General features: G+C 60.7%; 52 protein-coding genes (2 of these 52 cut by a window edge). 26 read left to right on the top strand and 26 right to left on the bottom strand.

Annotated elements, in window-relative coordinates; all coding sequences use genetic code 11:
- From U1A53_RS01690 to priA, 8 genes are all read right to left on the bottom strand, one after another.
- Positions 1-575, bottom strand: the 5' portion of a protein-coding gene (locus U1A53_RS01690) for an SCO family protein (RefSeq protein WP_322278620.1). It extends 136 nt beyond the left edge of the window; only the first 575 of its 711 coding nucleotides appear in the window; the start codon lies at positions 573-575; its stop codon lies beyond the left edge, outside the window.
- 12 nt (positions 576-587) lie between these two features.
- Positions 588-1,490 (bottom strand): heme o synthase, encoded by a 903-nt coding sequence (cyoE, locus tag U1A53_RS01695; protein WP_322278621.1) that lies wholly within the window; start codon positions 1,488-1,490, stop codon positions 588-590.
- A gap of 6 nt (positions 1,491-1,496) precedes the next feature.
- Positions 1,497-2,654, bottom strand: coding sequence for a molecular chaperone DnaJ (gene dnaJ, locus U1A53_RS01700; protein ID WP_322278622.1), 1,158 nt, complete (start codon positions 2,652-2,654; stop codon positions 1,497-1,499).
- A gap of 17 nt (positions 2,655-2,671) precedes the next feature.
- Positions 2,672-3,229 carry a nucleotide exchange factor GrpE gene (gene grpE, locus U1A53_RS01705; protein WP_322278623.1) on the bottom strand — a complete coding sequence of 186 codons (558 nt, stop codon included), beginning with the start codon at positions 3,227-3,229 and terminating at the stop codon, positions 2,672-2,674.
- A 29-nt stretch (positions 3,230-3,258) separates the two neighbouring features.
- Positions 3,259-4,707, bottom strand: a complete 1,449-nt coding sequence (locus U1A53_RS01710) for a GAF domain-containing SpoIIE family protein phosphatase (RefSeq protein ID WP_322278624.1) — start codon at positions 4,705-4,707, stop codon at positions 3,259-3,261.
- A gap of 39 nt (positions 4,708-4,746) precedes the next feature.
- Entirely contained in the window at positions 4,747-5,283 is a 537-nt protein-coding gene (locus U1A53_RS01715) for an STAS domain-containing protein (protein ID WP_322278625.1), read from the bottom strand.
- A gap of 11 nt (positions 5,284-5,294) precedes the next feature.
- Positions 5,295-5,789, bottom strand: coding sequence for a hypothetical protein (locus tag U1A53_RS01720; RefSeq protein WP_322278626.1), 495 nt, complete (start codon positions 5,787-5,789; stop codon positions 5,295-5,297).
- 75 nt (positions 5,790-5,864) lie between these two features.
- A complete protein-coding gene (gene priA / locus U1A53_RS01725; RefSeq protein WP_322278627.1) occupies positions 5,865-8,198 on the bottom strand; it encodes a primosomal protein N' in 2,334 nt (777 codons plus the stop codon).
- A gap of 66 nt (positions 8,199-8,264) precedes the next feature.
- Here priA and cdaA point away from each other — a divergent pair, with 66 nt between their 5' ends.
- From cdaA to U1A53_RS01770, 9 genes are all read left to right on the top strand, one after another.
- Positions 8,265-9,113: a diadenylate cyclase CdaA gene (cdaA, locus tag U1A53_RS01730; protein ID WP_322278628.1), complete on the top strand. Its 849-nt coding sequence runs from the start codon at positions 8,265-8,267 to the stop codon at positions 9,111-9,113.
- Positions 9,091-9,273 (top strand): hypothetical protein, encoded by a 183-nt coding sequence (locus tag U1A53_RS01735; RefSeq protein WP_322278629.1) that lies wholly within the window; start codon positions 9,091-9,093, stop codon positions 9,271-9,273. The genes cdaA and U1A53_RS01735 overlap by 23 nt, the downstream gene beginning before the upstream one ends.
- Positions 9,274-9,307: 34 nt before the next feature.
- The gene (gene glmM, locus U1A53_RS01740; protein ID WP_322278630.1) at positions 9,308-10,669 is read left to right on the top strand and encodes a phosphoglucosamine mutase; all 1,362 of its coding nucleotides are present in this window, start codon (positions 9,308-9,310) and stop codon (positions 10,667-10,669) included.
- 12 nt (positions 10,670-10,681) lie between these two features.
- Positions 10,682-10,852 carry a hypothetical protein gene (locus U1A53_RS01745; protein ID WP_322278631.1) on the top strand — a complete coding sequence of 57 codons (171 nt, stop codon included), beginning with the start codon at positions 10,682-10,684 and terminating at the stop codon, positions 10,850-10,852.
- Position 10,853: 1 nt separating this feature from the next.
- On the top strand, positions 10,854-11,477 hold the full coding sequence (gene bioD, locus U1A53_RS01750) for a dethiobiotin synthase (protein WP_322278632.1): 624 nt from the start codon (positions 10,854-10,856) through the stop codon (positions 11,475-11,477).
- A 103-nt stretch (positions 11,478-11,580) separates the two neighbouring features.
- Positions 11,581-12,078 carry a hypothetical protein gene (locus U1A53_RS01755; RefSeq protein ID WP_322278633.1) on the top strand — a complete coding sequence of 166 codons (498 nt, stop codon included), beginning with the start codon at positions 11,581-11,583 and terminating at the stop codon, positions 12,076-12,078.
- Positions 12,079-12,168: 90 nt separating this feature from the next.
- Positions 12,169-12,660 carry a hypothetical protein gene (locus tag U1A53_RS01760; protein ID WP_322278634.1) on the top strand — a complete coding sequence of 164 codons (492 nt, stop codon included), beginning with the start codon at positions 12,169-12,171 and terminating at the stop codon, positions 12,658-12,660.
- A complete protein-coding gene (locus U1A53_RS01765) occupies positions 12,657-13,016 on the top strand; it encodes a hypothetical protein (protein WP_322278635.1) in 360 nt (119 codons plus the stop codon). The genes U1A53_RS01760 and U1A53_RS01765 overlap by 4 nt, the downstream gene beginning before the upstream one ends.
- Complete coding sequence (locus tag U1A53_RS01770) at positions 13,013-13,762, top strand: hypothetical protein (protein WP_322278636.1); 750 nt, start codon at positions 13,013-13,015, stop codon at positions 13,760-13,762. The genes U1A53_RS01765 and U1A53_RS01770 overlap by 4 nt, the downstream gene beginning before the upstream one ends.
- Here U1A53_RS01770 and U1A53_RS01775 read toward each other — a convergent pair.
- Together U1A53_RS01775 and U1A53_RS01780 are read right to left on the bottom strand one after the other, a co-directional pair.
- Positions 13,756-14,361, bottom strand: coding sequence for a phosphatase PAP2 family protein (locus U1A53_RS01775; protein WP_322278637.1), 606 nt, complete (start codon positions 14,359-14,361; stop codon positions 13,756-13,758). The genes U1A53_RS01770 and U1A53_RS01775 overlap by 7 nt on opposite strands.
- Positions 14,358-15,893, bottom strand: a complete 1,536-nt coding sequence (locus U1A53_RS01780; RefSeq protein WP_322278638.1) for a glycosyltransferase family 39 protein — start codon at positions 15,891-15,893, stop codon at positions 14,358-14,360. Before U1A53_RS01780 ends, U1A53_RS01775 begins: the two co-directional genes overlap by 4 nt.
- Before the next feature lie 100 nt (positions 15,894-15,993).
- Between U1A53_RS01780 and U1A53_RS01785 the strand changes: the two genes are divergently transcribed.
- Together U1A53_RS01785 and U1A53_RS01790 are read left to right on the top strand one after the other, a co-directional pair.
- Positions 15,994-16,857: a PEP-CTERM sorting domain-containing protein gene (locus tag U1A53_RS01785; RefSeq protein WP_322278639.1), complete on the top strand. Its 864-nt coding sequence runs from the start codon at positions 15,994-15,996 to the stop codon at positions 16,855-16,857.
- Positions 16,854-18,077, top strand: a complete 1,224-nt coding sequence (locus U1A53_RS01790) for a folylpolyglutamate synthase/dihydrofolate synthase family protein (RefSeq protein WP_322278640.1) — start codon at positions 16,854-16,856, stop codon at positions 18,075-18,077. Before U1A53_RS01785 ends, U1A53_RS01790 begins: the two co-directional genes overlap by 4 nt.
- Before the next feature lie 89 nt (positions 18,078-18,166).
- Here U1A53_RS01790 and U1A53_RS01795 read toward each other — a convergent pair whose 3' ends face one another.
- Positions 18,167-18,982, bottom strand: coding sequence for an NYN domain-containing protein (locus U1A53_RS01795; RefSeq protein WP_322278641.1), 816 nt, complete (start codon positions 18,980-18,982; stop codon positions 18,167-18,169).
- A gap of 43 nt (positions 18,983-19,025) precedes the next feature.
- The gene (locus tag U1A53_RS01800) at positions 19,026-20,039 is read right to left on the bottom strand and encodes a hypothetical protein (RefSeq protein ID WP_322278642.1); all 1,014 of its coding nucleotides are present in this window, start codon (positions 20,037-20,039) and stop codon (positions 19,026-19,028) included.
- Positions 20,040-20,144: 105 nt separating this feature from the next.
- Here U1A53_RS01800 and U1A53_RS01805 point away from each other — a divergent pair, with 105 nt between their 5' ends.
- The 3 genes from U1A53_RS01805 to U1A53_RS01815 all read left to right on the top strand — a co-directional run bounded on the left by U1A53_RS01805 (position 20,145) and on the right by U1A53_RS01815 (position 28,882).
- A complete protein-coding gene (locus U1A53_RS01805) occupies positions 20,145-23,144 on the top strand; it encodes a PQQ-binding-like beta-propeller repeat protein (protein WP_322278643.1) in 3,000 nt (999 codons plus the stop codon).
- Positions 23,145-23,319: 175 nt separating this feature from the next.
- Complete coding sequence (locus U1A53_RS01810) at positions 23,320-28,419, top strand: DUF1549 domain-containing protein (RefSeq protein WP_322278644.1); 5,100 nt, start codon at positions 23,320-23,322, stop codon at positions 28,417-28,419.
- Between the two features lie 148 nt (positions 28,420-28,567).
- Positions 28,568-28,882: a hypothetical protein gene (locus U1A53_RS01815; RefSeq protein ID WP_322278645.1), complete on the top strand. Its 315-nt coding sequence runs from the start codon at positions 28,568-28,570 to the stop codon at positions 28,880-28,882.
- Between the two features lie 232 nt (positions 28,883-29,114).
- Here U1A53_RS01815 and U1A53_RS01820 read toward each other — a convergent pair whose 3' ends face one another.
- Positions 29,115-29,294, bottom strand: coding sequence for a hypothetical protein (locus tag U1A53_RS01820; RefSeq protein ID WP_322278646.1), 180 nt, complete (start codon positions 29,292-29,294; stop codon positions 29,115-29,117).
- Between the two features lie 30 nt (positions 29,295-29,324).
- On the opposite strand from U1A53_RS01820, the gene U1A53_RS01825 reads away from it, so the two are divergent.
- On the top strand, positions 29,325-29,807 hold the full coding sequence (locus U1A53_RS01825; RefSeq protein WP_322278647.1) for a hypothetical protein: 483 nt from the start codon (positions 29,325-29,327) through the stop codon (positions 29,805-29,807).
- A 3-nt stretch (positions 29,808-29,810) separates the two neighbouring features.
- Positions 29,811-30,482, top strand: coding sequence for an alpha/beta hydrolase (locus U1A53_RS01830; protein WP_322278648.1), 672 nt, complete (start codon positions 29,811-29,813; stop codon positions 30,480-30,482).
- A 6-nt stretch (positions 30,483-30,488) separates the two neighbouring features.
- On the opposite strand, the gene U1A53_RS01835 is transcribed toward U1A53_RS01830, so the two are convergent.
- The 11 genes from U1A53_RS01835 to U1A53_RS01885 all read right to left on the bottom strand — a co-directional run bounded on the left by U1A53_RS01835 (position 30,489) and on the right by U1A53_RS01885 (position 43,319).
- Entirely contained in the window at positions 30,489-32,243 is a 1,755-nt protein-coding gene (locus U1A53_RS01835; protein ID WP_322278649.1) for a putative manganese-dependent inorganic diphosphatase, read from the bottom strand.
- Between the two features lie 25 nt (positions 32,244-32,268).
- Entirely contained in the window at positions 32,269-32,865 is a 597-nt protein-coding gene (gene leuD / locus U1A53_RS01840) for a 3-isopropylmalate dehydratase small subunit (RefSeq protein WP_322278650.1), read from the bottom strand.
- 47 nt (positions 32,866-32,912) lie between these two features.
- Positions 32,913-34,829: an O-antigen ligase family protein gene (locus tag U1A53_RS01845; RefSeq protein WP_322278651.1), complete on the bottom strand. Its 1,917-nt coding sequence runs from the start codon at positions 34,827-34,829 to the stop codon at positions 32,913-32,915.
- Positions 34,830-34,931: 102 nt separating this feature from the next.
- A complete protein-coding gene (murC, locus tag U1A53_RS01850; RefSeq protein ID WP_322278652.1) occupies positions 34,932-37,241 on the bottom strand; it encodes a UDP-N-acetylmuramate--L-alanine ligase in 2,310 nt (769 codons plus the stop codon).
- A 51-nt stretch (positions 37,242-37,292) separates the two neighbouring features.
- Positions 37,293-37,691, bottom strand: a complete 399-nt coding sequence (locus U1A53_RS01855; RefSeq protein ID WP_322278653.1) for an HNH endonuclease signature motif containing protein — start codon at positions 37,689-37,691, stop codon at positions 37,293-37,295.
- Positions 37,691-37,924, bottom strand: a complete 234-nt coding sequence (locus U1A53_RS01860) for a hypothetical protein (protein WP_322278654.1) — start codon at positions 37,922-37,924, stop codon at positions 37,691-37,693. The genes U1A53_RS01855 and U1A53_RS01860 overlap by 1 nt, the downstream gene beginning before the upstream one ends.
- Before the next feature lie 100 nt (positions 37,925-38,024).
- Positions 38,025-39,446, bottom strand: coding sequence for a pectate lyase (locus tag U1A53_RS01865; RefSeq protein WP_322278655.1), 1,422 nt, complete (start codon positions 39,444-39,446; stop codon positions 38,025-38,027).
- 18 nt (positions 39,447-39,464) lie between these two features.
- A complete protein-coding gene (locus U1A53_RS01870; RefSeq protein WP_322278656.1) occupies positions 39,465-40,868 on the bottom strand; it encodes a DUF2851 family protein in 1,404 nt (467 codons plus the stop codon).
- Positions 40,869-40,872: 4 nt separating this feature from the next.
- Entirely contained in the window at positions 40,873-41,562 is a 690-nt protein-coding gene (locus U1A53_RS01875) for a hypothetical protein (RefSeq protein ID WP_322278657.1), read from the bottom strand.
- A 46-nt stretch (positions 41,563-41,608) separates the two neighbouring features.
- A complete protein-coding gene (locus tag U1A53_RS01880) occupies positions 41,609-42,619 on the bottom strand; it encodes a non-reducing end alpha-L-arabinofuranosidase family hydrolase (protein ID WP_322278658.1) in 1,011 nt (336 codons plus the stop codon).
- Positions 42,620-42,653: 34 nt separating this feature from the next.
- Positions 42,654-43,319, bottom strand: a complete 666-nt coding sequence (locus tag U1A53_RS01885; protein ID WP_322278659.1) for an HAD family hydrolase — start codon at positions 43,317-43,319, stop codon at positions 42,654-42,656.
- Between the two features lie 79 nt (positions 43,320-43,398).
- Between U1A53_RS01885 and U1A53_RS01890 the strand changes: the two genes are divergently transcribed.
- The gene (locus U1A53_RS01890) at positions 43,399-43,944 is read left to right on the top strand and encodes a DUF1990 domain-containing protein (RefSeq protein ID WP_322278660.1); all 546 of its coding nucleotides are present in this window, start codon (positions 43,399-43,401) and stop codon (positions 43,942-43,944) included.
- Entirely contained in the window at positions 43,941-44,873 is a 933-nt protein-coding gene (locus U1A53_RS01895) for a YndJ family transporter (protein ID WP_322278661.1), read from the top strand. Before U1A53_RS01890 ends, U1A53_RS01895 begins: the two co-directional genes overlap by 4 nt.
- A 2-nt stretch (positions 44,874-44,875) precedes the next feature.
- On the opposite strand, the gene U1A53_RS01900 is transcribed toward U1A53_RS01895, so the two are convergent.
- On the bottom strand, positions 44,876-45,301 hold the full coding sequence (locus tag U1A53_RS01900) for a hypothetical protein (protein ID WP_322278662.1): 426 nt from the start codon (positions 45,299-45,301) through the stop codon (positions 44,876-44,878).
- Positions 45,302-45,377: 76 nt separating this feature from the next.
- On the opposite strand from U1A53_RS01900, the gene U1A53_RS01905 reads away from it, so the two are divergent.
- Positions 45,378-46,301 (top strand): ThuA domain-containing protein, encoded by a 924-nt coding sequence (locus U1A53_RS01905; RefSeq protein ID WP_322278663.1) that lies wholly within the window; start codon positions 45,378-45,380, stop codon positions 46,299-46,301.
- Positions 46,302-46,398: 97 nt separating this feature from the next.
- On the opposite strand, the gene U1A53_RS01910 is transcribed toward U1A53_RS01905, so the two are convergent.
- A complete protein-coding gene (locus U1A53_RS01910; RefSeq protein WP_322278664.1) occupies positions 46,399-46,848 on the bottom strand; it encodes a CBS domain-containing protein in 450 nt (149 codons plus the stop codon).
- Positions 46,849-47,046: 198 nt separating this feature from the next.
- Between U1A53_RS01910 and U1A53_RS01915 the strand changes: the two genes are divergently transcribed.
- The 7 genes from U1A53_RS01915 to U1A53_RS01945 form a co-directional block, all read left to right on the top strand.
- Positions 47,047-48,396, top strand: coding sequence for a Gfo/Idh/MocA family oxidoreductase (locus U1A53_RS01915; protein ID WP_322278665.1), 1,350 nt, complete (start codon positions 47,047-47,049; stop codon positions 48,394-48,396).
- 7 nt (positions 48,397-48,403) lie between these two features.
- Complete coding sequence (locus U1A53_RS01920) at positions 48,404-49,453, top strand: amidohydrolase family protein (protein WP_322278666.1); 1,050 nt, start codon at positions 48,404-48,406, stop codon at positions 49,451-49,453.
- Between the two features lie 65 nt (positions 49,454-49,518).
- Complete coding sequence (locus U1A53_RS01925) at positions 49,519-50,388, top strand: DUF6807 family protein (RefSeq protein WP_322278667.1); 870 nt, start codon at positions 49,519-49,521, stop codon at positions 50,386-50,388.
- Positions 50,385-51,191 (top strand): NAD(P)-dependent oxidoreductase, encoded by an 807-nt coding sequence (locus U1A53_RS01930; protein ID WP_322278668.1) that lies wholly within the window; start codon positions 50,385-50,387, stop codon positions 51,189-51,191. The genes U1A53_RS01925 and U1A53_RS01930 overlap by 4 nt, the downstream gene beginning before the upstream one ends.
- 119 nt (positions 51,192-51,310) lie before the next feature.
- Positions 51,311-52,678 (top strand): DUF1501 domain-containing protein, encoded by a 1,368-nt coding sequence (locus U1A53_RS01935; RefSeq protein ID WP_322278669.1) that lies wholly within the window; start codon positions 51,311-51,313, stop codon positions 52,676-52,678.
- A 33-nt stretch (positions 52,679-52,711) separates the two neighbouring features.
- On the top strand, positions 52,712-54,103 hold the full coding sequence (locus U1A53_RS01940; protein WP_322278670.1) for a hypothetical protein: 1,392 nt from the start codon (positions 52,712-52,714) through the stop codon (positions 54,101-54,103).
- 118 nt (positions 54,104-54,221) lie between these two features.
- On the top strand, positions 54,222-57,671 hold the 5' portion of the coding sequence (locus U1A53_RS01945; RefSeq protein ID WP_322278671.1) for a FlgD immunoglobulin-like domain containing protein. 516 nt of this gene lie beyond the right edge of the window; only the first 3,450 of its 3,966 coding nucleotides appear in the window; its start codon is at positions 54,222-54,224; its stop codon lies beyond the right edge, outside the window.

Genomic DNA, 57,671 nt, shown 5'->3' on the forward strand with positions numbered 1-57,671 from the left:
TGGCCAAGGTGATCGATGACGGCGACGCGGAGATCGTGGATGTATTTGTCATCGGGTGAGAGGCGGTCTTTTTCCGGCATGTCCTGCACGGGGCGGAACTGCGCCTGGCTGGTCATGAACTTGCGCACGGCCTCCTTTTCGCCGTTGAGGAACCACCAGTTGGCGTCATCCGCGATGCCGAGGGTGGTGGCGAATTTCTTCATCATCTCGGGCGTGTCCTCGGCATCGAGCGTGAAGCTGAGGAAGTGCAGGTTGGGTTCATTGCCGAATTCTCCGTGCAATTTTTTCAATTTCGCGATCACGGCGGCACAGCCACGCGGACAACGCGTGAAGACCCAGGAGATGACGAGCACCTTGCCCTTGAGCTCCTCAAGATGAACTTTTTTTCCGCTGCGCTCGGTGAGTTCGAGGTCTTTTTCGAGTCGGCCGAGGATGGGCGGACGGTTCACGTCATTGTCGATGCGTGAGCGATAGATGAGGTAGTTGTAAAAGACGACGATGCCGAGCACGGCGATGATAATGGGCGCCCAGATCGAAAGGGGATGTAGTGGAGTTTTGGCGGGAGGTTCGTTCATGGCGGTGGCGGGTTACGCGCGTTTCCAGGCGAGGATGGATACGAGCAGGATGGCCGGGAGATACATCAGCGTGCAGAAGAAGAGTTTGCGCGCGGTGGGACGTTCAGGCTGGCGGTTGAAGCGCAGCGCGAGCACACAGAGCCAGCCGCTGAGCAGCAGCGCGGGAGGCAGGAACCACCATGCATGGGCCACGCCGGCATAAACCGGGTAAAACATGAGCAGCACCGTGCTGATCGAATAAGCGAGAGCGTGCTGTGAGGTGCGCGCACCTTCCTCATCATCGTTGGCGAGCATCACGAAGCCGCCTTTGCGATACTCGTCGCGATACATCCAGTTGATGGCCAGGAAATGCGGGAGCTGCCAGAGGAAGAGCAGCAGGAAGAGGTAGATCGCACCCGGTTCGAGCATCAGATCCCAGCGGAAGTGCGTCGCAGACCCGGCAGGCAGCGGGCCTGCAGCGCCCGCCCAGCCGATGAGTGGTGGTAGAGCGCCCGAGACAGCACCAACGAGCGTGTTGGTGGCGCTTTGACGTTTCAGCGGTGTGTAAATGAAGAGATACACCGCCAGCGTGAGCGCGGTGAGCGCTGCGGCCTCCATGTTCACGCGAATCGTGAGATGAATCAGCGCCCAAGCACTCAACAGCCAGCCGATGCCAAAGGCGGCGGAAGGACTGACGCGACCCGAGGGCAGGGGACGATCCGCCGTGCGCTGCATGCGTGAGTCCGGCTCGATTTCCATGAGCTGGTTGAACACGGCGGCACCGAACGCGGCGAGCGTGCTGCCGATGATCGTATGCACCAGCAGCCAGACATCGAAGCCCTTGGGCGCACGCAGCCAGAAACCAACGAACGTGGTGACGATGACGAGCGCACTGAGGCGGAACTTCGTCAGGGTCAGCAGGTCGCGGGTGGTCATGGCAGGCTAGCGGAAAAACTTCTTCGCCTTCTCAAAGAAGCTCTCCTCCATCGGAGAGGTTTGTTCGCCGAGAGATTGGGCGAATTCATCGAGCTTCTCGCGCTGTTCGGCGCTGAGCTTCGTCGGCACGGCAATCTGGACGTGAACGTAGAGATCCCCGAAGCGGTCTTCCCCGAGGATTTTCATGCCTTTGCCACGCAGACGGAAGGTGGTGCCATTTTGCGTGCCAGCGGGGACTTTGACGGCAGCCTTGGCCTCCATCGTCGGCACGGTGATCTCGCCGCCGAGGGCTGCGGTGGCGAAGGAAAGCGGCATGTCGCAGTGCAGGTCGTTGCCTTCGCGTTCGAAGATCTCGTGCGATTTGACTTGGATGACGATGTAGAGATCGCCAGCGGGGCCGTTTTTGAGGCCGAGGTCGCCATTGCCGCTGGAGCGCAGACGTGAGCCGTCTTCGATGCCTGCGGGCACTTTGACGCGGACCTTGGTGCGTTCTTTGGAGCGTCCGGTGCCGCTGCAGGTACGGCAGGGATCGCTGATCGTCTCGCCGCTGCCACTGCAATCGGGACAGGTCTGCTGAATCTGGAAAAAGCCGCGCGAACTGATGACCTGGCCGACACCACCGCAGGTGCGGCAGGTTTTTTTGCCACCACCGCCGCTATTGGAACCGGTGCCGGAGCAGGGTTTGCACGAGGCGCTGCGCTCGTATTCGATCTCACGCTCCACGCCATGCGCGGCGTCTTCGAGGCTGATCTCCATGCCGTAACGCAGATCACTGCCACGCTGCGGGCCGTCGCGACGACGACCGCCTCCACTGCCGCCACCGAAGAATTGCTCGAAGATGCCACCGCCGCCGCCACCGGCGAAGACTTCGCGGAAGATGTCGAAGGGATCGTGGAAACCACCGCCACCACCGGCGGACGGGCCGCCCATGCCACCAGAGAAGGCGGCGTGGCCGTAGCGATCATACGCGGCGCGTTTTTGATCGTCGCTGAGCACGTCGTAGGCTTCGCCGACCTCCTTGAACTTGCCCTCGGCGCTCTTGTCGTCCGGATTTTTGTCCGGATGAAATTTCACCGCGAGTTTGCGGTAGGCTTTTTTTAGATCCTCAGCAGAAACGTCGCGGGAGACGCCGAGGACTTCATAATAATCGCGTTTGTCAGCCATGTGGATGTGAAAAGGGGTTAGGCCGCAGCAGGACCGCTGGAAACGATGACGCTGGCAGGACGCAGCATGCGGTCCTTGAGCTTGTAACCACGACGCGTGACGCGGATGACGGTGCCTTCGGCGACTTCAACGCTGGCTTCCTGTGCAACGGCCTCATGCATATTCGGGTCGAAGGCTTTGCCCTGGGCTTCAATTTCCTGCACACCGCTGTCGCGCAGAAAATCCTGGATCTGGCGGTTCACCATGTTCATGCCCATGAAAATCATCGACTTCTCGGATTCGGCACGTGCGGCTTCGAGGCCCATGTCAAAATTGTCGATGATGGGGAACAGGGCGCGCAGCAGGTCGCCATTGGCGTAGGTGCGGGTTTCCTGCGCCTCGCGGGCGGAGCGCTTGCGGAAGTTGTCCAGCTCCGCCTGGCTGCGGTAGGCCAGATCTTTCCAGCGATCCACTTCCTGGGTGAGTGCCGTGATGGGATCAAGCGGCGGCGCTGCTTCGGCAGGAGCGTCGGTGGCTGGATTGGGAACGGCTTCGGGCGGTGCTTGCTGGGTCGTCTCGGGACTCGGCTCGGTCATAGTTTTCGCGGGGTTTTGGGGGGCCGCGACTATGCCGTCTTCTGCATGGCAATCAAGGTGATGTCATCATGTGAGCGCCGACCCTTCAAAAAGTGCTCCAAATCGGCGATGATGCCGCCGATCACCGCCTTGGGGCCATGGGGGGCGTGCTTGGCCAGTTGCTCCTGCACACGCTCTTCGCCGAATTCAATGCCCTTTGGGTCCATGGCCTCGTTCACACCGTCGGTGTAGAGCAGCAGGCAGTCGCCGGGCTGCATCTCGAAGCTTTCGTCCTTGGTGACGCGTTCAAACACTGCGCCCTTGTCGATGCCGACGCCGAGGCCGGGCGGATGAATCGCCTCGACCTTGCCCGTGGCCTTGCGCCAGAGCAGGGCGGCGTTGTGCCCGGCGCGTGCGATCGTGAGCTTCGAGCCGTCTTTGTCCACCACGACGTAGGACATGGTGATGAACATGTCCTCCCGGATGTCCGGGGCGATCTGGCGGTTCACCGCAGCCAGCACCGCGCTGGGCGAGGCTGCGGCTGCGGCCTTGGCACGCATGAGCGTGCGGCACATGACGGTGATCATGGCGGCGCCGAGGCCTTTGCCGGACACATCGGCGATCACGGCGCCGAACTTGCCCCCCGGCAGCTTGAGGAAGTCAAAGTAGTCGCCGCTGAGCGTGCGGGCCGGGATGTTCTTGCCTGCCACGATGAATCCAGGCACCTCGGGGTCACGGTCTGGCAGCAGCACTTGTTGGATCTGGCTCGCATTGAGGAGTTCCTGCTGGTCCATGCGGTTCTTGGCGGCTTCTTGATGCGACATGGCATTTGCCAGGGCGAAGGCAGACTGCTCAATGAGCGAGTTGAAGACCTCGAAGTCGTTCGCGTTGTAATTGCGGCCTTCTTTGGGCGAAGTGACGGCCAGTACCCCGAGCCTGCGCGTGCCAAAACTCAACGGACCGATCATGGCAATGACGTTTTGCTGGGTGGGAACCAGATTGGCACCCAGCCGCGCGTCAGTGCCGAGATCCGGCACCAGCTCCGTCTTTTGCTGGGTGTAAATGCTGCCGAGCAGCCCTTGGTCCAGCGTCACCGCCTGCATGCGCAACGTGCTCAGCAGCGTGGCGGAATTGTCCTTCATCTGCTGCTGCACGCGCTCCGGGACGATGATCAGCGGGGCGCAGAAGTCGGAATAGTGCCGTGGCACCAGATGCTGAGTGGCCTCGTCGATGAGGTAGAGCGCGCCACCCGTGCTTTGGGTGACTCGGATCGCGCCCTCGACAATCAGCCGGTACATCGACGCCTGCTGGTCATCCCGCCAGATCGCCTCTCCGAGATCGTGCAGATAGTGAAACATGCGCCGTTCCTCGGCCACAATCGCCTCTTCCTGGGCACGCAGCTCGGCGATGGAATGCTTTTGCTGCCGTGCAATTTTGGCCAGCATCACGAGTCCTGCCGACAGCAGCAACACGATCAGGACAAGAAGGACAGTGGTCATGGGTTCAAACGGCGTTCCCGGCTCATCCGGGCGGGCGCCTCAGGCGGGAACAGCAGCCGTGCCAGCCTCCAGCTCTTTTTCCAAAAACTCGATCACGTCGTGAAACCGGCACTCATTCGCATCACTCACCTCTGCCAGGGCCTGATGAGCAGAGAGCACATGCTCGGTCTGAGCCGCCTTGCATTCCGCGCTGGTTTCACCGCAGTGCTGCAGGGCGTTGCAGGCCTCCTTGCGTTCATCAGTCCAGAGATTGCCCTCGACATCCAGTTGTAGAATATGATCCAGCCCCAGGCTGGTGAGCAGTTGCAGATTGCGCTGGTTGGCATTCAAAACGCTCAGTGACCCGCCGCCTGACTCGCGCAGGTTCAAGGCCGCGCCCGTCAGCATGCCCAGAAAAGTGGAGTCCATCATCGGGCAGCGCTCCAGATCGACGACGAGATTCGTCATGCCCTGGGTGATCACCCGCTGGAGCGCTTTCTTGGCCTGCAGGCTGTTTTGAAACGTGCCTCGTCCGTCCACCCGCATCCAGAACACACGTCCGATGGTGCCAACGAGAATGTGAGTGGGAGGGGTCATGCTTGGTGTTATTAGTTCCAGAGCGCGGACTGCTGGCTGACCAGTTCTTCCTTGCCTCGCAGGACGCTCACGCGCCATGCGACCACACGGCCGCTTTTTTGATATTCCTGGCCGGTGATCTGGAATTTGGAAATGTTGCTGCGGCGGATGTCATCGACGATCTGCTCCTGTACACGTTTGCTCAGGCCGGAGAGCGCCTGCTGATATTCAAACCGTACCGTCACTGGTTCGCTGCGGTCATCAGCCTTCCAGAACACGGTGTAGTAATGACCGAAGCGATCCATGATTTGTTCCTTCGTCACCGCGCCATAGACGTGATGCTCGCGCTCAAAGAGAATCGCCGGATCCTGCGAGCGCGGCTGGTAGTTCGGCATCAGATGGTAGTATTTCACCTTGCCGATGCGGCCTCCCGGACCCTCGACTGCACTGGAGCACGCGGAAAGAAAAAGGGCCAGGATGGCAAGGCATCCGAGGCGGAGGCAGGGGGGGCGTGTCTCTGTCGTCATGGAGGGGTGAATATTGGATTGAGATTCAGCATGTCAACGTCCCCTTCGATTCTTTGACTGTCCGAAGGACATAATTCACAAAAGTGAGACTGGATCGACGTCCCAGGTCACGATTACGTCGTTTGGCAGCGTCGTCGCCTCGATCACGCGCTGAATGTGGCGGCACAGCGGGCGGATTTTGGGCGAACGCAACAAAAGCTGGTAGCGGTACTGCCCATGCGCCTTCGCCATCGCACACGGAGCCGGTTCGCCCATGATCACGCCTTCCGGCAAACCTTCCAACAGCCGGCGATGCAGCGTTTGCAGGGCAAATTCCGCCATCGTTTGATGTTTTCCCCGGCTGGCCAGCAGCACGACGTGCGTGTACGGCGGGTAGTGGAACGCCCGGCGCTGCTCCAGCTCCTGCTGCGCGAAGCCCTCGAAGTCGTTGTGGCGGGAAAACTGCACCGCAGGACTGTGCGGGGCATACGTTTGCACCACGACCTCGCCTTTGACCTCTCCGCGTCCGGCGCGGCCCGCCACCTGCACCAGCAGTTGCAGCGTGCGCTCCGCCGCGCGGAAATCGGGCAGATTGAGGGCCAGATCGGCATTCAACACGCCCACCAGCGTCACATTGGGAAAATCGAGGCCTTTGGCGATCATCTGCGTGCCAATGATGAGATCCAGCTTCTGCGCCCGGAAATCCCGCAGCAGGTCGCGGAGCTGGTTTTTGCGCTGAATCGTGTCCGTATCGACCCGGGCGATGCGCGCCTGCGGAAACACCTCGCGCACCACTGTTTCGACTCGTTCCGTACCAAATCCGGCGAATTTCAGTCCCGGTTCCTGGCAGGACGGGCACTTCGACGGCGGCAGCCTTCGTGCACCGCACACGTGACAGACGAGGCGGTTCTCGTGCTTGTGCAACGTCATCGGAATGCTGCAATCCTGGCACTGCACCGTCTCGCCGCAGCCCAGGCAGGTCAGCGAGGTGTTGAAGCCGCGCCGGTTCAAAAACAGGATCGTCTGCTCCTTCTTCTCCAAACGTGACGTGATCGCCGCCCGCAGCTTTTCAGAGAGGATGCCCGCGTTTGCCACGCTCGTTCCCGTGCCTTTGCGCCGCTCCATGCGCATATCGACGATGCGGATCAGCGGCAGCGTGCGTCCATCGGTGCGCTGCAAGAGCTTGAGCAGCTCGTACTTGCCGCTGGCGGCATTTTCAAAGGATTCCAGGCTTGGTGTCGCGCTGCCAAGCAGAACGACGCATTTTTCAAGGCTGCCGCGCACCACCGCCACATCACGCGCATGGTAGCGCGGCGTTTCGTCCTGCTTGAACGACGGTTCGTGCTCCTCATCCACGATGATGATGCCCAGCCGCTCCAGCGGCGCGAAAATCGCGCTGCGCGCTCCAATCACGATGTCGGCGCGGTCCTCGTGAATCTTGAACCATTCATCGTGGCGCTCGCCATCGCTCAAATGACTGTGCAGGACCGCGATTCGCTCGTGGCGGTCGGAAAAACGCGCCTTGAAGCGCTCAATCGTCTGCGGCGTCAGCGCGATCTCCGGTACCAGTACCAGCGCCGTGCCGCCACGCTCGATCACGCGTGCAATAGCCTGCAAATACACCTCCGTCTTGCCGCTGCCCGTGATGCCATGCAGCAGGATCGGTTTCGATTTCTCCGCCAAATCAATCGCTGCCGCGATGCGTGTGTAAGCCGCCTGCTGTTCGTCTGTGAACACCAGCGCCTGGCTGGGCAGGAACTCCTCGTCGTGAAACGGATCGCGCTCCACACGCACCTCGCTGCGCGTGATCCAGCCCGCCTTGAGCAGTGGTTTGAGGATCGTTGCCGCACGTGGCACATCCTGACGGATCTGACTCAGCGTCGCCTCGCCTTTGAAGCTGCGCAGGATATCGAGCACCCGTGCCTGCATCGGCGCTTTGTTGCGCAGTTTCTCGAATTCCGCCGGGGCGGGCTCCTTCACCAACTTCAGATGGCTGTCCATCACGAAGCTGCCTGGTTTGTCGCGCACCGCCTGCGGCAGCATCGTGCGCAGTACCGTATGCACCGAGACGACGTAATATTCCGCGATCCAGCGCGCCAACTTGAGCAGCCCCGGCGTGAACATTGGCCGCTTCCCGATGAGCGAGGCGACTTCCTTGAGTTTTCCACGATGCGGCGACTCATCCAGCAACTCCAGCACCACCGCGTTCACGCGGCGGTTTTGCAGTGGCACCATCACCCGCGATCCCACCACCAGCTCGTCCGCCAGCGTCTCGGGAATCGCATAATCCAGCTCCATCGCCGCTGCGCCTTCGAGCTGCACGCGGGCGACGCGTGTCTCGCTTGGCTGCGGGCCCGGCGCATCCACCGCCATGCCAAACAGATCGCTCTGCTTTGGCTTGGAAGGGTTGTTCGGCGGGGTTTGCGGCATGCGGTCATCCTAGCCGCCGTGAATCACACGCCAAAACGATTCTTCTTTTGAGAAACGAACACGCCCGTGCCATCGTTCCCACGCAGCAGCACGGAGCGATACGGCATGTGGGACTTTCTGACAGAGCACTGGCGCGACGGCGTGGAGATCATCATCCTCGCCGCGCTGGCGTATCATGGATACCTGTTTTTCCGTGCGACACGTGGCGCGCGCATTCTGACGGGCCTGCTCATTCTGCTGCTGAGCCTCGCACTCATCTCGCTTTTGCTGGAGCTTTCGGTCATCAGCGGGCTGTTGCAGCGCTTCTCGGTCTTCCTCGCGATTGCGCTGGTCATCATCTTCCAGCCCGAATTGCGCCGCGTGCTGGCGGAACTGGGCAGCAGCCGCATTTTTTCCTTCAACCGCCCCGATCCCGAGGCGCTGGACGTGCTGATGGAGGCGATGCAGCAGCTTTCGTCACGCCGTTGCGGGGCGTTGTTCGCTTTGAAGCGTGGCATTGATCTCAAGCCCTATGCCGAATCTGGCATCGAACTGGATGCGGTCATCTCGGTGGAGCTCATCACCACCATCTTCCACCCCAAGACCTCCCTGCATGACGGCGGCATGATCATCGACCAGGGCCGCATCGCTGCCGCTGGCTGTGTGTTTCCTGTGAGCCAGAGAGATGTGCAGGACCGTGCCATCGGCCTGCGGCATCGGGCCGGCATGGGCATTTCCGACGAGACGGACGCCATCGCGCTGGCGGTGTCTGAGGAAAGCGGTGCGCTCTCGCTATGCTATCAGGGCAGGCTCGAACACGACCTGGAGCCGGATGAACTGCGTAACCGCATCAACGAAATCCTGAACGAAGGTTCGGGCACAGGCGCGGCGGAACCCCAACAGGAGGGCGGTCATGAACTGGGGTCATCGATTTAAGCAGCTGTTCACCCGCAACTGGCGCGAGAAGCTCATCTCGATCCTGCTGGCGTTTTTGTTCTGGTACATGATCAAGGCGCAGGATGCGCGCTCCACGCAGCCGCACCCCAGTGCCCGGCCCGCACCTGCCGCACCCGCTGCGCCTGCCGCACGGCTTTGACACTGGCGGCGTTTTGCGTTAGAACGCGCGTCCTATGTCTGAAAAGCGCCAGTTCTTCGGCACCGACGGCGTGCGTGCCGTGGCCAATCGTCATCCCATGACCCCTGAGTTCGTCATGCGCCTCGCGCAGGCCGCCGCCGTTGTGCTTGGCGGCAAACCGGCGGGCGGGGAGCGCCCCAAGGCCGTTCTGGGCCGCGACACCCGTGCTTCCGGTGAAATGCTGGAGGCCGCTCTCGCCGCTGGCCTCAATTCCGCCGGTGTCGATGTCATTCTCGCCGGCCAACTGCCCACGCCGGCCGTGGCGATGCTCAGTGCACAGCTTGGAGCGCATTTTGGCGTCGTCATCTCAGCCTCGCACAACCCGTTCAAGGACAACGGCGTCAAATTCGTCCATGGCGACGGTCACAAGCTCAACGACAAGACCGAGATAGCCATTGAGCGCCTCGTGCTTGGCAATGAGGACACGCCACGTCCCGAAGGTCGCGGCATTGGCCGCATCACCACGCTCGCTGATGGCGTGGAGCGTTATGTCACGCACGCAGTCGCTTCGATGGAAGGCGTACGCCTTGACGGCATGCGTGTCGCACTCGACAACGCGCACGGTGCTTCCTCCTACACCAGCGCTCTCGCCTTGGAGCAACTCGGCGCTGACGTTCAGGTCTTCCATTCCGAGCCGGACGGTTTCAACATCAACGAGGAGTGTGGCTGCACGCACGCCGAGGAGATCGAACGCATCGTGCGCCAGTCTCAGGCACAGGCGGGCATCGCGCATGACGGCGATGCGGATCGCATCGCGCTCTGCGATGAAGAAGCCATCGCCCTTGATGGCGACGAACTCATGGCCATCGCCGCTGAAGCCATGCTGCGCAAAGGCACGCTCAAGCAGAATACGCTCGCCGTCACCGTGATGAGCAACTACGGCCTCGACGACCTCGTCTCACGCCTTGGTGGCCGCGTCATCCGCACCGGCGTGGGTGATCGTTATGTGCTCGAAGAAATGCGTTCACGCGGCTTGAACCTCGGCGGCGAGCAGAGCGGCCACATCATCTTCGGCGACTGGGCAACGACCGGCGACGGCCTCATCGCCGGCCTGCAAGTCCTGCGCATCATGAAGGAAACCGGCGAGACGCTCAGCCAGCTCCGCAAGTGCCTGAAAAAATTCCCGCAGTGCTCCCGCAACCTCCGCGTGCGCACCAAGCCGCCCATCGACCAGCTCGTCGAAGCGCAGAAAATCATGAAGGAGACCGAAAAGAAGCTCGGCGACTACGGCCGCGTCCTCCTCCGCTACTCCGGCACCGAATCGCTCATCCGCCTTCTCGTCGAAGGCCGTGATGTCGAATACCTCGAAGCCCAGGCCGATAAGATCGCCTCCGCCATTCTCGCGCAGATTGGGTAAACTCATCCCGTTATGAAAGACCACTTTGAATCAGCCTTGGCGATTGGATCCTGCATCCTCATCGGCTGCGGCACGATTGGCATGGCGTTTGGAACACTGCCTGGACTGGTGGCAGGTGTTGTATCCATTGTCGTTGGATTCCGGCTTCTTAACCAAGCCTGGCAAATGTCAAAAAAACAGTGACGTGAGCCACTACTTCATCACCGGCACCGACACCGACGCAGGTAAGACCTACGTCACCTGCCTGCTGCTGGAGGCTTTAAAACGTGCTGGCAAACGCGCTGCGGGGTTCAAGCCCTTCGTTTGCGGCCAGCGTGATGACGCGATTCATCTCGCCAACGCCAGCAGTGACGGTTTGACCGTCGAGGAGGTCAATCCGGTCTGGTTCAAAGTGCCAGCCGCGCCCTACGCCGCCGCCTTGATGGAAAACCGCCGCTTCGAGCTGAACGAGGTCATCGCCAGCTTCCACGTTCTCGCGCAACGCCATGATCACGTCCTCATCGAAGGTGCCGGTGGCTGGGAAGTCCCGCTAAACGAATTCGCCACCATGGCCGACTTCGCGCAGCGCCTCGTACTGCCTGTCATCGTCGTCGTGAACAACAAACTCGGCTGCCTCAACCACACCATCCTCACCGTCCGCAACATCCAGGCCCGTGGCCTCACCTGCGCTGGTATCATTCTCAACTACGTCCACGATGAACGCGACGCCGCCAGCATCAGCAACCGCATGGTGCTGGAGCATTTCCTTGATGTGCCCGTCCTCGCCGAAATCATGCACGGCGAGACGGAGATCGAGTGGCCCTTGTGAGTTGAAAGTAAAACAGTCACGGAGTCGTGGTTGACAAGGAACTCGGCCACATTTCCAATCGTGGCAATGGCAGGCACGTGCTCGTCATCACTTTCAAAACATCATGAAAACATCCCTCATTCTGTGCCTGGCAACCCTGATTGGCGCTCCTCTGGCGTTCGCCGACAAATCCGTTGATTTCCCGAAGGCCGCCCCCCTCCTGTCCGTCTCACTGCCTGACGCCTGGGAAGTGGATATCGACGACGACGGCCTCATGGCCACGCCTTCGAAAGATGATGACAGCGTGATCGTCGAATTCGTCGAACTCGAAGCGGCGCTCGCCGATCACGATGCCGCCGTCAAAGAGGCCAAAGAGACCATGGCTGAATTCAAAAAAATGAAGTATGACGACATGGAGAAGGGCGAAAAAGACGGCCTGGGCATCACCATCATCAACGCCACCGGCGAAGACGAGCACGGCAAGGCCTTCATCAACCTCGTGCTGCTCGCCAAGCCAGGAACCAAGAATTTCATCCTGATGTCCTGCATTTCGTCCAAAGAAGGCAGCGACAAGCATGGCGCGGCCATTGGTGCGTTGATCCAGTCACTGAAGGCCAAATAAGCCGGTTTCAGCCTCTGATTCACCTGAGCGACCCCTTTTTCACCTCTTGAAGAAGGGTTTTTTTTATTTTAATCCACACTCACACATCCCATGAAAGCATCCCTCCTTCTCTGCCTCACCGTTCTCGCGCTCACGCCGCTTGCGAATGCCGATCAAGTCATCAACTACCCTGCCGAGAAACCGATCTTCTCCATTGCCTTTCCGGACGGCTGGAAAGTGGAAACCGATGACCAATCCGTCTCCGCGTCGTCCGCAGACGAGCTCGTGAACATGGAACTCATCGCCCTGGATGCCGATGAGGCCGCCAGCGCCATCGACGATGCCAAGGAAGGCCTCGAAGAAGAGCTCAAAGGCATCAAATGGCTCGCCGAGCCGGAGAAAGGTGAGATCAATGGCATCGGCGTGACCTTCCTGAACGGCAACGTGACCGTCGAAGGCGTGAAGATGGCCGTGAACTGCGCCGTGTTTGCCCCCAAGAAGACGGACAAGTTCTTCATGCTCTTCAATATCATCCCGCTGGAATCGCTGAAGCAGCATGGCGACGATGTCAGCAAGGTGCTCAACTCCATCAAAGGCAAATGAGCGAAGAACCCTCCGCCATTGCCGTGAAGACGGGCGTTTCTGTCGCGTGGGTGATTTGCGGCGTTCTCTTCATCGTGCTTTGGATCATCGCCCATGTCGCCTGGGGCATGATGTCCTTGATGGCCAATGTGATGGCCAATGACTCGGGCGCAGCCTCCGGGGATACACACATGACGCTCATTGTTGGCATGCTGGGCGGTCAAATCCTCGCCGGTGGGGCCGGTATTCCCGCCGGGCTGGCCTTTTTCTGGCGCGGCAGGCGCAAACTGCTGCTGTGGCTGTTTGCCGCTCTCTTTGCCAGTGGCGCACTCATCCAGGCCGGTGTTTTCTGGTCCTTCTTCTCTTCCATGCCATGAACAAGCCTCTCATTCTCTCCGCCCTTCTGTTCTCCAGCCTCCCCGCCTTGGCGGAGCCACAAACGTTGTTCTTCGCCCAGGAAAACGCCAAGGAGTACACACGCATCTCGTTGGTTATTGATGGCGACCAGGTCACCGGTACGCAGAACTGGCTGCCGAAACAACCCGATGGACACGGCGCCCACGGCACGCTCGAAGGCATCGTCACCGGCGGCGGCATCATCCAGGTGCTCTATTCCTACACCATCGAAGGCTCCGAGCAGGCCGAGGAAGAGGTGCTCAAGCTCGATGGCGACAAGCTCTTCATTGGCGAGGGCGAGCTGCAGGAAGACCCCAAAAACAGCAGTCGCCTGAACCTCAAGGAGCCCAACAAGGTTGCCTTCAAGAAGGCGCTCAAAAAAATCCCCGCCACCGAGCCGAAAGCCGGCACGCCTGAGCGCAAAGCGGTCATGGATGCCATGCGTGACCCGGTGGCGAAGCAGGCAGGCACCCCTGTGCTCTTCACCGGCAATGTGCGTGTGAGCGGCTCATGGGCACGCTTCCAGGGCGATGTGCAGACCACCGATGGCAAGAAACCGAAAAACGCGGACTTCTCCGACTTGATGGAGCTCGATTTCTTCGCGCTGCTGAAAAAGAACGAAGACGGAACGTGGAAGGCCGTACACCACGGCTTCGCTGGAGACATCGGCATCGCCGAGGAAGCGCAGGAGAAATTTCCCGAAGCTCCTTGGGTGCTGTTTCAATGAGTCACTGGCTTCATGATTCGCCGCAGCGTTGCCACCACTCCAAGCCCCGTCAAAACTCCCAGCGCCATCGACGGCGGGATGTCGCTGGGCCAGTGCGCACCGCAGTAGATGCGTGAGTACGCGACCGCAGCGGCCAGCAGATACATGATGAGGCCAGCACGGCGATAAAAACACGCGATGACCGTGGCGGCCGCGAACATGTTCACGGTATGACTGGAGGGGAACGACTTGCCGCGGACTTCGCCGTTCGGTTTACACACTTTGACCACTGGCTTCTCGAACAATCGCATGAACGCAGGCGAGGCGGTGCCGAGATCGCGCACGATGACGCTTTCCATCGCATCACGCGGTCGCACGCGACCGATCGCCTTCTTCAGCGTGTTTGAGATGACGCCATCACCGAGACCCACCGCGACCCCGAGGCACAGCAGCATCACGCGCGCGCGTTTGCCGCCTCGCCAGCCGGTGAAAAGCACCGCCACAATGATGAGCGGCAGCCAGGCCTCGATGGCGGAGAGCGCCGGCATCAGCCAGTCCAGCACCGGATGCGACCACGCGGTGTTGATCTGATGCAGCAGGCTGAGATCCCAGGCGTTCATTGTGGGCTCACAGGTTTCCAACTTTTCAAATTCCGCCCCAGATACACGCTGAACTCACGCGTCTCCTGCCCCAGCGGGATGCGGATGTCGCCACGATGCTCCAGTTTCTCGAAGGCCTCGGTGAACACGGCATTTTGCAGCAATGTCCCTTCCGTCGAAGGATCGAGGATCAGCGCATCGTGGCCAATGTGTTCCTCCGGCCCCGGCCAGATTTCATACTGCGACTGCACCGTGTCACTCGGCTCCCAACGATACAAACGTGGATGTGAGGGCATGTAGAACGCCATCTGCGCCGCGTGGTAGCGATGCCCGAGCGCCATGACGAAAGTTTTGTCACGCTGCGGCACCTGATTGAGAAATTTCTGAGCCTCGATCCCCGCCTCGCGCCAACCACGGATGCTGGCGAGCTTGTTGATGCTCTTCAAATCCGTGGCGAAAACGATGACGAGCAAAAGATGCACGATGAGCACGAGCACCCCGCCGACACGCAGCGACCAGCGTTCCCAACCGGGATTGGCTGTCTTCGGCAGCAGTCCGCGCATCCATGCAGCCGCCAGCACAAACGCGGGCACAAAGAACGCCGCGGGCCAGTTCGGATTGATGCGCTGGCGTAGCGCAAGCACCGCAAAGCACGCCAAAGCTGGTGCAGAGGCCAGCAGCAGAAACAACGCGGGCCGCGTGAGCTTCGCCCGTTGCTTCAACGCCACAATCAACGCCGTCACGAGCGCCACGAACGTCACCGGCGTGTAGATCAGCGCCTGCAGGCCCACGTTTTCCAGTGTGCGTCCGATCCACTTGCCAAAACTGCGCGTCTCACCGTCGAAGTGGTGCTTGGTGTGCTCCAGCGTGATCCAGGCATGCTCCTGGTTCCACTTCAGCACCGGAATGATGAAGGCCATGCCGAGGACGATGGCGGCCCACATGCGCGGATTGCGCAGAAGACCCCGGTCTTCGCGTGAGACCGCCGCGAACACCAGCATCAGCGCCGGGAACGCCAGCATCATCTGCTTGCTCAGCGTGCCGATGCCGATCACGAGAGCCAGCGCGAGCCAGCGTGTGTTGCACGTTGGCTTTTGCGCCGCCAACCAGAACAACAGCAGCGACAGCGTCCAGCACAGCAGCAGCGGCGCGTCGATGGTCAGCAGCAGGTTCAGCCCCGCGTTCGCAATCGTCAGCAGCACCAGCAAGGCGGTGAGAAACGCGGTGCGCGCATCAAACAACACGAGCGCGATGCGGTGGATGATGATGAGCGTCGTCGTCCCGAGCAGCAGTGCCGCAAACCGGATGCCCCATTCTGCATTCCCTGTGAGCCAGCCGATCACGCCCATCATCCAGCCGATCATCGGCGGTTTGCTGTAGTAGCACCAGTCCGGCCTGCGGCCCCAGTCCCAGTAATAAGCCTCGTCGCCCGCCAGATCCGCGCCATTCACAAACAGCAGCATCACACCGACACGCACGAGAAAAACGGCGGCCAGCAGCCACCAGAAGCGTTTGAGCCAGGTCGAGGAGTCAGAGTCGGAGATCACAGACATGCAGGCACACGATAGCGGTGCATTGCGGCTGTGAAACCGGGAATCCAATGTGTTGATCTTGTTTCTTGGCAAACAGCCGCCGGGGCGTCATCATCGCGACGTGAATCTCCGTCTGGCCATCGCTTTGCTGCTGCTGACCGTCTCCACGGCCAGCGGCTTGACGATTGTCGGCTACGATCCTGCCGTGAACGACCGCTTCGCCTCTGGTTACGCCTCCGCACCGGTGGGAAACAGCTCACTCTCCTTCCTGGGCAATGGCTATGATCTCTCCGGCGTGGGCTGGAGTTCCACAGACAGCACGCGGAGCTTCGCGATGATCAGCGACCAGTACTTCGTTTATGCCAATCATCACGGACCTGGCTCCACGCTGAACTTTTTTAGCCCGACGCTGGGCTCCGTGGTGAGCTATGGCGTCAGCAACACCTACAACTTCACCTTCAACGGCCAGACCAGTGACTTTGCCATCGGCATGCTGTCTTCGGCACTGGACGGTGCCCATGGCATCACCAGCTATCCCATTCTCGATCTGCCGTTCACCATCGATTACCTCGGACTGCCGGCTCTCATTTACGGTCACGGCTCCAATGGCCCGCGGCTCGGTGCCAACACCGTCGATGTCGTGCTGCCCTACAATTTCCCCGGAGGCACCGGCAATGACAGCTACGGCATCGGCTACAGCTACAACAGCAGCCTGCCCGGTGATTCCATGTTCGAGAGCGGCGACTCCAGCAGCCCAACCTTTATCCCATGGCATGGACAGCTCGCCCTGGTCGGCACACACTCGGTGACCGGCACCATCAGCGACACTCCGTATTCCATCGACAACCTCATCGCTGTCTATCTCGATCAAATGACCACGCAGGGCATCGACTTCAGCGTCGTTCCCGAGCCGTCGCGCGCCATGCTTCTGCTCGTCGGTGCTTGCGCCGTGCTGCGGCGCAGGCACCGTGCGCCACGGGAATGATCAACGACACGGCGCAACAGGAAATCGACTGGCTCTACAGCACGCAGCTCTTCGGCATCAAGCTGGGACTCGACAATGTGGAGCGGCTGCTGCGCGAGCTGAATCTTCCCGCACACGGACAAAAATTCATCCACGTCACCGGCACGAACGGCAAAGGCTCCACCTGCGCCTTCATGCATTCGATCCTGAAGGTCGCGGGCATCAATGGCGGGCTCTTCACCTCACCGCATCTCATTCATTTCGGCGAGCGCATTCGTGACGCGGAACGCATGATCACGTCCCCAGAGATCGCCGCTGGCATCGCACGCCTGCGTGAGCGTGTTTCCGACTGGAACCCGCATCCCACCTTCTTCGAACTCACACTCGCTCTCGCACTGGAATGGTTTGCGCAGCGGAACAATCCGTGGGTCGTGCTCGAAACCGGTCTCGGTGGCCGCTTGGACGCCACGAATGCGATCACGCCCGCTGTCACCGTCATCACACCCATTGGTTGGGATCACATGGACATGCTCGGCGACACACTGGCGAAGATCGCCGCTGAAAAAGCCGGCATCATCAAGCCCGGAGTGCCCGTGATCACGATGATACAGGACGTGGAGGCGCTCGAAGTCATCCAACGTACCGCCACAGAGCGCACCGCACCGCTCACGATCATCGAAACACCCTGGAGCGGTGAAACTGGTCTCCCCGGCCCGCATCAACGCTGGAACGCCGCCATGGCTGTCGCTGCGTTGCGTGCCGCCGGCTTCGATCTCGATGGCAACGTGATCACTCGCGGCCTTCTGGATGTTCAATGGCCCGCCCGCTTTCAGAAAATCGGCCCCATCATCATCGACGGCGCTCACAACCTCGATGCCGCTCGTGTCCTCGCTCAAACGTGGCGCGAGCAGTTCCCGAACGAGAAAGCCGCGATCATCTTCGGAGCGGTCTCCGGCAAAGACACCGCCGCCGTTCTGCGCGAACTCGCGCCCATCGCCGCTTCTTGGCATTTCACCGGCTTTGACTCGCCCCGTGCGCTTCCTGCGGCCAAATTGCGCGAAATCTGGACGAGTCTCGACCTTGAATCGCGCTCTGTGACCATGCACGAACGCATCGGCGATGCATTGCAGACCGTGAACGAAAAGGATCGCGTTTTAATCGCCGGTTCACTCTATCTCGCCGGTGAATCGCTTGCCTTGCTCGAAAACAAATCAGCCGTATTTGAGCGGAGTGCTCAGTAAAAGTACGATGGACACTCTTGTCCGTCGATCCGGGTGTCGCGAACACGCTCGACTTTGCGGAGAGCCGACAGACATGAGTGTCTGTCGTACTACTCCTCCGTCGCCGAGACTTTGATGCGGTAACCGTTCTCGTTCTTCTCCAACTTCATCAGATTGCGCTCAGCCGCAGCCTCCAGCAGCGCACTGAAGGTGCTGAAGCCGTAAAAGCGCTCGTCAAACTGCGGCTGACGGCGGCGGATCGCCTGCTTCACCGGCCCGGCCCATACTGTGTCGCTACCACTGCGGCCCAGCATTGCCTCCACCGTCTCCACGACGAGTTGGATCGCCTTCTCGGGATCGCCGCCCGGTTTTCTTTCCTGCGTGGCCGGTTTGGCCGCTGACGGAGCCGGTTTGGCACGCGCCAGTCGCGTCTGGGTCTTCTCCTCCTCACGCACGAGATCGTCGTAGAAGATGAACTCATCGCAGTTGTCGATGAACAGGCCGCTGGTGGACTGTTTCACGCCCACGCCGATGACGGTCTTGTTGTTCTCGCGCAGCTTGCTCACCAGCGGCGAGAAATCCGAATCTCCGCTCACGATGGCAAAGGTATCGACGTGCGGCTTCGTGTAACACAGATCGAGCGCATCCACGACCATGCGGATGTCCGCCGAGTTCTTGCCCGACTGCCGCACATGCGGGATTTCGATCAGCTCGAACGACGCCTCATGGATCGACGCCTTGAAGCTCTTGTAGCGGTCCCAGTCGCAGTAAGCCTTCTTCACCACGATGCTGCCCTTCAGCAGCAGGCGGTCCAGCACCTTGTTCATGTCGAACTTGTCGTACTTGGCGTCCTTCACCCCGATGGCGAGGTTTTCAAAGTCGCAGAAAACAGCAATCGTGTGCGCGCGGTCGGTGGGGGAGGCCATGATCACAGATCGTCCGCCCGCGCAGACTCCGGGTCAACTGACGTTAGCGACGAAACCACCACGCGCCCAGACCTAGCAACGCCAATCCAGCCGTAATCACACCCACCGGCGGCTTGCCTGCCGGCGGCACTTCGACCTCACTCGGAGTGATGCGCACGATCTCGAGCTTGGGCGTGGTATCGACCGGGCTCCAATCAGCGGCCACCAGCAGATCAATGCCCGGGTTCTGGTCTTTGACCTCACAGGAGCAGGCACCGCAAAGATAGGCGGCGTGTTCCAGCACATTGCCATCATGGATTCCGGCACCGATGAGCGGCTCCAGCATGCGGCCACGGCCAAACACGGGGAAGGCCATCGGTTCTCCGGCAAAGTCCTTCAAATCAGGCTCCATGTGCAGCAGCATGGCCAGCAGCGCGGCCTCCTGCGGATCATCGCGCCGCAGGCGCAGCAAGGAGAACTCCACTTTCAGCGGCAGGTCGGACTGGAGCGTGTTCACAGGATCGGCGGACTTTCCAGACTCGTTACGACCGACTACTCCATCGGGCAGTTTGACGGCTGCCTGGGCTTGTTCGAGCGCCTGAGTCAGTGCTTTGATCGCTGCCTCGTCTTTTGGAGCATTACCGCTCTCCACAAAGAGCCACACGGCGGTTTGACCGGTCAGCAGGCGTTTGCGCAACTCCAATCGCACAGGCGAATCGAGCAGCAGTTGCACATTTGCCGCCGTCAGTGGACCCTGCCAGATCGGTTCAGCTTCTGCTTCACGCAGCTTGTGCGGATAACGCAGGGCAATGCGCGCCTGATCCTCTTTGGCGGGAGATTCCACCTGAACGTCGAGATTCACCGGCAGTTCAGGTGTCGTGCGAAGCTGCTCCACCAGCTTTTGCTCAACAGCGGACAACCCACCACTCGCAGGCACAATGGAGACGAGATACGAGGCCGGTTCCCAGCGCTCCAAGGCGTAACGGAAGACCGGCACCTGACACGCCAGGCTGAGGAGCGCGGTCGCAAATGAAAGAGCGACAGCGATCCGAAGCGGTGAAAATCGAGCACGGAGCATGGTGATCAAGAAGCCAAGGCCGCAAGCCGGTGCAAGGATTGCGCCGAAGGGCCAGGCATTCGATTCAATGAAAAGCGGCGTTCAAGCGACGTTCTTTCTGCCTTCATGGCTTCCTTCTGCTCCATCCTTCTTTCCGTTTTGATGCTGCCGTTCGTGGCGCAAGCCGCCGACTGGCCCACTTATCGAGGCGATGCGGCGCGCAGTGGATTCACAGCCGAGACGATTCCGAATCAATTGCGTCTGCGCTGGCAATTCAACGCGGGTCTGCCGCCACAGCCCGCATGGCCGACTTCGGAGCGCATGGATTTCGATCTCGCCTTCCAGCCGATCATCGTCGGCGATCTCGTTGTCTTCGGCAGCTCGGCGGATGATCAAGTCTATGCGCTGGATGCCAAAACAGGCGCGATCCGCTGGCGCTTCTTTTCCGAAGGACCGATTCGTTTTGCGCCTGCGGCATGGAAAGACCGCATCTTCGTCGCCAGTGACGACGGCTTTCTTTACGCGCTCGCTTTGGCCGATGGCGAAGTGCTGTGGAAGCACCGGGCAGGCCCGGCTGCGGAAAAAGTCTTCGGCAACGAGCGCATGATCTCGCACTGGCCTGCGCGTGGCGGTCCCGTGGTGCAGGAGGACAAGGTGTACTTCACTGGCGGCATCTGGCCGAGCGACGGCGTCTTCATTCACGCGCTGGATGCAGAGTCCGGCAAAGCAGTCTGGGCCAACAGCGAAACCGGCCGCATGCTCATGAAGCAACCGCATGGTGGTGCTGAAGCACTCAGCGGCGTCGCGCCGCAGGGCTATCTGCTTGCTACGGCAGACGCGCTCATCGTGCCCACGGGCCGCGCGGTGCCTGCGGTGTTTGATCGTTCTGATGGCAAGCTGCGCTACTACCACCTGCAAAAGAACCAGCAGCGCGGCGGCACGCGAGCCTTGCTGACGGACAAATATTTCGTGAATTCCGGCAGCCTCTTCGATGTGGCGACGGGCGAACTGGCCTCGCAGCTCGGTCTCGGCTGCGCCGTGGCCGTCCCTGGCGGCCTCGTGCGCGCCGATGGTCGGTCGCTCATGACGTATCGCTGGCGTGATGTGGAAAAGATCGACCGCAAAGGCCAGGCGCAGAAAGTTCACTCGCTGGAGCAGGATCGCATCGTGCCGGTCGAAGGGCAGGTGAGTGAGTTCATCATCGCGGGCAGCGAGGCCGTGGTCGGCTGCGACGGTCTGATCACCGCGATTGATTACAACGGCCAGCGTAACCAGTGGTGGAAGCACGAAGTGGAAGGCCGCGTGCTCGGTCTCGCCGCTGGCAACGGCCGTATCGTCGCCACCACGGATCGCGGCGTGGTCTATCTCTTCGATGGCAGCCCCGAGCCACTGCCTCCAGCCATCGCGAAGGCACCTGAGATCAAAGTGGAAGCCACGGCTGACAAAGAAGCCAAGGCCATCCTTGCCGCCACTGGCATCAACGCGGGCTATGCCGTCGAGTTCGGCGCTGGCAACGGCGATCTCGCCCTGGCGCTGGCACGGCAGTCCAACTTGCACATCCTCGCCGTGGAGCCTGATCCCGTCCGTGCGGCCGAAGCACGGCAGCGTATCGCCGCCGCCGGCCTTTACGGATCACGCATCACCGTTCACGTCGCCGCATTGAGTGCCACCGACTTCCCCAAGCAGTGCGCAAATCTGGTGATCGCTCCCAAACAAGCCGCGCAACCCGAGGTGCAGAACGAAATGCGTCGCCTGCGCCGACCCTACTCCGGCGTCCTCTGCCAGTGGCAGAAAGGCAAGATCACCTTGGAGAAAGCCATCGCGCCCGTCGGCAATGGAAGCTGGACGCATCAGAACGGCAACGCCGCCAACACGCTTTGTTCCGACGATGAGGTCGTCAAAGGCCAGCTCTCCATGTTCTGGTTCCGCGATGTCGATTTCGAAGTGGCCAACCGCCACGGCCAGGGCCCCGCGCCGCTTGTTTCTAAAGGCTACATGGTCGTCAGCGGCGTGAATGGCCTCTGCTGCCTCGACGCCTACAACGGCCGCAAACTGTGGGAGTTCGACGTGAAGAACCTGCTCCTCGACTTCGACGGCATCCATCACGATGTCGGTGTTGGCGACACCGGCGGGCCCTTCTGCATCGGTGGTGACTCGGTGTATGTGAAAAGCGGCCCGCGCTGCCTGCGCATCGAGTTGAGCACCGGCAAACTGAAAGGCGAGTTCACCACACCCGTCGCCAAAGACGCCGCCAATCGCAACTGGGGCTATCTCGCCTGGGAAAACGGCATCCTTTTCGGCTCCGTCGAGAATCAGATGCACAACGTCAGCCCGCGCTACCAGCTCACCAGCCTGCGCACCGAGTCCGTGCTGCTCTTTGCGATGGACCCCAATTCAGGCGCGGTGAAATGGCAGTACCAACCCACGGGTTCCATCCGCCACAACTCTGTCGCCATCGCGGGCGAGAAGGTCTATTTGATCGACCGCCCGATCATCGAGGCCGACCGCGTCACCAACTTCAAACGCGATGGCAAAGCCGCGCCCAAGCTCCCGCACAGCGCCGTGCCTAACGGCACTCTTTTCGCGCTCGATGCTCGCACCGGCAAGACTCTGTGGAAAAACGACAGTGACATTTGGGGCACGCAGATCTCCGTCAGTGCCAGGCACAACGTCTTGCTCATGAACTACAAGGCCGTGCGCCACAAATTCTTCGAGATCCCTTCCGAAGCCGGCGGCCGCCTCGGCGGCTTTGACATCCGCACCGGTGCCAAGCTCTGGGAGCAGCAGGTGAAGATCGAAACCCGTCCGCTGATCAACGACGACAAAATCTACGCGCAGGGCGGCTCTTGGGACCTCAAGACCGGTTCACCCCTCACTTGGGACTTTCAGCGCTCCTACGGGTGCGGTCAGATCTCCTCCAGCCGCAACCTGCTGCTCTTCCGTTCCGCCACGCTCGGCTACCTTGATCTCTCCCGCACCGCCGGCACCGAGAACTACGGCGGCATCCGCCCCAGTTGCTGGATCAACGCAATCCCCGCCTCCGGCCTCGTCCTGGTGCCCGACGGCTCCTCCAAATGCCAGTGCAGCTACCAGATGAAGTCGTGGTTCGCGCTCCAGGGGCAGTGATGTTTCAAGCAGCGCCCTGAACTGCTCATCCCCGCCCCCACGCATGGACGATCCTGCCGTGGGGCAGCGCAGGCGCAAGAGATGGCAGGATTGGGCGTATTCGCTGCCTGACCGTGCTGGACTGATCTGGCGCGGTGTTTTGATCTCTGGCCAACCCCTCCACGCCTCTGACCTCATGAAAATGACTCGTCTCCTCGTCCCCGCTCTATTCCTCGCCGCCGCTGTGCATGCCGCACCGCCGAAGAAGGACGAAGGCATCGACCCGAACAAGCCGGTGTCGTTCTACAAACACATCCGCCCGATCTTCCAGGCGCAGTGCAACGGCTGCCATCAGCCGGCGAAGAAGAAGGGCGATTACATCATGACGGAGTTCTTGGCGCTGCTCAAAGGCGGCGAGGAGGGTGGCGCGATCGTTCCTGGCAAGGCGGCGGAGTCGAACATGCTCAAGCTCCTCAAACCGGACGAAAAGGGCAAAGTGGAAATGCCGCAGAAGGCGGACCCGTTGCACGCGACGCAGATTGCGCTGATCGAGCGTTGGATCAATGAAGGTGCGAAGGATGACACGCCGGCCTCGGCCAAGGCGCAGTACGACATGGCGCATCCGCCGGTTTATGTCACGGCCCCGGCCATCACCTCGCTCGAATACTCGCCGGACGGCACGCAGATCGCGGTGGCGGGCTATCATGAGGTCTTGATTCACAAAGCGGACGGCAGCGGGGTCGTCGCACGTCTCGTCGGCCTCGCGGAACGCATTCAGAAGCTCGCGTGGTCGCCCGATGGCAAGAAAATCGCCCTCACCGGCGGCAGCCCGGCGCGCATGGGCGAAATCCAGATCTGGGATGTCGCGGCGAAGAAGCTGGAACTCTCCAAATCACTCACCTTCGACACGCTTTACGGCGCAAGCTGGTCGCCCGATGGCAAATACGTCGCGTTCGGTTGCGGCGACAACGCCATGCGTGCGATTGAAGCCGCGACGGGCAAGGAAATGCTGTTCATGGGCGGCCACAGCGACTGGGTGCTCGACACCGTGTGGGGCGTTGATGGCAAGCACGTCGTCTCCTGCGGTCGCGACATGACGGTGAAGCTCACCGAGGTCACCACGCAGCGCTTCATCGACAACATCACCTCCATCACGCCTGGTGCGCTCAAAGGCGGCGTGCAGGTGCTCTCACGCCATCCTTCCCGCAATGAAATCCTCATCGGCGGCACCGACGGCGTGCCCGCGATCTATCGCATGGAGCGCATCACCAAGCGTGTCATCGGTGACAACGCGAATCTCATCCGCAAATTCCCCGCCATGGAGGGCCGCATCTTCGGCGTCGATTTTGCCCCCGATGGCAAACGCATCGCCGCTGGCGCCTCGTATGAAGGCACCGGCGCGGTGAACATCTACGCCTGCGAGTACGACAGCACCATGCCGCCCGAGGTGAAGAAGATCGTCGAAACCGTGAACGGCAAAGGCAAGGAACTCGACGATTGGGTCACCAAGGGCGTGAAGCAGCTCAGCGCCACCGCGCTGCCCTGCGGCATCTTCAGTGTCACCTTCAGTCCCGATGGCAAGACCGTCGCTGCTGCGGGTCAGGATGGCCAGATCCGCCTCATTGATGCCGCCACCGGCAAGATCGCGAAGGAATTCGTCTCCGTGCCGTTGGTGAAGGAAAAAATCCTCGCCGCGAGTGATGTGATCGCTGACGACGCCGTGCGCGTCGAAGTGAAGCAGGATGACAAGGTCGAAACGCTCCACCTCGGCCCCACCGTGGCCTCCATCGAGGTCGAACCGGCGAACATCAAGATCGGCAAGCCCGCCGAATACGCGCAGCTTCTCGTCACTGCCAAAATGAGCGATGGCACCCGCGCGGACGTCACTCGCATGGCAAAAATTGTCGCCGCCAACGACGGCGTCATCGACATCGACACCCGCGGCATGGTGCGTCCCGATAAAGACGGCAGCACGAATGTGCAGATCGCCTTCCTGGGCAAAACCGCCAGCGTGCCCGTCGTCGTCGCCGGCATGAACGCCCCTTTGAAACCCGATTACGTGCGCAATGTGATGCCCATCATGTCGAAGCTCGGCTGCAATGCCGGCACCTGCCACGGCTCGAAGGAAGGCAAGGCCGGCTTCAAGCTCAGCCTGCGCGGTTACGATCCGGTGTATGACGTGCTCGCCTTTGCCGATGATCTCTCCAGCCGTCGCGCGAACGTCGCCTCGCCGGAGCATTCGCTCATGCTGCTCAAGGCCAGCGGCAGCGTGCCGCATGAAGGCGGCCAGCTCACCGTGCCGGGCGAACTCTATTATGAAACACTCAAGGCCTGGATCAGCCAGGGCGCGAAGCTCGACATGAAAACGCCCCGCGTCACCAGCATCGAACTCTCGCCAAAAAATCCCGTCGTCGAAAAAGTCGGCGCACGCCAGCAGCTCCGTGTCATTGCCCGCTATGCCGATGGTTATGTCCGAGACGTGACCGCCGAGGCCTTCATCGACAGCGGCAACGGCGATGTCATCGAAGCGGATAAAAAAGGCCTCATGACCAGTCTGCGTCGTGGCGAAGCGCCGATCCTCGCCCGCTTTGAAGGCAGTTATGCCGCCACCACCATCACCGTCATGGGCGACCGCACCGGCTTCGCGTGGAAGGATCCCGAGAAGTGGAACAAGATCGACGAACTCGTCGCACAGAAGTGGCAGCGCATGAAGATCGAGCCTTCCGGCGTCTGCAGCGATGAAGATTTCCTCCGCCGCATCCATCTCGATCTCACCGGCCTGCCGCCGAAGCCCGAAGAAGTCACCGCCTTCCTCGCCGACAAACGTGACCTGCGCACGAAGCGCAGCGAGATTATCGACAAACTCATCGGCAACCCCGATTTCGTCGAGCATTGGGCCAACAAATGGGCCGACATGCTGCAGGTGAACTCCAAATTCCTCGGCAGCGAAGGCGCCACCGGCCTGCGTGCGTGGATCAAGCAGCAGGTCGCCGACAACACGCCGTACGACCGCTTCGCCTACCGTATCATCACCGCCACCGGCTCGAACAAGGACAACCCCGCCGCCTCCTACTTCAAGACCGTGCGCACCGCCGAAGAACTCTCGGAAAACACCACGCACCTGTTTTTGGCGACCCGTTTCAACTGCAACAAGTGCCATGACCATCCCTTCGAGCGCTGGACGATGGACCAGTACTATGAAACCGCGTCCTACTTCGCCCAGGTCGATCTCAAAGGCGATCCACAGGCCAAGGGAGCCACCATCGGCGGCACCGCCGTTGAAGGCGCAAAGCCGCTGTATGAAATCGTCTCTGACAAAAAAGACGGCGACGTGACGCACCTGCGCACCAACAAGCCCGTGTCGCCCCAAGTGCCGTTTGATGCCGAACTGGTCAGCAAAACCGCCACCACCCGCCGCGACCAGTTTGCCACCTGGATGACCAGCGCGGACAACGATTACTTCGCCATGAGCTACGCCAACCGCATCTGGGGCTACCTCACCGGAACCGGCGTCATCGAGCCGCTCGACGACATCCGCGCCGGCAATCCGCCGAGCAATCCCGAGCTGCTACAATACCTCACGAACGAGTTCATCCAGAGCGGCTTCAACGTGCGCCATCTGATGAAGCTCATCGCCAACAGCCGCACCTACAACCTCAGCCTCGCCACGAACAAATGGAACGAGGACGACAAAACGAACTACAGCCACGCCAAGGCGCGTCGTTTGCCCGCTGAAGTGCTCTTTGACTCCGTCTTCGCCGTCACCGGCAGCATGCCAAACATCCCCGGCGTGCCCAAAGGCACCCGCGCCGCCGCTTTGGCCGATGCACAGATCAAACTGCAAGACGGCTTCCTCACCAACTTCGGCCGCCCCGCGCGTGAGAGCGTGTGCGAGTGCGAACGCAGCAACGAGGTCAATCTTGGCCCCGTCATGGCCCTCATGAGCGGCCCCACCGTCGGCGATGCCATCAGCGATCCCGGCAACGCCATCGCCAAGCTCACCGCCGAGATCCAGGACGACCGTCAGCTCGTCGATGCCATCTTCGTCCGCGTCATCAACCGCCACGCCACGCCCAAGGAAATCGACGCCGCCCTCGCCAGCATGGCCGGACTCGATGAGGAGAACAAAGCCCTCGCTGCGGTCGCGCAGGCCAAAGAAGCCGAGCAGAAGCCTCTCATCACCAAAGCCGAGCAGGAACGCCTGCTCGCCATCGACACCGCGAAAAAGGAACTCGAAGCCTACAAAGTCAAAATGGCCCCCGAGGTGAAGAAACAGGAGGAAGCCCGTCTCGCCGCCATCAAGAAGGCCGAAGGCACCGTGAAAGCCGCTTTTGACACCGCGTCCGCCAAGCAGCCGAATTGGGAGAACTACCTCGATCTCACCACCGAATGGCATCTTCTCGATGTGAAGCCCGGTCGCGTCGGAGGCGTCGAAAAACTCGAAGTGCTGCCCGATGGCTCGTTGTTCGCCACCGCATTGCCCGAAGGCAAACAAACCAACGGCAACTACCAACTCACCGGCAAATCGAGCCTCGCAGGCATCACCGCCATCAAGCTCGAAATGCTTCCCGATGACCGCCTGCCCAACAACGGCCCCGGCCTCGCTCCTGACGGCAATTTCGTCCTCGGCGAGTTCGTCGTCACCACCGATGCCGCTGATGCCAAACGCAAACGCGGCTCCGGCGTGGCCCAAACGCTCAAGAGCCCGAAAGCCGACTTCGAGCAGAAGGACTTCCCCGTCACCGAGGCGCTGAAAAAAGGCAATCGCGACCGCGGCTGGGCCGTGAGTCCCGAAGGCGGCTTCCGCCACGAGGCGACGTTCCAATTTGAAAAGCCCATCACGAATGAAGGCGGCACCAGCTTCACCATCCAGATGACCTCCGCCTTCCAAAACGGCAAATACAACCCCGGCCGCTTCCGCCTCTGGGTCACCAACAGCCCCACCGTCCGCTTCGGCGTCCCCGCCGATGTCGCCGTCGCCCTCAAAGCCGCGAAACGCACCCCCGCGCAAACCGCCACCCTCACCGCCCACTTCCTGAACCAGTTCCGCGACTACCAAGCCCAGAAAAAGCTCCTCGCCACCGCCAAAAAGCCCCTCGCCGTCGATCCGCAGCTCATCGCTTTGGAAACGAAGCATACCGACACCCAAAAGCCCATCGTCCTCGACCCCAAGCTGATCCAACTCCGCCGCGACAGCGACCTCAGCACCAAACAGCTCACGAATAAGCGTCTGACCGCCGCGCAGGATCTGGCCTGGGCCTTGATCAACTCACCGGCGTTTTTGTTTAATCATTGATCGTCGATTTGCGCGGCAGCGTCTTGGAGTGCGGTGGCAAGCCTTGGCGCGACACCGCTGTCGTGTGCCGGACGGCGTTTGGAGTCCGAAGATCATTCTTCCCGCGCTCAATTGACAACCTCGTGCCGCCTTGCACCATCGCTTCATCATGACGACGACCCATTTTTCAGAGGACATGATTCGCGAGCGCGGCGATGCGTTGCTGCGGATTCGCCATATGGAGCGGACGGAAGAAGCGCGGTTGCGCCGGGAGAGGCAGCGTCCGGTCTTTCGGGAATGGATATTCTGGCTGGGCGTGTTTGTCGGGCTTGCCACGAAGAGCGGAGAGTCCCAATCAAATGGGACGGTGATGCTGGCGATCATCCTTTGTGTGGTCGCTTTGGACCGTGCCGCTAGAAAGCGCGCTCAAGCCGTGTGGGATTGGGACGAACTGCAAAAATCCAAAGATAAACCGCAGAGCTGACAAACCTCGCGGCAGCGTCCTGGAGTTCTCCAGCTTTTCGCGCACCAAGGAACGCTCGAAAGCGCCGGAGGACCGGCGCACTCCAGGACGCTGCCGCGCCGAAGCCAGCGCCAATCGCCATGATTGACTCCCCGCGCCCGGCGTCGTAGCCTCCGGCCAGAGTGAGTTCCGAAAAAAAACAGATTCCAATCCATGGGACGAAGGCCATTCGCTTGAAGCCTTCCACCACCGATTACGCGACCTTTGCCGTCACGACGGCACGGGCGATGGGAGTGACCGGGCCGCTCGCGCCGCGCACGAAACCGAACAAGCGTGCGCTCTGGCTCGCGAACTCGAAATCCTGAGGCGGGCCGGGCAGACCTTTGAGGAGTTTCGGAATTCCGACACAGGACTGCGCTGCGGCACGGAGCATTTGGTGGAGTTCGACGATGAAGCCGGTCGCGTGATCAAAATCACCGTTCCGCCCAAGTTCGGTCTGATTCCGGCCGTGATTTCCGTGCCACAAGTGAACCTGAGGGACGATCCGGCAATTCCTCCTTTCCGAAAGGACATCGGCATCGTTCACGCGGCTCCTTTGGAGTATCTGGAACGATGGCTGGCGGCCAACGCGGTCTTTGAAGACGATGTTCGCCTCACCTCGGTGATCGAATGGTCCGACGGAAAGATCTCTTTTGCCATCAGCCAGCCGCAATACCACGGCGAACCTGCGACAGATCGCGAGATCGAACATTTTTTCACCGAGGCCGGCTGGACCCGCATCCCTGATGATTCCGGCCATCTGCTCTTTTTCAACTACGCCTTCAATGTCCTCGCCATCGACGCCCTGCCGCGCAACTGCTACATCAAGGACGGCAACCTGCTGCCCTTCGATGTGATTCTCTGCCATCCTGACGAGTCGCTTCAAGACTTCCTGAAACTGTATTGAACCATGACCTCAGCAAGCTCCCCACCCGCCGACACCGTCGTCCTCATCCACGGACTTGGGCGCACGCGGCGCAGCATGTGGGTGGTGGGCATGTGGTTGAAATTCTGCGGCTATCGGGTGACGAGCATTGGCTATCCGTCACATCGCGTTTCGATTGCGGAGGCAGTAGAGAGGCACATCGGGCCGAGGCTGGCAGAACTGCAGTTCGCAGAAGGATCGCGTGTGCATTTCGTGACGCATTCACTTGGAGGGATCGTGTTTCGCGCCTGGGCGGCGCAGCGTGATCCTGCGTTTCCATTGGGGCGTGCCGTTCTGCTGGCTCCGCCGAACCAAGGGAGCCAGATCATTGATGAATTGCGTCAATGGCGCTGGGTGCGGTGGGTTTTGGGGCCGGTTTCAGCGGAACTTGGCACAAACGCAGACAGTACTCCGAACAGCCTCGGTCCGCTGCCGCCGGAAACGGGCATCATCATGGGCAGCAAGGACACGCTGCCAGTCTTCCGCCATCTCCTAGGTCCTGAGTCTGACGGTGTCGTCACCATTGCGAGTTCACATGCCGATGGGGAGACAGATTTCATCCTGCTGCCGGCGAACCACGCCACCATCATCCTGCAACCGGCTGTTTTCAGAGCGGTGCACCGCTTTCTGCGCACGGGCAGCTTCAAGGAAGCGTGAGGTGTTTCACGGTGCCTCCAGCTTCGTGACGACATGGCTCATGTACGGGAAGAGCTGCTTCTTCCGGCTCACCACACCGGCCATGTCATAGACGTGCTCTTTGGCCTGCGGGTAGTCGATGGCGTCGATGACGCGCTGATCGCCGGCGACGAGCAGGACGCTGTGATGGCGCGTGATGTCGGTGACCATGAGGCAGGCGAAATGGAGGCTGTGCTTGGTGAGTAGCGATTGCAGCGCGCCTTGCAGCTCGGTTTCGCGCTTCCAGAATTCGTCGAGGCCAAGTTCTTCGATCTGGGAGATGCTGATGTGCCAGCCGTTTTCCTCGAAGACCTTGCGGTCGCTTTCGAGGGCGCGTTCCGGCGTCTGCTCGCGCAGCATGGAACCGGCGGCGAAGAAATCCTTCACAAACTGGGCGCTGTCGATGCCGCCGATGCCGGCGAGCCATGCGAGGATCTCTTTGTCGGTGTCTGTCGTCGTCGGGCTGGTGAGATGCAGCGTGTCGGAAATGATGCCGGCGCAGAGGCAGATGGCCGTGCCTTTGTCGGGCGCGGCTTTTTGCATGCGATACATGATGCCGACGATGGTGGAGGTGCTGCCGACCGGCTCATTGATGAAGCGGATCGGCTCCTTGGTGCGCAGATTGCCGCTGAGACGATGGTGGTCGATGACCTCGATGATTTCCGCCTCGTCGGCACCGGCCACGGCTTGAGCGAACTCGTTGTGATCGACGAGTACGAGCTTCATGCGTGGCAGGTCGATGAGATCGGACTTCGAGAACACGCCGAGGAGGGTGTGTGTTTCCTCATCGACGACGGCGAACAGGGGCTGGGGTGAATGCTGCGCCGCAGGGACGATCTCGCGCAGCGGGGTGCGTGAGCCGAAGGACAAAAACTCATGCGTCAGCGCCTCGCCGATGGGACGCGAGAACCGCAGAAGCTGCGAGGTGCTGGCGGTGTCATAGGGCGAATAGATGATGGCGACGCCCTTCTCCGCAGCTTGCGTGAGGATGCTGGAAGCGGCTTTGAACTTGCCGGTGATGATGAGGCAGCGTGCGCCCATTTCGACAGCGAGTTCGTGAATCTCCGGCCGGTCACCCGTCACCACGACAAGACGGTTGGCTGTGAACTGCTGCGCGCGCTTCCGTGTGGTTTCCAAACTGGATGCAGCAACTACGAGCACGAAATCCTGAATCGTTTCCAAATCAGGTGCGGAGCCGCCGAGGATGCCATCGAGCGCGTTCACGATGTTCAGCAGGCTTGTGCGCACCTCGCGATTCGCCGCGACGGTCTTTTCGTTTGTGCGGGCGGGCAGGAAAAGCTGCGCCAGCTCCTGAATCGCCGGCATGCCGAGCAGGCGGCCCTCGTCATCGACGACGGGAATGCTGCGGAAATTGTGATCCATCATCATCCGGTACACGGAGAGGAAGGTCTGGTGCGGGCTGGCGGTGAAGACATCGCGCCGGCAGATGGTGGCGGCGGTGGGCCGCACATCGAGCAACAGCTTCGGCGCGGCGACACCGGCGGTTTGCAGCACCCAGTTCGTGCGCACGCTCAACTCGCCACAGCACGCGGCCTCGGCCTTCATGCCGCGCACATCGCGCAGAAACGCCGCGTAGCCGATGGCCGAGCAGATCGCGTCCGTGTCGGGATTGCGGTGGCCGATGACATGAACCGTGTCCGGCGAGACCAACTGACGCGAGGCCGACGAGATCCGAATGATCGACGGCGAACCTGCTGTCTTGGCAGTGTCAGAGGCGGCCATGCGTCATTTGAATGGGATAAAAGACTCAAGCGAAGCCCAGCGCGGTGATCCGCGCATGCACGGCGTCCTTGTTCTCCAAAAGCTCGGCGATCGGATCCCATTTGCCGCTGGTGAGCGCCTCGTGAGCGGTCGTTGGCAGGTTGATGGCAAACTCCTGGTCTTCAAAGAACACTTTTCCAGCAGCGACGTCGATGGTGACCTCGAGTTGCGGGTTGCGCTCAATCTCCGCGGCGAGCACCCGGATGTCAGAGCCGGAAGCCACCGCGCAGGGGATTCCCAGCGTGGTGCAGTTGCCAAAAAAGATCTCCGCAAAGCTCTCGGCGATCACCGCCCGGATGCCGAAGCGATACAGCGCCTGCGGGGCATGCTCACGCGAGCTGCCACAGCCGAAGTTCGTGCCGGAAAGCAGGATGTTGGCGCCTTTGAAACGTGGGTCGTCCAGCGGATGGCCGGTGGGTTTGCCGTCCTTGTCGAAACGCACGTCGTAGAAGGCGAATTCGCCGAGGCCGTCAAAGGTCACACACTTCATGAAGCGTGCGGGGATGATGCGGTCGGTGTCGATGTCCGAGCCGGGCACATAAACGCCGCGGCCGGCCACTTGGGTGATTTTTGCGAGAGCCATGAGGGCCGCGATACTAGCGGGATTCGCCGGGAGGGCAAATGCGCATCTCAGCGGCTTTGCGCCGCGTTCCGGGCCGCCCTTTCGCGCTCGGCCAGGATGGCAGTGTGGCGGAGGAGCTGGCGGTAGTTGTCCAGCCAGTTTGTGGTGCCCGCATGGTTCAGCGCCTTCGCCTGACCGGCCCAAAGGTAGGCAAACTCGGCCTCCTCAAATTTCCCCAGCCGGTGGTAGTGCATGCCCAGTGACATGCGCGGCTCCTCGTACAGCGGTGCCAGTGTCAAAGCCCGCTGGATCGCGCCCATCGCCGCGTCGGTTTTGCCTGCTGCGTCCAGAGCATCTGCCAGGGCGAGCTGGTGGAGGTAATTGTGCGGATTCAACAGGGTGGCACGCGTCAGTTCCGTGACCGAGGCATCCACGGTGCGGCGGTACTTCTCCTCGGTCATGCCCGGTTTGATGGATTCCATCAACGCCAGTCCGTGCTGGTAGGCCAGAGCCGCATTGCGCGGGTCGATTTCAACCGCACGAGCGAGGTTGCCCAGCGCCTTCTCAGTTTCGCCGCGCTTGTTCTGCACCTGCGCGATGGCCGCATAACCATCCGCCATGCCAAAAATTGCCGCACCACCGATCATCGCCGCCGAGGCGGCCAGCATCACGATTTTCATCAGGAAGCGCAGGCCCCAGATGCGGCGTGATTTGAAGACATCGCTCTCAACGCCTGGATTCGCGAGCAAACCGAGCACAATCGCCCCCAAGATTGCGATGGCAGCCACATGGCCGTGAAATTCAAACGCCGCATGCACCAGCGTGGCGACGAGGGCGGCAATGCTACCGAGCGTGAGTGCCAGCGAATTGCTGCCGAGCATGCCTGTGGCAGGAAATTTCTCCGCCGCGAACCAGCGCAGGAATCGAATGCCGTTCATGAGATGCGCAAAGACCACCAGCACCACCAGCGCCAGGCCGGTCCAACCGTAATCAGCCAGCGTCTGCAGGTATTCATTGTGTGCAAAGAGCGAATCGCCCGTCTGTGCCGGTGTTTCGGGATCGCGGTGCGTGATCCCGCCCTCATAGAACATGCGCGAGCCCGCGCCGATCCATGGTGACTCCGCATGCTGCGCCAGCGCCGCGCGCCAGATGTGCGTGCGCATGTCCTCGCCCAGCGGCGTGGCAAGCTGGCGGGTGAGCATGGATTCCTCGTTCACCTTGTAGAGCACCGCACCGGTCAGCGCCACGATCACCCCGCCGCCGAGAAGCAGCCACTTGAACAGCGGGCGCTTCGTGCGCCACACGGTCCACAGCGTCAGCAGCACAAACACGCCGCCGCCCACGGCAAAGCCCAGCATCGCCGCCCGGCTGATCGTCAGCGCCGTCCCTGCGAGCATCGAAAGAATGCCAAAGCCCAGCAGCAGCCGCGAGGCGATGTGAATGCGCGCAAACAGCATCACGCCCGTCGAAAGGAAGGCAGCGAACGACAGGAAGGCCGCGAGGTGGTTCGGATTGTTGAAGAAGCCGCCGATTCGGCCCGGCGCGAACGAGCGCACAAAGCCCGGCACGAGGTGGAAATCCCAGCGTCCCAGAAAATTCAGCCAGCCTGCGGTTAAATTGCCTGCCACGAGCACCAACAGCACGCACACGATGCCCAGCCGCCATTTCGGATGGCTCGCCGCCGTCACCGTCATCAAATACGCCACAAAACAGGCCAGCAGGATGGCTCCATCCTCACGCGCATACACTTCCACCGGCGACACCCACGCCCGCCAGCCCACATACCCCGCCAGTCCCAGCACGGTGAGCAAGCACCAGTCGCTTGGTTGAAAACTCACGCGCAACTTCCAGCGCAGCACCGCGATCAAACCCGCCAGCCCGATCAAGGCGCACCCCGGCCAGAAGAACAGCAGGCGCGTCTCCGTGCCGAGCAAACCGGTCACGAACAGGCCGAGGAGAAAGAGAATGAGGGAGAGTTTCTGCATCAAGCGGAAAGCTCACCGCTGACGCGTGAAAGCGCAAGCTTGGACAAAGTAGTCCAGTTGCTGTGCAATTGGAGCACCCTGTTCCACAGGAACAGGGCAACTTTATAGCGGGAGCGGTTGATCCTCGCCAATGACCTTCACTTCCATCTCCAAAGCCACGCCGCGTTCATGCATCGCGGTTTCTTTGATTTGGGCCACCAAATCCAGCACTTCCCGTGCTGTGGCACCGCCTTGGTTGACGATAAAATTGCCATGCACATCGGAAACGATGACTTTGCCGACGCTGCGGCCTTTGAGGCTCAAATCATCGATCAATTTGCCCGCTCCGCAGACTTCGGGGTTCTTGAAGGTGCAGCCAGCGCTCGCGCCGACAGGCTGGGTGGTGCGGCGTTTGTGATGCGAAGCGGCGAGTTTGGCGTCGATCTCGGTTTGAGGGGCAGGGGAGCCTTTCAGCACGGCGGAAACGACGTAGCGCTCCTCAAATTCGGGCACGCTGCGGTAGTGATGCGTGATTTCGGCGAGCGGCTTTTCTTTGATGACACCGTCGGTGTCGATGAAGCGCACGCTGACAATTTGATCGAAGGTTTCCGTGCCCATCGCGCCCGCGTTCATGCGAATCGCACCGCCGAGATTGCCGGGAATGCCTTCCATCCACTCGAAACCACCAATACCGGCATTGCGGGCCGTGCTGGCGATCTTTTTGAGCCGCGCACCAGCTCCGGCGGTGATGAAATCGCCGTTCACCGTCACAGACTCGAAATCGTCCTTTGCCGGATGAATCACCGCTCCACGGATGCCGCCATCTTTGACGAGCAGATTCGAGCCGCGGCCGATGACGCGGATCGGAATCGAGGCGGAGCGCAGATAGCGCACAACTTCCGCGAAGGCCGTTTCATTGCGCGGCTCGATCCAATACTGCGCCGGTCCACCGATGAGCCAGGTGGTGTGACGGTTCATCGGCTCGTAGAGGCGAGCTACTCCACCGCCATTCGCATCGAGGATGTCGCAGAGTTTTTCGAGCACGGGAAGATCTCGCGCGATGCAGCGGCCGACCTCGTGGACGTTGCCCGCGCCCAGGGTGATGAGCAGATCGCCGGGACGCAGCGCATTTCCCACCTTGTCGCGGGAGATGAGCATCGTGGGCGTGCTGGCGGTCTTGGTGTGATCGTTTTGCAGACGCACCTCTTCAAGGATGGTCTCGCCGCTGACACCAGGGAGTGGCTTTTCGCTCGCGGGATAGACATCGGTAACGAACAGCTCGTCCACGGCATCAAAACTCGCGCCGAACTCTTTTTTGAGCAGTTGCGTGCGGCTGTAGCGATGTGGTTGGAACAGGCAGACGATGCGTTTTGCCTGCAAACCCTTCGCCGTGGCGAGCGTGGCGGCGATTTCGCTCGGGTGATGGCCGTAGTCGTCCACCACCGTGAAATGCTCGCCGCTGTGGCGGATTTCAAAGCGGCGTTTCGCTCCGCGAAAGCTGCGCATGGCATGCTGGATGGCCTCAAACGTCACGCCGCAGCGAGTGGCAAGCGCGATGGCGGCAAGCGCGTTCGAGACATTGTGCTTGCCCGGAATGCCAAGTGTGACGGTGCCGAGCAGCATGCCTCTTTGATACACGTCGAACTCGGAGTGATCCGGCTTCATCGAGAGAATGTTCGCCGAGAAATCATGCTCGCGGTCCCAGCCGTAGCTCACGCCCCGTGGACTGGCGCAGATCTCGCTGGCGACGGGATCTTCGGCGCAATAGACCCAGTGTCCTGGCGTCTGGCTCAAGAGCTGGCGAAACACCGTCTTGATGGCCTCGATGCCATCGTAGAAGTCGAGATGCTCGGGCTCGATGTTCAGCACAATGGCATGCTCGGGATGGAAATTGACGAGCGTGCCGTCGCTTTCATCGCCTTCGGCCACGAACAGTTCGCCCTCAGCATCCCAATGCGCATTGGAACCGAGAATCGGAATCTCCGCGCCGACGTAGTGACTCGGTTTGAGGCCGCCCTGACGCAGCACATGCGCAGTGAGCGCGGAGGTCGTCGTTTTGCCATGCGTGCCGCAAACGACGACGCCTTTCTTGTTCGCCATCACGGCGGCAAGCGCCTCCGCGCGGCGAATGAGCGGAATGCCCTGTTTGTAGGCAGCTTCATAAGCCACATTGCCCGGCTTGATCGCGCTGGAGTAGATCACCATGTCGCAGTCCTCGACTTCCTTGTCGCAATGAGCCGGGAAGAACTGCAACCCGAGCTTCTGCAGCCGGTCTGTTTCCAATGTCGTCGCCTTGTCCGACCCGCTGACCTTGTGCCCCAGCCCCAGCAGCAGCAGCGCCAGCCCGCTCATGCCCGACCCTGCGACCCCGATGAGGTCGATGCGCATGGGGTGACGGCTTTCTTTGAGGAGACTGAGGACGGCGTGGGTCATGGGAGGCGTGGAAGCTAAGCGCGGCCTGGGTTTTGGGCAAGATGGGCGTGGTCAAAGCTCACCAAGCTTCAGCAGCAGCGTGCGCAGTTCGACGCGCTGCTCGACGTTCATCTGGAGCACCCAGACTGTGGCACGACCGATGGTGGTCTTGCCGAGAATCAGCGGGCCATCACGGAAAAAATGATCGGCCCAGAGATCGGTTCTCGGGTTAAAAAGCCGTGTCAGACCGCCGGAGTCGGGATCAATGCCTGCAATGTCGGTTCCTTTGGCCCGATTGCAGACGCCGCAGGCCAAGGCGAGATTTTCCATGTCGTCCGAACCACGATGCTTGATGGCGATCACATGATCGAGGTGGAAAGGCAATGCAGCCTCGTTGGACTGGTGGAGCTGGCAGTATTCGCAACGATTGTCGGCACGTTGCCGTACGAGTTGGCGTGTGGCCTTGTCCATCACGCGGCGGCTGTTTGCTTCAGAAACAGCCGGGCTTGTGCCTGAAGCACGGAAATCAAGCTGCCGGCATGGACATAAGTGTCATAGCGGCGGCGTTCTTCCTCGGTGATCGTGCCTGCGCTTTCTCTGGCGGCAAGCCGATCAAGCTCGTCGGCAAGCTGCTCATCACCCTGAATGCTGGCAAGCCTGCGGGCATACGCTTCCGTCATGCCTTCGCTCAGGGGGGCGAGCATTTTTTCGAGGAGTGGGACATCAGCGCTCATGCGGGGAGATTAAACTCCGGCTCCGGCACGATCAAGAGGGGTTTCTTCCGGGGATCCGCAAAGAACCTGCCTACTGCCCGCTCTTCTTCCGCGCCTCGACGTAATAGGCCATGGCGTTCAGTTTTTTGACGAATTCGCCGCCGTCGATGCGGTCGTCTTTGAGCCAGCGGCCTTCGCTGTCGAGGGAGTCGGCGGCTTTCTGGGCCTTGGCGGCGGCGCCTTTGGCACGGCTGGCCCATTCCTTCGGCGTCTGCGGGCCGGCGAGTTTGCTCTGCAATTCTTCACGGCTTTGCGCGAGTTTCTTTTTGAAGGTGTCGATGTCGTCCTGACGGTCATCCTTGAAGGAGTAATGCGTGGGCATGTTGCTGTCGTCGTAAGTCAGCTCGTAGGTGTCTTTGACGAAGAACAGCGGCTTGTTGGTCTTCAGCTCGTAGAAGCGGGCGTACTGGCCGTCCGGCAGTTTCGAGCGCTCAAACCAAGCAAGCGCAGGCTGAATCGGCGCGAGGTATTTATCATCGCCCGTGAGCACCCAGAGCTGATGCAGCACCTCCATGGCCCCCACGGTTTCGTAGGCGGTGACGGACGGGGGCTCGAATTTCCGCGCCCATGCCGGATGCATGTCGTGGTCGTACTGCATGGCCCAGACCGGCTGCGGTTCGGGCATTTGCGCGAGGAGGAGGAACTCGCCGAGTTTTTTCAGCGCGGCGAGGTGGCGCTCGTCTTTTTCGAGTTCGTAGGCGCGGAACAGCAGATGCGCGATGCGTTCGAGGTTGCCGTCGTTGAGGGTGTAAAAGCCGGTGTAATTTACCTTTGGGAAGGTGCGCGACCATTCGGCCGGATAGCTGGCTTTGAGAATAGGCGCGGTGGGATCGGCAGGGCTGCTGAACTGCTGCGGCCAGGCACCGATCGGTGCTTGGGCGGTTAGCAGGGCATTAAGGGCGAACTTGGTGCAGCGCTTCAGCTCCGCGTCGTCCTTGCAGGCCGGTTCGTGCGTCATTTCGAGGAGGAAGAGCAACGCGGACTGCGTCTTGTTGTCGTCGAGCGTGGAGGAGTTGCGGCGCTTGCCGGGTTCTTTGTCGCCGGCGTCCAGATGGCTGCGGAGATAGTATTTTTTGGCCTTCTCTGGGTCAAAATCGAAGTCGCTGTCCCAGCCGCCCGAAGCGAGCTGACATTTGAGCAGCGCCTTGGCCGCGTCCTTGGCCGCGCTGAGGAAAACCTCGTCACCCGTGGCCTGATACGCCTTCAGCATCGCCAGCCCGAGCGTCGTGGTGCCGTGCGGCTGGATGGAAATGATCGTGGGCGATTCACCGTGCTCCACTTCACCGATCTTGCCCTCCTTGTCATACGAGGAGGCATAACCGCCCTCACGAGCAAGGTGCGTGTGAGCATAAACCACCGCCTTTTTCATGGCGGCGGTGATGGCGGCCGGATCAGGCAGGTCGGCGGCCAGGACAAATGAAGGCAACAGAGCGAGAGTGAGAAATGCGCGCATGGCGGTTGAACGAAAGTGTCAGCTCCACTCCTTCAATCTTTCCGGGAAGGGGCAGTTGGCGCAGGCGGAGTCGTCCTCCAGGCAGAAGTCCTCGTAAATTTGTAGCAGGCCCTGCTGGTGGTGCAGCTTCTTGGTGAAGTCTTTGCCGCGTGGATCATCGCCAAAGAGACGCTGCACGGCGCGGCGCACCTTTTGATTGTCGAGCAGGGCGGGGAGTTCGAGGTATTCGGCCCACAAACGTGTGCGCTCGGGCACGAGCAGCGGGTAAGCCACGTTCGCCAGCATCTCCTGCACGCGCGTTTCGCCGATGAGGGCGAGTGGCTTCGCGGCAGGATTGGCCAGCAGGGTGTAATGCGTGCTCCAAAAGTCATGCGTGAGTGCCAGCAGCGTCTCACGCCACGCGGCCTGGCTCCAGCGCGTGGCATCGGCCAGCGGGGCGACGACTTGTGGCCACACATTGAGCATCGCGGCAAGCGCGCCGACGCGGCGCTGCGGGTGATTGCCGGGGCGGATGGTTTTGAGCTTCCAACGAGGAAGCTGGCGCTCCTCCAGCCAGCGCAGGCAGTCGTTGCGAACTTTCCACCACTGCGACCAGAGCTGTCGCAGGTAGGCGCGTGTTTCCGGCTCGGTGTCATCGCTGCGCATGACCTCGAGGAAGCCGGAGACGCCGAAGAGCAGCGCTTCACGACTTGGCGCATCGGTTTTGAGCAAGCGCTTCAACGGCAGGCGCTGGCTGAGAAGAACGAAGGGCTGCTGGTTGCTGCTGTAGCCGAGGGCGCGCGCCAGCGCCTGATAAACGGCCTCCTCACGGCCCTGCGCGGCCACGCAGCGGTGCAAGCGCTTCGATTTCAACTCCAGCCGGTATTGCGCGGCGGATTCGATGATGGACTGCACGCGCGCGGCCTCCATCTCATGCAAGGGCGTGGCGCAGCGGCCCAGACGAGCGGCAGCGAGGCCACGATTCGGTTTCGCATCGCTGGCGAGCATCGCGGAACTCAACACGACCTGCGTGATCTCGCGATGCTGGCTGGTGCGCGTGTAGAAGCGCTCCTGCGGCGCGTCGAAGAAGAGATGCAGCACGACGCGGTCGTAGTCGGCATTCGCTCCATGCTGGTGGCGCTCCCAATCGCGGGCATCGGGATCGAGTTCGATGTCGCCGTGCAGCATTTGATCATCGACGCTGATAGCGCAGCCGGTGAAATCGGGGCCGGGGCCGGAGTTCCAGGTACCGCAGTCGGTGATGCGCACGGCTTTGCCCTCCGTGCTGGTGAATTCACTGCCGAAAGCTCCGGCGAACCACAGGCTTTGCAGATCAAGCTCCGTCAATGGCTCGGCGAAGCCCGGCAACCGCGTCTCCTCAATGCCGCTGAACACCGCATCGCGAAAGCGTGCGTAGCGATCGGCAAGCGGGAGCGGCGTCATGGGGTCACTCTGCTTTCAAAGGGGTGAGGAGGTAGGACTGGCCGTCCGTGCTGAGCTGGTGACCGCTGAGGTCGGCCGCGTAAGACAGCGCGTAGGGCAGAGGGATGTTGCGGAGATCGAGGGAAACTTTGGCGTCGGATCCACCAGGTTTGACGACAATGTTCACCCCCTGCTTGGCGGGATCGAGTTCACGGGACTTCACCTTAAAGTATTCAGCGGCGGCGGCGATCGTGGCATCACGAAACTGGACGGTCGGGAGGACAATCTGGTCAGCGCTGCCGAGAACTGGCGGAGGCGTGGCGGCAGGAGGCTCGGGCTTCTCTTCAAAGCTGGCGGCAAGCACCACGGCATGTTTCTCGACACGGTGTTGCAACCCGACGCGCTCAGCGCAGTAACGCACAATGTCGATCACCGGCACGTCCTTGAGATCGAGGCTGATGGTGTCCGTCATCGCGCCGCCTCGCAGCACAATGGAGACTCCTTTGGCGGCGGGCGGCTGCGTGATGGTGTCGAGCTCACGACTTTTGACCCGGATGTATTCGAGCGCCTGTTCAATCGTGGCATTCTGGAACTTCACCGTGGGTAAGATGATCTTTTCGGCCTTCTGCTGGATCGAGGAAGCCTCGGCAGCCTGTTGGGCGGTCAAAATGCCGGAGAAAGCGAGGACGAGGCTGGCGACGAGGAGTGTTTTCATGGTGCGAGATGCTATGAACTGGAATAGCGGAGTGGAAGGAGATTCTTCAAGGTGAGAGAATCCCGATCTTCCACGGGATGCTGCCATATTTCTTCGCCTTGTAGCCCTCGGCATCGACGCCTTGGAAGACGAAGCGCAGGTCGTTGGGATCGACTTCGAGCGTTTCGTCATTGGAACTTCGGATGAGTTCGCCGTGGCTGATGCTGGTGGTCCAGGTGGAGGGCGGGTGGATCTGCTCGGTGGCGGCGAAGGGCTTTTCACGAGTGGTGGCGAGCGGCTCCCACGGGCCTTCGATCTTGTCGGCGAGCCAGGCTTTGTAGTAGCGATGACCTGAGCCGAGCGCCTCGATGATGGTGAGGTATTGGTCGCGGTCTTTGAGCTTGTAGGTGCAGGAGGCTTCGAAAAGGGCCTCCTTCGTGTCTTGGAGCAGCAGTTCGGGCTTGGACCAGCCGAGCGGGAAGTTTTGCTTCGCGGTCTCGCGTCGCCAGAAGTGGCCGTCGTCGCTGGTGTAGAGGAGATGGGCCTTTTCAGCATCGCAGATGACCCAGAAGTCGATCCATTTCGTTTTCGTGCCGCCTTCGGGCAGCGATTCGATCATCGGTTGCGGCTTGGTCCACGACTTAGGGTCGGCGATGTTCGTCGTGGTGGAGAAATAGGGTCCGAATTTGAGAGGGCGCTTCTCATCGGCGAGCTGGTAGATGAGATACCATTTCTGCTGTGGTGTGAAGTAGAAGACCTGCGGCGCGCAGTGGTATTGATCGTGGAAGTCGAGCGTGTGGCGCGTGGCCTTGTCGGCGTCTTTCCAATCGGTGAAGCTCAGATACTGCATGTCCACCTTGCCGGAAGCGCGGCGATGCGTGGCGAAGAGATGCCATTTCCCTTCGTGGAAGACGAAACTGGGATCCTTCAGCGCGACATCGGGATCGGCTCCGGTTTCGTCGGGCCCGATGAGCGGCGGCGAGCATTTCCATTGGAACTGGCCGGTCATGAGCCACGCGGGATCGGCGGCGGACAGCAGAGTTGGTAAAATGATGAGGGGTAGAATGATGGATTTCATGGGCAGACTTTGAAGCACATCATTTTACCCGCCATTATTTTACCAGCATCAGATCAGCGATTCTGACATGTGCCAGTGACTCGACGCGCTTCCACGCGCCGGTGAAGTCGAGATGCCGCGTCATCGGCCCGGGGGCGACGATGCAGCGGATGCCGGCGGCGATGGCGGCACGGAGGCCGTTGAGCGAGTCTTCAAAGATGACGGCTTCCTCGGGCTGCACGCCGAGTTTTTCGGCGGCGTGGAGGAAGAGGCTCGGATCGGGCTTCACCTTGCCGGTGTCATCGACGGTGGAGATGTGGTGGAAGTGATCATGGAGGCCGAGCTGGTCCATCCACGAGTCGATCCATGAGCGCGGGCTGCTGGAGGCGATGGCGATGCGCAGGCCGAGCGCGTCGGCTTCTTGCAAGAGATCAGCTACTCCGGGAAGCAGGTGCAAATGCTGGCGCAACTCGCCCTCGCGGGTCTTGCGCTCGAGTTCGATGGCCTGCCAGTCGAAGTCGCGCCCGGTGAGCTGTTCGAGATCGCGCCGCGGGTCGTAGCTCATGTTGAAATCGGTGCCGATGACCTGAGCATAGCGCTCCATGGGCAGTTCGTGGCCGTGCTGGTCGAAGATTTCCCTCCAAGTGAGGTAACCGGTGCTTTCAGTGTCAACGATGAGGCCGTCGAAGTCGAAGATGACGGCGCGGATGGGGTTGGGCATGGGTTATGGTGTGCCGACGAATCGTCGGCCAGCCAACATCTTTTTTTGCCGACGAATCGTCGGCTCTCCATACTGGCGGATGCTCTGTCTGCGAAAGCCCACGCCCGAACGCCTGCTAGGAGTGTTGGAGTCGTGGAGTGATGTGCCGCTGAGTTACATGTCGCCGCCTCGGGATGGGTTCATCGCGGACGAGCATGCGGTGAGGCTGGGAAGTGGCGAGGAGACATGGCGTGAGGCATGCGAGGCTTTAGACTCATGGCGGATGTTTCCGACTTGGGCGGAGGTTAGCCGTCAAGAAGTCAAAGGTCAAGAGGTGGAGCAGATCGTGGCGATGATGGTGCGCATCTGCGGGTTGTGGTGGGTGAATCCGTGCCGGATTCTCCGGCGCTGTGATTCAGAGCACAGGCATGGCTTTGTGTATGGCACGCTGCCGGAACACGCGGAGTGCGGCGAGGAGCAGTTTGTGATCGAAAGGCGACCGGATGGCAGTGTGTGGTATGTGATTCGTGCCTTTTCGCATCCACGGCATTGGATGGCATGGCTCGCATTTCCGCTGGCGCGCTGGTGGCAACTGCGATTTGTGGAGGATTCGCAGGCGAGGATGAAACAGAGCATTGAAACATGAAGGAACATTTCTTTTTCACTCATCCGGGCCGTGGTCTCGCGGCTTGGATCGTCATCACGTTCGTCTGGTGGCAGCCATATCCCGATGAACCGCGATGGATCATGCCGCTGCTGTTTTTTGCGGCGCTGTTTCTCATGCCATTCAGCCACGCCTTGCAGCGCGGCGCATCTGTGACCATGACGAGAGACGCGAAGCTCGAGGTGTTCTGCGCTTTCATGCTCGTGCTGTCGTTCGCCCAAGATAAGGTGGCATGGGCTGTGGCGCTGACGCTCCCCTGGCTGGTCTGGCGTGCGTGGTGGGCCATGAGCAGCGTGCAAACTCTTCGCCATGTCCAATGGACAGCGGGCGACCTTGCTTTGGCCAGTGCTGGAGTGTTTCCCGTGATCGGAGCCTTGTGGTTGACGTTTCATCAGACGAACCGTCCCTTGTTTGGCTTTGATCCGCTGATCGTGCTGCTGACAGCGGCGCACTTTCATCATGCGGGATTCACCCTGCCGCTGATGGCGGGCCTGAATGCGAAGGTGAAGCCGAATGGCCTGACGAAGTTCTCATGCTTGGCGATTCTGCTCGGTGTGCCGCTGGTGGCGATGGGAATCACCTGCACGCACTTTGGGGTCATGCCGTTCGTCGAGCCGTTTGGGGTGACGGTTTTGGTGCTGGGGGCCGTTGGAGTGGCCGCTTCACAGATTCAGCGCGGTTTGGAAAAGGAACGCGAAGTTTTGGCGCGGCTGGGTTTTGTCGTTTCAGGCGTTTCATTGCTAGCTGCGATGCTTTTGGCGCTGGGATTCGGTCTGCGATATTTGATTCCCAATCTGGCGCTGACGATGCCTCAGATGTGGGCGATCCACGGGACGCTGAATGTGTTTGGCTTTGGGATGTGCGGGATTTTGGCGTGGCGTTCGCAAAGCTGTGCGACCACAAGCCCCTGATTTCACACCTGAGATGGAGTTCCTCGAAGAAGGTGAATGGAGTAAATTAGTATTGCGATCCTAAAGCCCAATCCAGCCCAGGCTACGCCAGTATGTGAATGAAGCCATAAGCCGACACCAAAATCAACGACCCAGGCTGCACAAACAACCAGCCACCATTGCTGCGCCCACGGTTTCTGCTGCATGAAAGCCCAACCCAACACCACACTGAGCGTCAAGCCCACTAGAATCGTTGGTCGCGCTTCTTTGGAGAGTTTGTCAGCAATCTTGCGAGATTCCTCTGCGCTGAAGAATTCGCTATATTTGGCCGTCGTCTGAATACGAACGGTATAGGGCATGGCGAACGCCATAGCGATTCCGAGAAGGCCAATGATCCACCCCGTCCAGCCGAGTATGCGGCAGGCTTCTCTGGTTGGCGGGCGTTTCATGCTGCCGCGCATCATTTGCAGACTGTGATTGAATGATAGCTAAAAGTTTGGCACAGCGTTCTCCACTCCCACCACCATGAAGCACCTCGTCACGTTCCTGTTTGCCCTTTCCCTCGTCAGCTCCGCGTTTTCGGCGGACAAGAAACTCATTGTCATGATTGCAGGCAAGCCGTCGCATGGACCGGGGCAGCATGAGCACAATGCGGGCATCCAGCTTTTGAAGAAGTGCCTGGAGCAGGGCGCGGCGGAGCAGGTTGAGATCAAGCATCACCTCAACGGCGAATGGCCAGAACAAGAAGAATTGTCGAAGGCAGACACGATTGTGATTTACTCCGACGGCGGCGGCGGGCATCCGGCTTTGCAGGAAGGCCGCCTCGCCCAACTCGACAAAGAGATGAAGCGCGGCTGCGGCTTCCTCACGATTCACTACGCGGTGGAGCCGACGATTGAGAAGGGCAACAAGGAGTTCATTGACTGGATGGGCGGCGCGTTTGAGATCAACTGGAGCGTGAATCCGCATTGGGACGCGAATTTCAAGGAGTTCCCGGTGCATCCGATCAGCGAGGGCGTGAAGCCCTTCGCCACGAATGACGAATGGTACTTCTACATGCGCTTCCGCAAGGGCATGGAAGGCGTGACGCCGATCCTCAGCGATGTGGCACCTGATTCGACCATGAGCCGCCCTGACGGTCACCACAGCGGCAATCCCGCCGTGCGTGAGTCCGTGAAGAACAAGGAGAAGCAGCATGTGGCCTGGGCCTGTGAGCGTGCGGATGGCGGTCGCGGATTCGGTTTCACCGGCGGGCATTATCACAAAGGCTGGGCGAACAACGACCAGCGCAAACTCGTGCTGAATGCGATTCTATGGACGGCGAAGGCGAAGATTCCGACCGATGGTGTGGCCTCAACCGTGACCGAAGAAGACATGAAGGCAAATTTGGATCTGAAGCCCGGCCAAGGGTTGCCTGAGAAGCCGAAACCGGCTCCGAAGGCGAAGTGAAGCGATCAATCGATTCGCCGATCATGAATCCCGCCGCAGCAGCATTGGCTGCCGCACAGCGACGAGTTGATTTGAAACCCACAAGTCACCGCGCCATCTAGGCTGAGTAACCGCCGTTGATGTACGCTTCCAGTTGTTCAATGGTCATGCGCTGCGTCGCGATGGTCCACTTCACGAGATCGCCGATGGACACAATGCCGAGCAGTTGACCGTCATCGACCACCGGCAAGTGGCGGATGCGATGCTCAGACACGATGCGCATGCATTCCGAGACGTTTTGATCAGGGCTCACCGTCACCACATCACGGGTCATGATGTCGCTCACCGGTGTTTCCTTCGACGACTTCCCCTTGAGCATCACCTTGCTCATGTAGTCTCGCTCCGAGACGATCCCGACCAGCTTGCTGCCATCCATCACCGGCAGCGCTCCGACATTTTTCTCGTCCATCAGGTGAATGGCATCCAAGACCATGGCTCCCGGCGCGATGGTCCATATGTCCCGTCCTTTGTGCTCCAACAGAGACCTGGCTGCGGTGGTGATTTCCATGATGTTTAATCGGTTCGTGGGATGATCTCCAAGCGTCACTGGTAAATCAAGCGGCATCTTGTCGCGGATGTCTTCCTGCCCAGGTGGCGGCTCCGGCATCGCAAGCTGCGAAAAAGCAGGTGCGCGAAGGCGTGGGAAGCCCAAGATTGCCAGTCTTGAGCGAATGAGAACTGCATCTCGTTCCGATCTATCCAACCCATGAACACCCAATCCACGCCTCTCTCCCGCCGCCGATTCGTCGGTGCGGCCGGCCTCGTCGCCGGCAGCATGATCACCCGTCCGCTGTTCGGCCAAAACGCCGCCAGCAACAAGCTCAACGTCGCCCTCATCGGCGTGTGGGGTCGCGGCCTTGCGCACTACAACTCCATCGCGGAGGAAAACGTCATCGCGCTGTGTGACATCAACGAGGCGCGCTTCCCGGACGCGTTGAAGCGCTTCCCCGGTGCAACAACTTACATCGACTGGCGCAAGTGCCTTGATCACAAGGACCTCGACGCTGTCGTCGTCTGCACGCCGGACCACACGCATGCCTTCATCGCCAACTGGGCGCTGAAACGCGACCTGCACTGCTACTGCGAAAAGCCGCTGGCCATCACGGTGAATGAGGCGCGCACCGTCCGCGCGACGTGGGAATCGAAGAAAGGCAAGCTCGCCACGCAGGTCGGCATGCAGCGTCATGAGCAGCCGAACTTCAATCGCGTGAAGGAACTCATCCGCGACGGTGCCATCGGCGAGCTGAAAGCCGCCTACGCCTGGGGCAACCGCCAGATTCCGAAGCCCGGCTACTTCCCCGAGGAAGGCACGCCGCCTCCAGGCTTCCATTACGACCTCTGGCTAGGCCCTGCGCCCTTCCATCCTTACAACCCTGCCTACTTCTCCGGTGGAGCCGGCGCGAACTGCCTCTCCTGGAACATGTTCTGGGACTTCGGCGCCGGACAGATCGGCGACATGGGCAGCCACACGATGGACCTGCTCTGGAACGCCGTGGATGCCAAGCTTCCGACCTCCGCCGAGGCTAAGGGCGAGGCCTTCAACTCCGACGTGACACCGGTGAACTGCGAATCGCACTTCGAGCATCCCGCCAATGACTGGCGAGGCCCGATTACCGTGAGCTGGTATCAAGGTGGCGCGATGCCGCGTTCGCCGAAGCCTTCCATTGATCTCACCAAAATCGGCCACGGCGCGATGTTCAAGGGCACGAAGGGCTTCATCATCGCCGACTTCGACTCCCGCATGATCATCCCCTACGGCGACGACGCTGACCTGAGCTACTACAAGCCGCGCAAAAAGGAGGATCAGTTTGCCGACGTCGGCAAAGGCAACTTCCAGAAGCAGTGGTTTGATGCCTGCAAAGACCCGACCAAGAAAACCGCCTGCGACTTCGGCTACAGCTCCAACATGATCGAAATGATGCTTCTTGGCCTCGTTGCGTATCGCACTGGCAAAAAGATCAGCTACGACGGCAAAACCGGCACCAGCCCCGACACCCCCGAAGCGAACTCCTTCATGAAAAAGGATTATCGCGACGGTTGGAACATCGACGGCTGATCCTGTCATGAACCGGCGTCATTTTCTCACCGCCACAGTCGCCGGCAGCACCGCAGTTTCGAGCACTGCGGCGGCTGCCGTGCTTTCGGCGGGTGTGATCGACTGCCAGAGCCATCTCTTCTTCCCCGAGGTGCTCGACATGATGCGCAAGCGCAAAGTCGAGCCGCTTATCTATGATAAAGATGGCACCGTCTTCCTTAAAATGGGCGACTGGCTGCGCAAAGTGCCGCCGCATTACCTCGATGTGGAGGCCAAGCTCGCCGCGATGGACGCCAGCGGCATCGAGATCACGATGCTCAGCACGAACGATCCTGGCCCCGAGTGGTTCGGTGACGATGGCCCGGCGGTGGCGCAGTTGATCCATGATTCGCTCGCGGGCGTGATCGCGAAGCATCCCACGCGTTTCCGCGGCCTCTGCGTGCTGCCTTTGCAGAATGAAAAAGCAGCCGCCGAGGAGCTGGACCGCTGCGTGAAAAAGCTCGGCTTCAAAGGCATCTTGCTCTACACCAATCTCGCCGGCGCATGGTGTGACGAACCGCAGTTTCACTGGGTCTATGCCCGCGCCGAGGAGCTGGGCGTGCCCATCCTGCTGCATCCGGCCAAACCGATGACGACGGAGCAGGTGAAAGGCTACGAGCTCACCAGCACGCTCGGCAACATGTTTGAAAACACCATCGCCATTGCGCGCATCATCGCCAGCGGCCTGCTGGACAAACATCCGAAGCTGAAGCTCGTCTGTCCGCATCTCGGCGGCACGCTGCCCTACATCTGCGGTCGCATGGACCACCAGCTCACTGTGCTCAAACGCGGCCCGCAAAACCTCCAGCGCAAACCCAGCGAGTATCTGCGCAGCATCCACATGGACATCGTTTCGCCGCTGCCGGAGGCCATGCGCTTCGCGCTTGATTTCAGCCGCGCCGACAAGCTGCTCTTTTCCAGCGATCATCCCTGGGTGCAGCCACAGGAAATCCTCGATCCTCTCCGCAGCTTGAATCTCGACGCCGCCACCGAGGCGAAGATCCTCAGCGGCAACGCCCGCCAGCTTTTCAACCTATGAGGCGTTCTTCGCTCGGTCCGTGCATTGTTTCAGCGCTTGTTTTCGCTGCCTGGCCTGTTTGCGCGGTGGAACCATCTTCGCAAGGTGGGGGATTCCAATTTGAACAGCGTGATGACCGCCTCGTCATCACGCACAGCGGCTCACCTGTCGCGCATTTTGTGTTTCGCGATGCGCAGGTGTTGCGGCCACACTTCGCACATGTTCATGCGCCTGGCGGGATCCAGGTCACGCGCAATCACCCACCCGTTCCAGGCATTGATCCGGTGGATCACCCGGACATGCATCCCGGCATCTGGGTCGGCTTTGGCGACATCAGCGGCACCGACTTCTGGCGCAACAAAGGCCGCATCGTGCATGAACGATTCAGCGAGCCGCCCACGATTCAAAACGGCACGCTAAACTTCACCACCGAGTCGAGCATGCTCACCGCTGACGCACAAAAGCTCGCGCAACTCACCACCCGCATCACGCTCATCGAAAAACGTGGTGCATGGCATCTCACCTGGGACGCCGCTTTCACGCCGACCACGGACGGCTTCTACTTTAGCGATCAGGAAGAAATGGGCCTCGGCGTCCGTGTCGCCACGGCCATCAATGAAAAGAACGGCGGCCTCATCACCAGCAGCGGCGGCAAAACGACCGCCAAAGCCACCTGGGGCCAGCCTGCGGCATGGTGTGATTACTCCGGCGTCATCGCAGGCCGCCACGTCGGCATCATGACGGTGCCTGATGCCGCCAACGCGCATCCAAGCTGGTGGCACAACCGCGACTACGGTGTCTTCGTTTCCAATCCCTTTGGCCGTAAGGCCATGAAGCAGGGAGAACTCAGCCGCATCGACGTGAAACGCGGTGAAACCTATCGCCTGCGCCACACGATCATCATTCACGCCTCGCCGGATGCGAAAGCGCCGGACCTTCAGCAACTCTTGAAATGAACGCGCACGGCATCATCGGCATGGGCCTCATGGGCTCCGCATTGATGCGGATGACCGATGCTCCACGCGGCTGGGACATCAATGCGAGCCGATGTGTGAATGCCGCGACGGTGAATGAGCTCTTCGAGCACTGCGATGTCCTTTTCCTCTGCCTGCCAAACTCCAACATCGTCCGCTCCGTGCTCCACGCGGCGAGTTTGAATCCCGGACTCATCCTCATCGACACCACGACCGGCGACCCGGCTGAAATGGCCGAACTCGGAGCCGAACTGGCCGCCCAAGGCGTGCATTACCTCGACGCGACCGTCTCTGGGAGCAGCGCGCAGTTGTTGCAACGCGACGTACTCGTCATGGTCGGCGGTGAAGCGGCGGTGTTCGAGCAGTGTCGTGATTTGTTCGCGAAATTTGCCCGCGACATCGTTCACGTCGGCCCCTGCGGCAGTGGGGCGAAGATGAAGCTCGTCACGAACCTTGTGCTCGGCCTGAATCGGGCCGCTTTGGCCGAAGGACTGGCCTTTGCGTGGGATTTGGACCTCAATCCAGCACAGACGCTCGACATCATGCGCCGCAGCATGGCCTACTCCCGCATCATGGACACCAAGGGCGAAAAAATGATCACACAGGACTTCACGCCGCAGGCGAAGCTCTCGCAGCATTTGAAGGACGTGCGCCTCATGCTCGCCGCCAGCTCGATTCCTTTGCCGTTGAGTGAAACGCACCGCCAACTGCTCGAAAAGGCTGAGGCGCTCGGTTTTGGCGACGCGGACAACAGCGCTGTCATCAAAGCCATTTTGGAGCCATGAGCACTTCCCAGCCCGTTTTGGCGCTCGTGCGTGAATTCTGGAAGTGATGAGTTGGCCGCCTGCCGAAAGAAAGCAGGCGCGAACTCCATACTTGTTCGGCGTCCATCGCCGCACCTGCCATGCTCAAGATTCTCGCTCCCGCCGAAAAACGCAGCGCCTTCTGTGATGGTGTCTCGCGTCGCAACTTCATCAAAGTTGGCGGCCTCGGCTCCATCGGCCTGTCGTTGCCGAAGCTGCTGGCGCTGGAAAACCAGGCAGGCATTCGCAACTCGCACAAGTCGGTCATCCTGATCTATCTCGTCGGCGGTCCGCCGCATCAGGACATGTTTGATTTAAAACCGAATGCACCGAGCGAGATCGCCGGACCGCACAAACCCATCGGCACCAATGTGGATGGCATTCAGATCTGCGAACTCTTCCCGCGCATGGCGAAGATGATGGACAAATTCACCATCATTCGCTCACTCGTCGGCGCGCAGGCCGGTCACGACGCGATCCAGTGCTACACCGGTTTTCCGAACCGTGTGGGCACGGTTCCTCCCGGCGGCTGGCCGCAGTTCGGCAGCGTGGTGGGAAAGCTGAAGGGCGCTTTTGATCCCGCCGTGCCGCCTTTCGTGAGCATGTGCTACGACTGCACGCACGGCCCTTACAATGAGCCCGGCCCCGGCATGTTGGGCTCCGCCAGCGCCGCCTTCCGTCACACGGGGCCAAGCCGTGGCGATCTCACACTGCAAGGCATCACCTATGACCGGCTCTCCGATCGTGCGAAGCTGCTCACGAGCTTCGACAACTTCCGCCGCGATGTCGATGCGAGCGGAAAGATGGAAGCGATGGACACCTTCACGCAGCAGGCCATGGGCGTGCTCACCTCGTCGAAGCTGGCTGACGCGCTCGACCTTTCCAAAGAAGACCCGCGCCTCGTCGAGCGCTACGGCACCGGCGACACCGTGAAGCGCATCGACGAAAACGGCGCGCCACGCGTGCCGCAGAGCTTTCTTACCGCACGACGGCTCGTTGAGGCCGGTGCGCGTGTCGTCACCGTGAACTACAGCAAGTGGGACTGGCACGGCGGAGCCAACAACGACATTTTTTCCCGCGAGCGCGAGGACTTCCCCATCTTCGACAAAGGCATCACCGCGCTCGTCGAGGATCTGCATCAGCGTGGCCTCGACAAGGACGTCACTGTGCTCGTGTGGGGCGAATTCGGACGCACACCGATCATCAGCAAGCAAGTGGGCCGCGATCATTGGCCGCGCGTCGCCATGGCGCTGCTCGCTGGTGGTGGAATGCCCATGGGCCAGGTCATTGGCTCGACAGATCGCCTCGGCGGCGAGGCTGACAGCCGCCCCGTCACCTTCGCGGAGGTCTTTGCCACCCTGTATCGCAATCTCGGCATTGATGTGGCCACCACCACCGTCACCGACACCAAAGGCCGCCCGCATTACCTTGTCGAAAACGGCGCGCTGCCGATCCGCGAGCTGATTTGATCAAGTTCAGACGTTTCATGCCGTAAGACTCGCATGAAACTCCGCTTCATCGCCTGCTTCGTCTTCGCCACCTCCGCCCTGCACGCCGCTGAATTCCGCGCCGGTGCGGCCACCAGCAACATCACGCCGGAGCTTGGCAGCTCGATCAACGGTGGCTTTCAGGACGGCAAAGCGGCTTTCATTCATGATGAGCTCAATGCCCGCTGTCTCGCGCTCGATGATGGGAAAACGAAGCTCGTGCTCGTTGTGGCCGACAGTTGCGTGATCGGTCGCGGCATCTTCGATGAGGCGAAGAAGATGGTGAACGAAGCCACGGGACTGCCGATGGAGAACATGCTCATGTCCGCCACGCATTCACACTCGTGCGGCACGGCCCAGGCCGTCGGGCAGAGCGAGCCGAGCCCGCTTTATCAACGCTTCATTGCCAGGCGAATCGCGGATGGTGTGCGCCGTGCCTTGAACAACCTCACACCGGCCAAAATCGGCTGGGGCACCGCCGATGTGCCGCAGCATGTCTTCAATCGCCGCTGGCGAATGAAGCCGGAAGGCATACCTGCAACACCGCTAGGCGTCACCACGGATAAGGTGAGGACGAATCCAGGCATCAACAATCCCAACCTCCTCGAACCAGCCGGGCCGACTGATCCTCAGGTGAGTTTCATCAGCGTGCAGTCGGCTGAGGGCAAACCCATCGCGTTGTATGCGAACTATTCGCTGCATTACGTCGGTGGTGTCGGCCCGGGCCACATCTCGGCGGACTACTTCGGCGCGTTCGCGGTGAAGATCGGCCAGTTGCTCGGTGCAGGCCCGGAGTTCGTCGGCATCATGTCGAATGGCACCAGTGGCGACATCAACAACATCGACTTTCGCGGCGGCCAGGCCAAAGAAGCGCCGTATGGCCGCATCCAGATCGTCGCCAACGATGTCGCACAGGCCGTCGCTGCAGCGGTGAAGAACGTGAAGCACTCAGACTCGGTCCCTCTCGCCGTCGCGCAGAAGGAAATCACGCTCGGCCTGCGCCTCCCGACGAAAGACGAAGTCGAAAAAGCCCGCGAAGTGATGAAACAATCCAAACTCTTCCCACGCATGGAAACGATGGAGCAGGTCTATGCGCGTGAAACCGTGCTGCTGAGCGACTTCCCCAAAGAAGTCTCCGCTCCGCTGCAAGTGCTCAAGATCGGCGACCTGCGCGTCACCGCGATCCCTGCGGAGACCTTCGTCGAGATCGGTCTCGAACTCAAAAAGCGTCACACGCCGACCTTCAGCGTCAGCCTTGCCAATGCCTACCACGGATATCTTCCCACACCCGAGCATCATCGTCTCGGCGGCTACGAAACGTGGCGAGCGCGATCAAGCTGCCTCGAAGTGGATGCCTCGACGAAGATCATCGCGGGGCTGGAGGAGTTGTTTGAGAAGCTGAAGTGAAAAGCTATTTCTTCGCTTCTATCAGGACCGTCCGTGCGCGATTCTCGCAGTAATATATCTTGTCTATTGGTGGCATTCTGTTGTGATTCAGATGCATCACGCCACCCAACTGCCTGATATGAAAACTCACCTCCTCACCTTCGTGCTGGCCGGGTTGGCCTTCTTCAGTCACGTCCATGCGGAACTCCGCACCTGGACGAACAAATCCGGGGTGAAGATCGAGGCGGAAATGACGGGACTCGACAAGGCGGCGCGGACGGTGACGATCAAGCGGGCGAACGGGCAGGAGTTTGTGGTGCCAATCGACAGCCTCAGTCCGGCGGATGTGGCGTTCATCGAGACGGCGAAAGCACCGCCTGCGGCTCCGGGGGCGAAGATTCGTTACACGCTCGACAAGGACGCGATGGTGACGCTGAACATCACGCGTCCGGATGGCTGGGTGGTGCGCGAGCTGCTGGTGGGAACGCGGCAGAGCGCGGGCGCCCATGAGCTGTCGTGGGATGGTCGCGACAATCTCGGCTATCTGCTGCCGCCCGGTCCTTATCAAAGCCGGATGGTGACGCATGATGGCATCACTTGGGACTATGTGACCAGCGTTGGCAATGGCGGCACGCCACCGTGGCCGACGCCGGATCGCAAGGGCGGCTGGGGCGGGAATCACGGGCAGAACATGGCGGTCGCGGTGGATGCTTCGGGTGCGTATCTGGGCTGGATTTCGACGGAAGGGCCGGGCTGCATCCTCAAGCGGTCGCACGACGGAACGAAGGGCATCTGGACCACGACGCTGGGCCCGTTCGAGGGCGTGGCATGTCTTGCCACGGATGGCACTCATCTCTATGGTGTGAACGGCACGCGCCTGCTGGTGCTCGATAAAAGCACAGGCGGGCAGATCGCCACGTTGGACATCAAGGCCGGTCCGCCCGGCGATGTCACCGCGCCGATCGCGCCGGAGTTCACGAAGTTTTCCTGGAATTTCGCCACGCATCAGCCGCCGCCGAAAGGTGATCCGCTCGTGTGGGGACTCGCTGCGGGTGGTGGTCGTGTGTATGTGAGCCTGCCCTGGCGTGATGTGGTGGAGGTGTTTGAAGTCAGCACCAACGCGGGTGTGGTGGCGCTCAAATTGAAGCCGGAGGAGAACATCACCGTCGCCAAGCCAGCCGGGCTGGCGCTCGATGGCAAAGGCAACCTGCTCGTCGTGTCCGCATCGGAAAAACGCGTGATGCAGTTCGATCTGAAGACGCGGCAGAGCAAACCCGTGCTCAAGGACTTGCAGTCGCCCTTCGCGCTTACCCGCGCGGACAGTGGTGCGATGTTCGTCACCGAGACCGCGCCTGTGAACCAGATCAAGAAATTCAGTTCCGATGGTAGATTGCTGGGCACTTTCGGCACCTTGGGCGGCCCGGTTGGCAGCGTGTATGCGCCCGAGAGCTACATGCAGCCGTGCGCGCTGGCCATGAATCCAGATGGCTCGGTCTGGTTCGTGGATGATCAATTCAAGCGCATCGGCATCATCTCGTCCGAGGGGAAGCCGCTGTATGCGGGGTTCGGCTCGGTCAACTATGCGGCGGATTGCGCGATCAATCCCAACGATCCAAACGAGGTCTTCACCAGCATGTGGGGGGATCTGACGTTCCGGATTGATTACACGAAGCCGGGGGTGTCGCAGCCAGGACGATTGCTGCCGGTCAAGTGGAAGGGCGAATCCAAGGGCTTCAAAATGAACTTTGGGGCCAACCGACTTCTCTCGCACAACAACCGCACCTATGTGTGGACCGGCAGCGGTAACTGGAACGAGCGCACCCTTTCCATCGTCGAGAAGGACCATCTGCGGCCGGTGATGTATTTCTACCCGCGCATCGTGGAGGAAGGCCCCGTCGCAGAACTCGCCAAGCAGCGTGGTGTGAAGTCGCGCGGGTGGAACTGCGACCCCACCGTGTGGTGTGATTTGAATGACGATGGCGCTGTGCAGGACGAGGAAATCCAGTTCATGCCGATCCCCGGAGCCACGCACAGCCCGCAGTATTTCGGCTTTGGCTATGGCGACATGATGAGCGACTTCACGCTGATCACTTACGGCTACACTTGGAAGCCGAAAGAATTCACTGCCGGCGGCACGCCCGTCTTCCGTGGCGAAGACATCAAGGTCTCACAGGCGCACAACCCGGTCGTCTCTTGGTATGAAGAATGCATGGGCGCCATGACGCTGCCCAACGGCGGCTTCTGCGGGTTTTCGCATGCCAACGATCATGGCCTCTCGCTCGGCCAGGGCTTCTGGTCTGGCCGCTCCTCCGGCGAGGCGATCCGTGGTTACGATGCGGATTGGAAGTATCTCTGGCGTGTCGGCCAGAAGGCGCGGCGCGGCGCACGTCCCGGCGAAATCTATTATATGACTCGCAGCATCGGCACCATGGAGGAGTGCGCCTTCTTCAGCGACGTGGAAGGCTGCGTCCACGTCGTGCATCAAGACGGCTTTTATCTCCAGCGCGTGCTGCAGGACGGCTGGCACACGCGCGCAGTCGGCCCGGATGTGATCGGCATCGAAAACTTCTCCGGCTCGCTTTTCAAGCATCCGCAGACTGGCCGCCGCTATCTGAACATCTCCAGTTCCGAGGCGACGCATCTGTTTGAACTCAAGGGCTTCGAGTCCATCCGCGTGTCACCGCCGCAGTCGTTCACGCTTGCCGCCGCTTTCATCGCGCCCGAAGTCGTGCAGAAATCGGCGAAGGGAGAATACCAAATCCTGCGCGTGCCCGAGGGCTCGGTGCCGATGGCCGATCACCAGGGCGGAGCCTTGCCGCAATCCGGGCTGAACTGGGTCACCGATGTCGCTCCGCTCATCATTTATCGTGATGGCAGACCCGCAGGCGAAGTGCGCATGCTCTATGACAAGGAGAACCTCTATGTGCTGGGCCACAGTTTGGACAATCGCGCTGAGGACACCGAAACTTTGCCGCTCAATGCCGAAATCGTCGGCGGGAACCCCCTCACGGCGGGAGAGACGATGGTCGTGCTGTTGTCCGCGCCGTCAGCCCGTTTCCGTTATGTATTTTCCAAAGTCAGCACGTTGGGTGCGAGGGTCGTGATCCAATCGGATGGCAGTGACAAGTGGAAGGCCGCGCCGCGTGCGACCTCGCTGGGCCCCACACCTTATCAATACGCCATGCCGTATCGCAACGGTGCCAGCTATCACCTCATCATCCCTCTGGCAGGCGTGCTTCCCGCTGAAGACCTCAAGGCACCCGTGCAGATCAAAATGGACACGGCATTCCTCAGCACGGACCCCGCGACGAAGAAGGCGACGATCTCCTACTGGGTCGGCAAAGACCCAAGCATGCAGAACCCCGCTGATGTGGGATTCACTCCCGAGGGCTGGGGCACGGCTGTGTTCATGCCTCAAGCCGTCAAAGGTGATTCCAGCGCAACCGCCGTGGCCCAAAAAAGCGAAGGACTCACCGGCGCTGCCAATCGCTGGAAGACCGCCCGCAGCTACGCCATCGGCGGCCTGCCGCTGGCGGATGCGCCTGCCAGCTTCCAGGTGGCGTGGGATGAAACGAACTTCTACGCGCAG

Origin of the sequence: Prosthecobacter sp. (assembly GCF_034366625.1) — a bacterium.
Lineage (GTDB): Bacteria > Verrucomicrobiota > Verrucomicrobiia > Verrucomicrobiales > Verrucomicrobiaceae > Prosthecobacter.

Bases quoted from the DNA above. Each gene is read 5' to 3' on its own strand.
- cyoE (WP_322278621.1), bottom strand. From the start codon at position 1,490: ATGACCACCCGCGACCTGCTGACCCTGACGAAGTTCCGCCTCAGTGCG.
- dnaJ (WP_322278622.1), bottom strand. From the start codon at position 2,654: ATGGCTGACAAACGCGATTATTATGAAGTCCTCGGCGTCTCCCGCGAC.
- grpE (WP_322278623.1), bottom strand. From the start codon at position 3,229: ATGACCGAGCCGAGTCCCGAGACGACCCAGCAAGCACCGCCCGAAGCC.
- U1A53_RS01710 (WP_322278624.1), bottom strand. From the start codon at position 4,707: ATGACCACTGTCCTTCTTGTCCTGATCGTGTTGCTGCTGTCGGCAGGA.
- U1A53_RS01715 (WP_322278625.1), bottom strand. From the start codon at position 5,283: ATGACCCCTCCCACTCACATTCTCGTTGGCACCATCGGACGTGTGTTC.
- U1A53_RS01720 (WP_322278626.1), bottom strand. From the start codon at position 5,789: ATGACGACAGAGACACGCCCCCCCTGCCTCCGCCTCGGATGCCTTGCC.
- priA (WP_322278627.1), bottom strand. From the start codon at position 8,198: ATGCCGCAAACCCCGCCGAACAACCCTTCCAAGCCAAAGCAGAGCGAT.
- U1A53_RS01735 (WP_322278629.1), top strand. From the start codon at position 9,091: ATGAACTGGGGTCATCGATTTAAGCAGCTGTTCACCCGCAACTGGCGC.
- glmM (WP_322278630.1), top strand. From the start codon at position 9,308: ATGTCTGAAAAGCGCCAGTTCTTCGGCACCGACGGCGTGCGTGCCGTG.
- U1A53_RS01745 (WP_322278631.1), top strand. From the start codon at position 10,682: ATGAAAGACCACTTTGAATCAGCCTTGGCGATTGGATCCTGCATCCTC.
- U1A53_RS01755 (WP_322278633.1), top strand. From the start codon at position 11,581: ATGAAAACATCCCTCATTCTGTGCCTGGCAACCCTGATTGGCGCTCCT.
- U1A53_RS01760 (WP_322278634.1), top strand. From the start codon at position 12,169: ATGAAAGCATCCCTCCTTCTCTGCCTCACCGTTCTCGCGCTCACGCCG.
- U1A53_RS01765 (WP_322278635.1), top strand. From the start codon at position 12,657: ATGAGCGAAGAACCCTCCGCCATTGCCGTGAAGACGGGCGTTTCTGTC.
- U1A53_RS01770 (WP_322278636.1), top strand. From the start codon at position 13,013: ATGAACAAGCCTCTCATTCTCTCCGCCCTTCTGTTCTCCAGCCTCCCC.
- U1A53_RS01775 (WP_322278637.1), bottom strand. From the start codon at position 14,361: ATGAACGCCTGGGATCTCAGCCTGCTGCATCAGATCAACACCGCGTGG.
- U1A53_RS01780 (WP_322278638.1), bottom strand. From the start codon at position 15,893: ATGTCTGTGATCTCCGACTCTGACTCCTCGACCTGGCTCAAACGCTTC.
- U1A53_RS01790 (WP_322278640.1), top strand. From the start codon at position 16,854: ATGATCAACGACACGGCGCAACAGGAAATCGACTGGCTCTACAGCACG.
- U1A53_RS01795 (WP_322278641.1), bottom strand. From the start codon at position 18,982: ATGGCCTCCCCCACCGACCGCGCGCACACGATTGCTGTTTTCTGCGAC.
- U1A53_RS01800 (WP_322278642.1), bottom strand. From the start codon at position 20,039: ATGCTCCGTGCTCGATTTTCACCGCTTCGGATCGCTGTCGCTCTTTCA.
- U1A53_RS01805 (WP_322278643.1), top strand. From the start codon at position 20,145: ATGGCTTCCTTCTGCTCCATCCTTCTTTCCGTTTTGATGCTGCCGTTC.
- U1A53_RS01810 (WP_322278644.1), top strand. From the start codon at position 23,320: ATGAAAATGACTCGTCTCCTCGTCCCCGCTCTATTCCTCGCCGCCGCT.
- U1A53_RS01815 (WP_322278645.1), top strand. From the start codon at position 28,568: ATGACGACGACCCATTTTTCAGAGGACATGATTCGCGAGCGCGGCGAT.
- U1A53_RS01820 (WP_322278646.1), bottom strand. From the start codon at position 29,294: ATGCTCCGTGCCGCAGCGCAGTCCTGTGTCGGAATTCCGAAACTCCTC.
- U1A53_RS01830 (WP_322278648.1), top strand. From the start codon at position 29,811: ATGACCTCAGCAAGCTCCCCACCCGCCGACACCGTCGTCCTCATCCAC.
- U1A53_RS01835 (WP_322278649.1), bottom strand. From the start codon at position 32,243: ATGGCCGCCTCTGACACTGCCAAGACAGCAGGTTCGCCGTCGATCATT.
- leuD (WP_322278650.1), bottom strand. From the start codon at position 32,865: ATGGCTCTCGCAAAAATCACCCAAGTGGCCGGCCGCGGCGTTTATGTG.
- U1A53_RS01845 (WP_322278651.1), bottom strand. From the start codon at position 34,829: ATGCAGAAACTCTCCCTCATTCTCTTTCTCCTCGGCCTGTTCGTGACC.
- murC (WP_322278652.1), bottom strand. From the start codon at position 37,241: ATGACCCACGCCGTCCTCAGTCTCCTCAAAGAAAGCCGTCACCCCATG.
- U1A53_RS01855 (WP_322278653.1), bottom strand. From the start codon at position 37,691: ATGGACAAGGCCACACGCCAACTCGTACGGCAACGTGCCGACAATCGT.
- U1A53_RS01860 (WP_322278654.1), bottom strand. From the start codon at position 37,924: ATGCTCGCCCCCCTGAGCGAAGGCATGACGGAAGCGTATGCCCGCAGG.
- U1A53_RS01865 (WP_322278655.1), bottom strand. From the start codon at position 39,446: ATGCGCGCATTTCTCACTCTCGCTCTGTTGCCTTCATTTGTCCTGGCC.
- U1A53_RS01870 (WP_322278656.1), bottom strand. From the start codon at position 40,868: ATGACGCCGCTCCCGCTTGCCGATCGCTACGCACGCTTTCGCGATGCG.
- U1A53_RS01875 (WP_322278657.1), bottom strand. From the start codon at position 41,562: ATGAAAACACTCCTCGTCGCCAGCCTCGTCCTCGCTTTCTCCGGCATT.
- U1A53_RS01880 (WP_322278658.1), bottom strand. From the start codon at position 42,619: ATGAAATCCATCATTCTACCCCTCATCATTTTACCAACTCTGCTGTCC.
- U1A53_RS01885 (WP_322278659.1), bottom strand. From the start codon at position 43,319: ATGCCCAACCCCATCCGCGCCGTCATCTTCGACTTCGACGGCCTCATC.
- U1A53_RS01890 (WP_322278660.1), top strand. From the start codon at position 43,399: ATGCTCTGTCTGCGAAAGCCCACGCCCGAACGCCTGCTAGGAGTGTTG.
- U1A53_RS01895 (WP_322278661.1), top strand. From the start codon at position 43,941: ATGAAGGAACATTTCTTTTTCACTCATCCGGGCCGTGGTCTCGCGGCT.
- U1A53_RS01900 (WP_322278662.1), bottom strand. From the start codon at position 45,301: ATGAAACGCCCGCCAACCAGAGAAGCCTGCCGCATACTCGGCTGGACG.
- U1A53_RS01905 (WP_322278663.1), top strand. From the start codon at position 45,378: ATGAAGCACCTCGTCACGTTCCTGTTTGCCCTTTCCCTCGTCAGCTCC.
- U1A53_RS01910 (WP_322278664.1), bottom strand. From the start codon at position 46,848: ATGGAAATCACCACCGCAGCCAGGTCTCTGTTGGAGCACAAAGGACGG.
- U1A53_RS01915 (WP_322278665.1), top strand. From the start codon at position 47,047: ATGAACACCCAATCCACGCCTCTCTCCCGCCGCCGATTCGTCGGTGCG.
- U1A53_RS01920 (WP_322278666.1), top strand. From the start codon at position 48,404: ATGAACCGGCGTCATTTTCTCACCGCCACAGTCGCCGGCAGCACCGCA.
- U1A53_RS01930 (WP_322278668.1), top strand. From the start codon at position 50,385: ATGAACGCGCACGGCATCATCGGCATGGGCCTCATGGGCTCCGCATTG.
- U1A53_RS01935 (WP_322278669.1), top strand. From the start codon at position 51,311: ATGCTCAAGATTCTCGCTCCCGCCGAAAAACGCAGCGCCTTCTGTGAT.
- U1A53_RS01940 (WP_322278670.1), top strand. From the start codon at position 52,712: ATGAAACTCCGCTTCATCGCCTGCTTCGTCTTCGCCACCTCCGCCCTG.